The organism is Planotetraspora thailandica, assembly GCF_016863335.1.
In the GTDB taxonomy this organism is placed as follows: Bacteria; Actinomycetota; Actinomycetes; order Streptosporangiales; family Streptosporangiaceae; genus Planotetraspora; species Planotetraspora thailandica.
Window position 1 is genome coordinate 57,672 of the sequence record NZ_BOOR01000025.1, and the last position, 57,205, is coordinate 114,876.

A 57,205-nucleotide genomic window follows, 5' to 3' on the forward strand; every position below is an offset into this window, starting at 1 on the left:
CCGGTCACGACGTAGTTGGTGCCGTCCTGGATCGCCTTGAGCGCCTCGGCCTGCCCGTCGACGCCCGCGATGATGATCTGCTTGTCCTTGCCGGCGTCCGCGATGGCGCGCTGCGCGCCCAGGCACATCGCGTCGTTCTCGCAGAACACGGCCTTCAGGTCGGAGTTGGTCGCCAGCAGGCTCTCCATCACGGTCAGCCCGCCGTCGGAGCCCCAGTTGCCGAAGTCGGGGGCCTCGACCAGGGTGATGCCCGGCTTGCCCTGCAACACGGACTTGACCCCGTTGGTGCGGGCAAGGCCGATGCTGTTGTCGGCCGGACCGCCCTTGATGATGGCGACCTTGCCGCCGTCGGTCAGCCGCTGGGCGAGGAACTCGCCGTTCTGCCGGCCGATGGCCTCGTTGTCGGGGCCGATCCAGCTCGTGTACTCGCCCGTCTGGAACTTGCGGTCCACCAGCACGACCGGCTTGCCCGCCGACTTGATGGCGTTGAGCGCCGCCGGCGCCGACTCCAGCGGGCCGCCGGAGATGATGACCGCGTCGACGTTCTTGCTCAGCAGGTCTTCGACGTTGGAGGCGAGCTTGGCCGCGTCGCCGTTGGCGTCGGTGCTGATGATCTCGATCTTGCCCTTCTTCTTGGCCTGCGCGGCGATCGCCTTGTCCATGCCGCTGAAGTAGGGGCCGCCCAGCGTGAAGTTGGCCACGCCGATCGTGTACGAGCCGTCTCCACCGGACGCGCCGGTGTCGCCGGACCCGGATGAGCAGGCTGCCAGGCCGGCCGCGAGCACGCCGGCGGCCAGCAGGCCACGTAGTTTCTTCCCGTTCATCGAGGGGCCTCCCAGTGGTGGTGACTTATCAGGAGCGCACCCGGTTGGTGCGCTGGACGAGGATGACGGCGATGATGATCAGCCCCTTGAGCACCTGCTGCCAGAAGCTCTGCACGCCGTACAGGTTGAGCAGGTTGTTGATGAGCACGAGGACGAGCACGCCGCCGAACGTCGCCCGCACCGAGCCGCGGCCTCCCGCGAGGCTGGCCCCGCCGATGACGCAGGCCGCGATCGCGTCCAGCTCGAACGCCACCCCGACGCTCGGCTGCGCGATGCCCACCCGGCTGGCCAGCACGACCCCCGCAAGGCCCGCACACGCGCCGCTGATGGTGTAGGCGAGCACGATGTGCCTGCGCACGTTGATGCCGGCCAGCCGTACGGTCTCGGCGTTGCCGCCGATCGCGACGATGGAGCGGCCAGCGGGGGTGCGGGTCAGGAAGATCCCGCCGACGAGGAAGACGGCCAGCATGATGAGGGTGGTCACGGGGATCGGGCCGGCCGTCGCCGAGCCGAGCGTGAAGAAGCCCGGGTCCTCGGGCGCGATGGGCACTTCGGAGTAGACGAAGGCCAGCCCTCTGATCGTGGTCAGCGCCGCCAGCGTGACCACGAAGGGTGCCAGCTCGAACCTCGCGATCAGCGTGCCGTTGACCACGCCGAACGCGATGCCCGACAACACGCCCACCGCCATGGCGAGCGGGATCGGCAGGCCGGAGACCAGCCCGGCCGTCACGATGCCGGAGAAGGCCACGATCGAGCCGACGGACAGGTCGATGCCGCCGGTGAGGATGACCACGAGCATGCCGAACGACAGCAGGCCCGTCGTCACCATCTGCTTGAGCAGGTTGGTCAGGTTGGTCGGGGTGAGGAACGTCTCCGCCGTCAGCGCGGCCACCACCACGAGCAGGGCGATGAGCGCGACGAACGCGGTCGCCACCGTGACGTCCCGCCCGGCCAGGACCAGCCGGGGGAGCCTGCGGGGCTCGGTCGGGGTGAGCGCCGGCTCGGTGAGCTGCCCGGTCATGCCGCCTGTCCAATCGCGTGGGCGAGGATCTCGTTCTCGCCGGCCTGGTCCGACCTGAGCTCGCCGGTGAGGCGGCCCTGGTTCATGACGAGAATCCGGTCGGTCGCGCCCATCACCTCGGTGAGGTCGGAGGAGATGAGCAGTACGGCCAAGCCGTCGCGGGCCAGGTCGTCGATCATGTGGTAGATCGCGACCCTGGTCGCCATGTCGACGCCGCGGGTCGGCTCGTCGAGGATGAGCACCCGGGGCTCGGTCAGCAGCCACTTGGCCAGCACGGCCTTCTGCTGGTTGCCGCCGCTGAGGTTGACCACCCGCATCGACGCGCAGTGCGCCGGCTGGATGCTCAGCCGTTCGATCATCGCGGTCACCTTCTCGCGCCGCCGCGCGGCGTCGATCAGGGGCCCGCGCCGCATGCCGCGCATGGTGGTCAGGGCGATGTTGTCGAGCACGCTCATGCCGCCGACCAGCCCGGTGCGCTTGCGGTCCTCGGTGACGAGCGCGAGCCCGGCGGCGATGGCCTCGGCGGGTGTGCGGAAACGCACGTCCCCGCCGTCGACGCTGACCTGCCCCGACGAGGAGGGCTCGGCGCCGAAGACGCACCGGGCGAGCTCGCTGCGGCCGGAGCCGACCAGTCCGAACAGTCCCACGATCTCTCCGGCGCGCACGTCGAAGGACACGTCCTCGAACTCGCCGGCCCGGGTGAGGCCGCGAACGCTCAGCCTCGTCGCGCCCGGCCGGGCGCGACGCCCGGGATAGATCTGCTCCAGGCGGCGGCCCGCCATCAGGTCGATCAGCTCGCCCTCGCTGGTGCGGGACGGCTCGGTGGTCGCGATCACCCAGCCGTCCTTGACGACGACGATCCTGGTGGCCAGCTCCATCACCTCGGCCAGCCGGTGGGAGACGTAGACGACCAGCACGCCGCGCTCACGCAGCCGCCGGATGAGCTCGAACAACGACTCCAGGTCGCCGCCCGCGAGCACGGCGGACGGCTCGTCGAGCACCAGGATCCTGGGCATGGTGACCAGCGCCTTGGCGATCTCCACCATCTGCTGCCTCGCGACGGACAACCGGCCGGCGGGCGTGCGGGGGTCGATCGCGCCGAACCCGATGCCCTCCAGCAGTTCCCGGGCGCGGGCGTGCGCCGCCGTCCAGTCGATGAGGCCGCGCCGTCTCGGGAAGCCGCCCATCAGCAGGTTCTCGGTGACCGAGAGGCCTGGGACGATCGACAGCTCCTGGTAGACGGTGCGGATGCCGCGGGCGTGGGCGTCGTGCGGGGAGTGCAACTCGACGGGCTCGCCGTCCATCCGCATCTCGCCCGCGGTCATCGGCTCCGCGCCGGAGAGGATCTTGATGAGGGTCGACTTGCCGGCGCCGTTCGCGCCGACCACGGCCAGCACCTCGCCGGGCCGGCCCTCGAGGTCGACCCCGTGCAGCACTTCGACGCCGCCGTAGTCCTTGCGCACGCCACGGAGCTCCAGGGTCATCCGAACGCCTCCATGACGAGCACCGTCTTCTGCCGGGTGAAGTCGAGCACCGTCTCGTGCAGGCCCTCGCGGTAGCCGCCGGTGTCCTTGGTGCCGCCGAACGGGAGGTTCTCCGCGCGCAGCGCCGTCGACCCGTTGATCACCACCCCGCCCACATCGAGCTGCCTGGCCAGGGTGAAGGCGCGCGACACATCTCGGGTGAAGACCGCCGCGTGCAGGCCGTACGGGGACTCGTTGGCCATGCGCACCGCCTCGGCCGGGTCGGCGAACCGGGCGACGGGCGCGACTGGTCCGAATATCTCCTCGGCGAAGGCGGGGCTGGCCGCGGGGACGTCGACCAGCACGGCCGGGTCGACGAATGAGCCGCGCCTGCCGCCGCCCGCGACGAGGCGGGCGCCGTCCTCGACGAGCCTGCCGACGGCGGCCTCCACCCGCTCGGCCGCCTGCTCGGTGATCAGCGGGCCCACGTCGGTCGACTCGAGCAGCTGGTCGCCCACGGTGAGCTTGGCCGTCTGCTCCAGCAGCGAGGAGACGAAGGCGTCGTGCACGCCGTCCTGCACGTAGACGCGCTTGACGGCGCAGCAGATCTGCCCGTTGCCGCGCGCGAGCCGCCCGAGCACGACCGCCTTGGCCGCCTCGTCCACGTCGGCGTCGTCGCACACGATGAGCGCGTCGTTGCCGCCGAGCTCGAGGAAGACCTTCTTCAGCGTGCCCGACGCCCTGCGGGCGATTTCGCGGCCCGCGGCGGTGCTGCCGGTGAGGCTCACCGCGGCGATTCCGGGCAGCTCGGCCAGGGCCTGCGACACCTCCACTCCGCCGGTGACGAGCTGGTGGGCGAACCGCGGCGCGCCTGCCCGGTCCACGAGCTCGGCCACGCGGACGAGCGAAAGCGGGCACCGCGCGGGCGGCTGCACGACGACCGCGTTGCCGGCCGCCAGGGCCGCCGCGGCCTTGTGCGCGTACAGCTCGACCGGGTAGTTGAACGGCACGAGCGCCGCCACCACTCCCAGCGGCTCGCGCATCGTGACAGCGAGGTGCCGCTCCAGCCCGGGGACCGCGTCGAGCGGGATCTGGCGGCCGAACAGCCGGGTGGCCTCTCCGGCGTATCCGCGGAAGATGCGGATCGCGGCCTCGACCTCGCCTCTGGTCTGCGGCAGGGGCTTGCCGTTCTCCGCGGCGAGCAGCAGGGCGAGGTCCTCCTTGCCCTCCTCCATGAGGCCGGCGACGCGGCGCAGCAGATCGGAGCGCTCGTGCGCGGGCATGGCGGACATCGCCCGCTGCCCCTCCCGGGCGTCGTCGACGACCCCGGCCACGGCCTCCGGGGTCATGGCCTCCACGTGCCCGAGCGGCTCTCCTGTGCCGGGATTGCGGACGGTCAGGACCGGACCCGCTGACGATAGGGACATGCGTTCGGCTCCTCAGGTGAGTTGGGTGTCACGTCGGTCGTCGGTCCTGCCGCGCCTGGCTCCCACGTAGCCGATCCGGCGGCTGATGTCGGCGGCCATGGCGAGCGCGGTCGGGGCGAGGCGATGGCAGTCGTCGAGGCTGAACCTGCCCGCGGGAGCGGACACGCTGAAGGCGCCCACCGGCCGGCCGTCGGCGTTCATGATCGGCAGGCCGACGCAGCGCACGCCCTCCTCGTTCTCCTCGTCGTCGATCGCGTAGCCGCGTTCGCGCACGACGCGCAGCTCGGCGAGCAGAGCGTCGCCGGTGAGGGTCCGCGCGGTGCGCACGTCGAGCGGCCCCGCCACGACTTCCGCGGCGCGCCGGTCGTCGAGCGACAGCACGGCTTTGCCCATCGCGGTGCAGTGCAGGGGCGACCGGGTGCCGATCCGCGAGACCAGCCGGACCGACTTGGCGCTCTCGACCTTGTCGACGTAGACGATCTGGTTGCCGACCGGCACGCCCAGGTGCACGGTCTCGCCGCTGAGCTCGACCAGCTCGACGAGGTACGGCCGGGCCGCCGCGCGCAGGCCGTCCTCTTCGAGGTATTGGCCCGCGAGGGTGATGAGGGTGACGCCGAGGCGGTAGGACCCCGCCGCGTCCCGGTCGAGCACGCCCAGCTCGAGCAGCGACGTCACGTACCTGTGCGCCGTGCTGACCGCGATGCCGGCGTGGCCGGCGAGCTCGCCCAGTGAGACGCCGGACTGCCCGGCCTCAGACACGGCATTGATGAGTTCGAAGGCCTTGTCGACGCTCGATGATTTACGCCCGCTCTTCATTCGAGTAACTCGAATCCATTTTCATATTTCTGCACTGTTTTGCGATGGTTACATCAGGAATTTGGCATGTCAACCCTTTGTGTGGTGGGGCTTTTCGCTGCGCTGCACGAGTGTTGTGAGCTGGGGAAATGTAGGGATATTGAATGCTACTCGGGTGCTTGCCCGACTTGTTGAATTTCTCTGTGTGACTGAATTATGTCGCTATGCACGCTCTATCCCTCGATGCGATGTCTCACCCCTTTCCCCGTGATCATGCAGAAGTTCGGAGAAATGCACGACGACCGGCACCCCCCTGTTCCGTGATCATGCAGAAGTTCGTGAACGTGCCTCGTGACCAGGAACTTCTCGACCTGTGATCATGCAGAAGTTCGACAGGAAGGCCTCCCACCTGCGGTGACGCCTTCCGTGATCATGCACTGAATGAGGGGCGGGGCCTCGAGGCTCCGCCCCTCGTCGTCAGCGGGTCCTGACGAAGTCGGCCATCTCCTGGCGGAGGTCCTCGCTGGGCTCGGCCATGGCCGCGGCCAGAACCCAGTCGACCGCCTCTTCCGGTACGGCCGCCGCCGGCCACCCGGCCAACGCCTTCAGCGCCGCGCGCCGGGAGCGCACGCTCCTGGCGGACAGGCCGATGCGGATCAGCGAGAGCCCGACGCCCGGGAACCGGGCCAGCCGGCCGACCACCGACTCCAGGGCGTTGTCCGGCGCGAAGTCGGCGCCCCACAGCACGCCGTCCACCGGTTCGCCGGTGAGCAGTTCCAGCGGAAGGAGGTTCTCGGCGAGCCGTGCCGTCCGCTCGACGTCCTCGGCCGTGCACCCCTCGGCGAGCACCATCCAGGCGTAGGCGTCGAGCGGGTCGCGCCGCAGGTAGGCGATGACCTGCTCGGCGACCGGCAGCGCCAGCCGCATCGCCGGCCACAGCCCGGCCGTGAAGTCCTCCCGCTCCGAGTCCGCGAGGTGGGTGAGCACGAGCTCACGCCATCGCGGCTCGGCCACGAGAGCCTCATAACGCGCGCGCAGCCGGTCGCGCGCGCCCTCCTGCCAGTCGAGCTCGCCGATCGGGTCGATCAGGAAGGCCCTGACATGGAGCAGAGCGATGAGGCGGCCGAGGACCGGCGGGCGTTCGGCGGCGAGATCCGCATACCGGTGCAGCACCGGTACGGCATCGGCGTAGTCCGTCATGTCCCTGGCCGGGCCGCCGTTCGCCAGGCCGGCCAGGATGCCGCCGGCACCTGAGAGGAGACCCTCGTCCACGTCCGGCCGGGCGAGCGCGGAGCGCAGGCCGCCGGTGGTGGCGGCGATGTGCACGAGGTACTCGTTCATGATTCCGTTGCGGAATCCCTCGCGCAGGAGCCAGTCCTTGACCTCCGGATCGTCACACCCCTTGAGCCGCTCGACCGCGTGGATCCGCCCCCAGTCCCGCACCCGGCGGGCCAGGCCGTAGACGGCGCGTTGCCCATCGGGCTGCGTGCGTATGAGCGCGACCACCGCGAACAGGGTCAGCTCCTCCAGCGTGCCGAGCAGCAGGAGCAGATCCCGGTCGGACTCCCCGCCGCAGGCGCCGACCATGACGAGGCCGATCTTCACGGCTTCGCGCCTTGTGCCCTGCTCGGCGAGGTGCCGCCCGATCGCGTGGACCCGCCCGGCGGGCAGCTTGCGCCGCCGGAGTTCGGCGACCAGTTCGTCGGCGACCGCGAGAGCCGAGTGCTCGGCCGCCAGGTCGTGGAGACGGACCAGGTCGTCGTGCTGCGGCGCCGCCGTCACCAGGGTCTGCAGCAGGCCGGCCATCTCCGCCACGCCGCCGGGATCGTCTCCCCGCGCGAAGTGATGGGTCCTGATGCCGTCCATGACCACGCTGGAGATGTACGGCGGGCCGGATTCAGGGCGGGGGAGTTCGTCGGGGAGCCGGGACGCCTCTTCTGGCCAGGGGCCGGGGCCGTACCGGACGGACATCGCGAGCGCGTGAGCGAGGAAGGTGGGCCGATCACCGACGGGACCGTCATCCAGCTTCCAGACGCCGGGCTTCACCGGCTGGGGCGGAGGCCGCCCTTCCTGTAGATCATCATGTCGTCAATGATGGCCGGGCGGCCGTCGCCGCCGCAACACCCGTCAAGGATCCTCGGCGAACAGGTGGCGGAGAAAGCGCTCGGGGGCGGCGAGGAAGTCGCGCGTCAGCGTGACCGGAAGGCAGTCGTCGTAGGCGGTCTTCCTGATCGCGCCGTCCTCACCGATCTGGAGGATCCGGGCGCCGGGCAGGGAGAGCAGGATCGGCGAATGGGTGGCGATGACGAACTGAGAGCCCTGAGCGGTCAGGTCGGCCACCCTCGCCAGTACGGCCATGCAGCCTCGGACCGACAAGGCGGCCTCCGGCTCGTCGAGGATGTACAGCCCCTGCGGGCCGAACCGGTGGGTGACCAGGTCGAGGAACGACTCGCCGTGGGAGCGCTCATGCGGCGAGATGCCGCCATAGGAGGGCAGCAGCGGCTTGCCCGAGGCCTTGTCGAGGCGTTCGATCTCCGTCGCCACGTTGTAGTAGGACTCGGCGCGCAGGAAGTATCCGGTCCGCGGTTTCCTCAGTCCCCAGCCGACGACGAGGTGGTCCGCGAGCGACGACTCGGTGGCGCGCGTCGCGAACTGGAAGGACTGCGAGCCGCCCTCGGCGTTGAAGCCGCAGGCCACGGCGACGGCCTCGACGAGGGTCGACTTGCCCGAGCCGTTCTCGCCGACGAGGAAGGTGACCCCCGGTGAGAACGCCAGCCCGCGCGTGCTGGCCAGCCACGCGACCACGGGAAGGCTGAAGGGATACCCCTGGTGGATCTGGCGCGTGTCCACACGGATGTCGCGGATGAATCCCGCGTCGACGCCTCTCACCGTCATGACGATAACCCGGGCCCGCTCACCCGAAGGCGATCGCGGCTCCCGTCTTGATCGACGTGCGCGCGGCCTCGATCAACGTGAGGCAGGAGAAGGACTCGACCCCATAGCGCTGCCACGTCGCGGAAGGGCTGGTGACCCGGCCTTCGATGGCGTCCTGCACCTCGTCCGACCATGGATCCAGGCCGTCGGGAAGCTCCAGGAGCCGGGCCAGCCGGAGGCATTCGTCCAGCAGCCGGTGGGACGAGCCGATGAAAGAACCGGTGACGCGTTCGTCGACGATCACGGGCGGGAAGTCGACGGGGACGTAGAAGCCCTCTGAGTCACCGTGATGGACGAGATGGTCAAAGGAGCCGTTCGGAGCGCCGGCGACGGTCACGGTTCCGGAAACGGTGACCGCGTGGGACGGCCGGCCGCGGTACACCTCCTCGAGGAGGGAGTCGTCGATCGCGTCCTCATCACCTGGAGGCGGGAGCATGCCCGAGGCCGCGACGTGCACCGCGAGCCGGCGCAGGTAGTGGAGCCCGTCGTAGCCGTACATCTGGGAGTCGAAGGTCTCCGCGGGGTCGACGTCCGGCTCGTTCCACTGTGGAAACCCGGCGGCCTCGAGCGCGCGCGTGACTTCGGCGAAGTCGGCCCGGTAGTCGGCGATCGTCTCGTCGTCGTCGAGGTCGGTCAGGATGCCGACGAAGATGCTGAGTCCCATGACGCAGATCATGGCGGGGGCCACCGACAACCCGCGGTTCACACCGGATCGGCGGATTAAGTGAATCCTTAGGTGGCCGTTGACAGTGCCGCCGCCCGGGAGTCCACTTGGCCGACCACCCACTATCAAGGGGGTCGCCATGCAGGTTCCCGCACCGGTGGAGTATGAGCGCGCGACCAGCGTCGAGCACGCCATCGGCCTGCTGGAGCGGCTCGGAGGCTCGGCCCGGCTCGTCGCGGGCGGCCACAGTCTGCTCCCCATGATGAAGCTCCGGCTGGCCGGTCCGGAGTATCTGATCGACATCAACGACCTCCACGGCGAGCTCGGCTACGTCGACGTGGGGGCAGCCGAGGTCCGCATCGGCGCGATGGCCCGGCATCGTGAGCTGCTGGAGTCGGACCCCCTCGCCGAGGTCTTTCCGATCTTCCGCGACGCCGAGCGGGTCATCGCCGACCCCGTGGTGCGCAACCGCGGCACGCTCGGCGGTTCCCTGTGCCAGGCCGATCCGTCGGAGGACCTGTCGGCCGTGTGCACGACGCTCGGCGCCAGTTGCGTCATCCGCGGCGGCGCGGGGGAGCGGGTCGTGACCATGGAGGAGTTCCACCGCGGGCCGTACGAGACGGCCGTCGGCGACGCCGAGATGCTCGTCGAGATCCGCATCCCCGTACGGCCCGGCGGGTCCAGCGCGTACGAGAAGGTCGAGCGGCGGGCCGGAGACTGGGCGATCGTGTCGGCGGGCGCGGCCGTCTGGCTGGACGGCGGCGTGATCGCCGACGCCCGGGTCGGCCTGGCGGCGGTCGGCCCGAACACGACCGGGTTGCCGGCCGTCTCCGCCGCGCTGCGCGGCAGGGAGCCGTCGGAGGAGCTGTACGAGCGGGCGGGCGTGCTGGCCGCCGAGTCGTGCAGCCCGGTCACCGACATGCGCGGCAGCGCCGACTACAAGCGCCACCTCGCCAAGGAGCTCACCAAGCGGGCCCTGCGCCGTTCCGTCGAAAGGGTGTGACATGCAGGTGACGATGACCGTCAACGGTGAAGAGGTCACCAGGGAGGTCGAGGGCCGCCTGCTCCTCGTGCACTTCCTGCGCGACCACCTGGGCCTGACCGGCACCCACTGGGGATGCGACACGAGCAACTGCGGCACGTGCGTGGTGTGGCTCGACGGCGAGCCGGTGAAGTCGTGCACGGTGCTGGCCGCGATGGCCGGCGGCCACGAGGTGCGCACGGTCGAAGACCTGGAGCGCGACGGCGAGCTGGATCCGGTGCAGCGCGGGTTCATGGAGTGCCACGGCCTGCAGTGCGGCTTCTGCACCCCCGGCATGATGATGACGGCCCGCGCCCTGCTCGACCGCAACCCCGATCCCTCGGAGGAGGAGATTCGCGAGGCCATCTCCGGGCAGATCTGCCGCTGCACCGGCTACGCCACCATCGTGCGATCCGTACGGTGGGCGGCCGCGCACGAGGCGAACGCGGGAGGTGCGGCGTGACCACCGTCGACGAACGACCGGCCGGATTCGAGAACAACGACCACAAGCCCGTCGGCCACGGCCGGATGCTCCGCAAGGAGGACCCGCGGTTCATCAGAGGCAAGGGCCGCTACGTCGACGACGTCCAGCTGCCCGGAATGCTGCACTGCGCGATCCTGCGCTCTCCCGTCGCCCACGCCAGGATCGTGAGCATCGACACCACCGCCGCGGAAGCCCACCCGAAGGTCAAGGCGGTCGTCACCGGGGCCGCGCTGACCGAGCTGGGATTGGCGTGGATGCCGACCCTGTCGGGCGATGTGCAGGCCGTGCTCGCCACGGACAAGGTGCGCTTCCAGGGCCAGGAGGTCGCGTTCGTCGTCGCGGAGGACCGCTACGCGGCGCGCGACGCCCTCGAACTGATCGACGTCGAATACGACGTGCTCGACCCGGTGATCGACGTGCGCAGGGCCCTCGAACCGGGCGCGCCCGTCATCCGCGACGACCTGGACGGCAAGACCGACAACCACATCTTCGACTGGGAGACCGGCGACGAGGCCGCCACCGAGGCGGTGTTCGCGAGCGCGGACGTCGTCGTCAGCGAGGACATCGTCTACCCCCGCGTGCACCCCGCGCCCATGGAGACGTGCGGGTGCGTGGCCGACTACGACCGGATCGACGGCCGGCTGACCCTGTGGTCGACGAGCCAGGCGCCGCACGCCCACCGCACGCTCTACGCGATCGTGGCGGGGCTGCCCGAGCACAAGATCAGGGTCATCTCGCCCGACATCGGCGGCGGCTTCGGCGGCAAGGTGCCGATCTACCCCGGGTACGTCTGCGCGATCGTGGGATCGATCGTCACCGGCAAGCCGGTGAAGTGGATGGAAGACCGCTCAGAGAACCTGACGAGCACCGGATTCGCCCGCGACTACATCATGCGCGGCGAGATCGCGGCCACCAGGGACGGGAAGATCCTGGCCGTCCGCACCAACGTGCTCGCCGACCACGGCGCCTTCAACGGGGTCGCCGCCCCGGTGAAATACCCGGCCGGCTTCTTCGGCGTGTTCACCGGCAGCTACGACCTGCAGGCCGCCCACTGCAAGATGACGGCCGTCTACACCAACAAGGCGCCCGGCGGCGTCGCGTACGCGTGCTCGTTCCGCATCACCGAGGCCGTCTACCTCATCGAGCGCATCGTCGACTGCCTGGCGTACGAGCTCCAGATGGACCCCGTCGAGCTGCGCATCAAGAACTTCATCCAGCCCGACCAGTTCCCGTACCGCACGAAGACCGGCTGGCTGTACGACTCGGGCGACTACGAGCCGACCATGCGCAAAGCGCTGGAGATCGCCGGTTATGACGAGCTGCGCAGGGAGCAGGCGGAGCGGCGGGCGTGCGGCGAACTGATGGGCATCGGCGTCTCGTTCTTCACCGAGGCGGTCGGCGCGGGCCCCCGCAAGGACATGGACATCCTCGGCCTCGGCATGGCCGACGGGTGCGAGCTGCGCGTGCATCCCACCGGCAAGGCCGTGGTCCGGCTGTCGGTGCAGACGCAGGGGCAGGGGCACGAGACGACGTTCGCCCAGATCGTCGCGGAGGAGATCGGCATCCCGCCCGCCGACATCGACGTCGTGCACGGCGACACCGACCAGACGCCGTTCGGACTCGGCACCTACGGCAGCCGGTCGACCCCCGTCTCCGGCGCGGCGGCCGCCCTGGTGGCGCGCAAGGTGCGCGACAAGGCGCGCCTCATCGCCTCGGCGATGCTGGAGGTGTCGGTCGCCGACCTCGAATGGCAGAAGGGTGCCTTCCACGTGAAGGGCGACCCCGCGAAGTCGGTCACCATCCAGGAGATCGCGATGCGGGCGCACGGTGCCGGCGACCTGCCCGAAGGCGTCGAAGGCGGCCTTGAGGCGCAGATCTGCTACAACCCGGAGAACCTCACCTATCCGCACGGCGCCTACATCTGCGTCGTCGACATCGATCCGGGCACCGCGCAGGTCAAGGTGCGGCGCTTCGTCGCGGTCGACGACTGCGGCACCAGGATCAACCCGATGATCATCGAGGGTCAGGTGCACCGCGGCCTGACCGACGGTGTCGGCATGGCGCTCATGGAGATGATCGCCTTCGACGAGGACGGCAACTGCCTCGGCGGATCCCTCATGGACTACCTCATCCCGACCGCGCTGGAGGTGCCCGACTGGGAGACCGGCTTCACCGTGACGCCGTCACCCCACCACCCGATCGGCGCCAAGGGCGTCGGGGAGTCCGCCACCGTCGGCTCACCGCCGGCGATCGTCAACGCGGTCGTCGACGCGCTCAAGCCCTTCGGCATCCGCCACGCCGACATGCCGCTCACGCCGTCGCGGGTGTGGGACGCCATGCGCGGCGTGCCGCGGCCGCCGGTCTGAGGGACGCCGATGGCCCCCGGAATCGCGTCACGGATGAAGGAACTGGCCGCCGATCGCGTCCCGTTCGTCCACGCGGTCGTGGTCCGCGCCCAGTTCCCCACGGCGGTGAGCGCGGGCGATGACGCGATCGTGCTGCCCGACGGATCGATCGAGGGATTCGTCGGCGGCCAGTGCGCCGAAAGCTCTGTGCGCACCGCCGCGCTCGGCGCGCTGAAGGACGGCAACTCGGTGCTGCTGCGGGTGCTGCCGGAAGACGACCTGGACTTCCCCGAGTCGCCCGGGGCCCAGGTCGTGGTCAACCCCTGCCTGTCCGGCGGAGCCCTGGAGATCTTCCTGCGGCCCCTGCTGCCGCCGCCCGCGCTCTGGATCGTGGGCGACTCGCCGATCGCCCAGGCGCTCGCCGACCTGGCGGGCGCCCTCGACTTCGCCGTACGGCGAAGCGCCGACGAGCAGGGCCCCCGGGGCGCGACCGCGGTCGTGGTGTCCAGCCACGGGCGTGACGAGGTTACGGCGATCCGCAGAGCCCTGGACGCGGGAGTGGGTTTCGTCGGACTGGTCGCGAGCACCCGGCGGGGAGCGGCCGTGCTCGACGAGATGGGATTGAGCCGGGAGGAACGAACGCGCGTGCGCACGCCCGTGGGCCTGCGCATCGGCGCGCGCACGGCGCCGGAGATCGCGCTGTCGGTCCTGGCCGAGATCGTCGCGGCCGTCCGCACGCAGAGGCTCGACCCGGCCCCCGCGGCTGAGCCTTTTCCGGCCGATGCCCGGCATGCGGTGGACCCGGTCTGCGGCATGACCGTGACGGTGTCCGCGGACACGCCGCACCTGACCGGCGACGGACGGACCGTGTGGTTCTGCGGCGCGGGCTGCAAGGAGCGCTACGCCGGGCGGGACACCACCGGCGGGGGACGGTGACGCGATGGAGGGCACCGGCACCGGCACCGGCACCGGCACCGGCCTAGTCACCGGAACCGCCGACATCACGCGGAGGCTCGACGACGTCGGCTACCTCGTCGACGAGGGCACGGCGTCGGCCTTGTTCCTCGCGCTCACCCTCGGCCGCCCCCTGCTGCTGGAGGGCGAGCCGGGTGTGGGGAAGACGACCGCCGCCAAGGCGCTGGCCCGCGCCCTGTCCACCCCGCTGATCCGGCTGCAGTGTTACGAGGGGCTGACGGCCGGAGAAGCCCTCTACGAGTGGAACCACCAGCGCCAGCTGCTGGCCATCAGGCTCGCGGAATCACGCCACGACCGCCTGCGCGACGCCGACCTGTTCACCGAGGAGTTCCTGCAGGAGCGGCCCATCCTGCGCGCGATCAGGCACGAAGGACCCCTGCCTCCCGTGCTGCTCATCGACGAGATCGACCGGGCCGACGACGAGTTCGAGGCCCTGCTGTTCGAGTTCCTCGGCGAGGCGGCGATCACGATTCCCGAACTCGGCACGTTCGCGGCCAGGCGGCCGCCCGTCGTCGTCCTCACCTCCAACCGCAGCAGGGACCTGCACGACGCGCTGCGGCGGCGCTGCCTCTACCACTGGATCGACTTCCCCTCGCCCGCGCGGGCGGCGGAGATCCTCCGCCGCAGTGTGCCCGCGGCGGCCGAGCCGCTGATCAGGTCGGCCACCGACTTCGTCGGCCGGGTGCGCGGGCTCGACCTCGACAAGGCGCCGGGCATGGCCGAGACGATCGACTGGGTCTCCGCCCTGTCAGCGCTGGGGGCGACCGGCCTGGTCAGGCAGGACGTCGTCCGTACGCTCAGCGCCCTCGCCAAGACGCCGGACGACAGGCGGACGATCGGCGACGCACTCGACGGGCTGGTCGGGACCGGACCGTGAGCGAAGGAACGGAGAGAAGAGCCCGTGAAGATTGCCCATGAGTTCACCGTCGGCGTCCCGATCGAGCAGGCGTGGGCCGTGCTCACCGACCTGGAGGGCGTCGCGCCCTGCATGCCGGGCGCCCAGCTCACCGGGATGGACGGGGAGGTCTATTCCGGCAAGGTCAAGGTGAAGGTCGGTCCCGTCGTGTCCGAATACGCGGGGACCGTGCGCTTCGCCGAGAAGGACGACGCGAACCATCACGCTGTGATCGACGCCAGGGGCCGCGACTCGCGCGGGGCGGGTACGGCGTCCGCCACCATCACCGCCCAGCTCGCGGCCGACGGCGGCAGGACCCGCGTCACCGTCGACACCGATCTGAAGATCTCCGGGCGGATCGCGCAGTTCGGCAGCGGAATGATCACGGAGGTGTCCGGGAAGCTGCTGCGCCAGTTCGTGGACTGCCTGGAGGGCAAGCTGGCCGCCGACGCTCCTCCCGCCGTCGTCTCAGCCGCCCTCGCGGAACCCGTCTCGCCCGAGCCCGAGCCGCTGGACGTGATGAGCGTGGCGGGAGGCTCGCTCTACAAGCGCGCGATCCCCGTGCTGGTGGTGCTGGTCGTCGCGGCGGCGGTCGTCGTCTACCTCGTGGCCACGTGATCTCGGCGTCCCCTTCGCGGGAACCGGCCGCCTTCCTGCCCGGAGTCGACCGCGCGGCGCTCGCCGTGGCCTTCGCGGACCGGTTGCGGCGGCGCGGCATGCCTGTCGGCCTCACCGCCGTGCAGGATGTCGTGCGCGCGCTGGAGGCCGACCCGCCCACCTCCTTGTCGCGGCTCTACTGGGCGGCGCGCATCGGGTTCGTCCGCCGGCACGCGGAGATCGAGATCTTCGACGAGGTGTTCGCGGCCGTTTTCCGGGGTGTGGCCGTGGCGGCCGACCCGAACGCGCGCAGACGGCCGGGGGGCGGCGGCGGAGCCCCCTCCCCGACGGGCCCCCGCCTGCCCGCGCCGTCCCGGGAGGACAGGGGCGCGTTGCCATGGGCGACGCTGCCCCAGGTGGTCGCGGGCGCGGCCGACTCCGCCGCCTCGCCGGCCGTGCCCGAACGGCTGCCCGGCGACGTCTCCGGCCTCGCGGACGTGCCGTTCGAGCACCTCGACGGCCGGTCGATGGAGCTGCTCGGCGAATGGCTCCGGGCCGCCGTCGCCGCCTGGCCGGTCAGGCGTGGCCGCCGTTTCGCCGTGGGTCCCCGCGGACGCCGGCCGGCGTTGCGTGCGACGCTCGCGCGGTCCCGCCGTACGGGCTGGGAGCCGTTCCACCTGATGCGGGAACGGCCGCTGGACCGGCCGCGGCGCACGGTCATGCTCTGCGACGTCAGCCAGTCGATGCAGGCCGAGGCCACCGCCTATCTGCACATGATGCGCGCACTGGCGCTGGTGGCGGGAGCGGAGGTGTTCGCCTTCGCCACGTCGCTCACGCGGCTCACCCCGGCGCTGACGCACCGGTCGGCGGCCGACGCCGTCGACCATGCCACCGCGAAGGTCGCCGACCGGTTCGGCGGCACGCGGATCGCGGCGAACGTCCACACGCTGCTGGCGTCCCACCACGGAGGCACGCTGCGCGGCGCCATTGTGATCATCGGTTCGGACGGCTGGGACAGCGACCCGCCCGACGCTCTGGCCGCGGCCATGGCCCGCCTGCGCCGCCGCGCCAATCGCGTGATCTGGATGAACCCGCGGGCCTCCGCACCCGGGTTCGAGCCGTCCGCGGGCGGCATGGCGGCGGCCCTGCCGTACTGCGACGAACTGCTGCCCGCCGACACCTTCGCATCGTTGCGCCGGGTCATCGACGCGATCGCCCGCACACGCTCTAGCTCCACAGGGTGACGTGGATGGACGGGCGGAAGCGCCCGATGCTGACGCCGGGGCCGCGCAACATGGCCTGCGTCGCGCGCGGGGTGGTGACGAACCGCACCAGCTCGTCGGTCGCGGGCGAGGCAGCGCGCTCGTCCAGCGTGAGCGTGGCCCAGGCGCCGTCGAAACGCAGCGAGTTCCCCGCGAGGCGGATCAGGCGGCCGTTGGCCAGGTCGCGGGCCACCGCGAACGACACGGTGGGAGCGATCCCGTGGCCGCGCATGGCCTCCTCCAGCGCCGCCGCGTGGCTCTGGAAGATCTGCTGGCGGGCTTCCGGGACGTTGACGCGGCGCAACACCGCGGGGATGACGCCGATGTCGGCGGCGGCGGATGGGCCGAGCAGCCACGTCTGGTCGCGGAGCTGGCCGGGGGTGACGTCGAGTCCGGCCAGGGGATGGTCGGGGCCCGCCACCACGATCACCTGGTAGTTGAGGAACGGCCGCCTGACCAGCGACTCGTCGGCGCCTCCCGGATGCGGGCCGATGGCCACGTCCACGGCGCGGGAGCTCAGCAGTGTGCCGAACCGCCGCGGATCGTGCACGCTCAGCTCCACGTCGAGGTCGGCGGCCCTGCCGGCGAACAAGTCGATCAGCCCGGGGGCGGCGTGCTCGGCGAACAGGCTCGACGCCGCGATGCGCAGCAGCCTGCGCCCACGGGCGGCCTGGCTCACCTCGATGATCGTGCGCTCCTGGAGGCTGAGCATCTCGGCGGCCCGGCTCGCCAGCCGCAACCCGCCGGGGGTGAAGGCCAGCCCCGAGGCCGTACGGGTGAAAAGCTGGTCACCGAGCTCCTTGCGCAACTGGCTGACATGCAGGGAGACGGCGGCCTCCGACACCTCGAGCTCCGCGGCCGCCTGCTTGACCGATCCGAGCCTGACCACGGCGGCGAACGCGCGGAGTTGGGTTGGCGTCATGGGTGAGACGCTACGCGCGCGCAGGCGCACACTCCACAGTTGATCCATTCCTCGCCCGGCTCCGGATCAGGCCGGCCCGTCAGGCCGGCTCGGCGCGGACCGCGTCGAGGAAGGCTCCATGGCACGTGCGTATCAAAGATCGCGATGACGCGCCGCAGCGAGGTGCTGCGCCGTGCCAGGCAGGAGGGGAGGGGGCCGGTCGGCTGTTGTCGACCGGGCATTTCGGCGTTCCGGCTACCGCGGCGCGCGCCTGAAGGATCTCAGAGCGGGCATGCGGACGAGCCGTTCCGCGAAGGCCTTGCGGCCGTATCCGCGATCGACCGGGAGACGGCGCCCGACATGGCGTGGGCGGTCTTCTTGACCGTCCCGGCGACCTCGGGCAGGGCCAGAATCGGCGAGGGGCCCGCCACGCCCACCGCCATGCAGATCCTGCCGTCCGGGCCGAACACCGGGGCGGCCGCGCAGGCCACCCCCTCGGCGAACTCCTCGCGGGAGAAGGCGATTCCCGTGCGCCTGACCATGTGCAGCTCGCGGTCGAGCGCGGCCGGTCCCGGGATCGTCCTGCGGGTCATCCTCCGCATGGCGCCGGCTTCGCGGAACGTCGCGTTCAGCTCGGCGTTGAACGCGAGGAGCACCTTTCCCGTCGCGGTGCAGTGCAGCGGCGCGCGGTCGAGGCCGTCGGACGGCGAGCTCACGCGGGCGTGGCCGTACACCCGCTCGACGTAGGCCACCTCGAGCCCGCGGGCGACGGCCAGGTTCACCGTCTGCCGGGTCAGCTCGTATAAGCGCACCATGTACGGCAGGACGATCCTCCGGCCGCCGGGAATCGTCCGCGGCCCCGGGCCTGCCAACGTGGCGAGCTGGTCGCCGACGGCGTAGTCGATGCCGATCCGCCGGGCGAAGCCCCTCCTGCACAACACGCCGAGAAGGCGGTGCGCGGTCGTCTTCGGCAGTCCCGTCCTGCGGGACAGCTCGGCGAGGCTCATCGGCTGGCGAGCCGCGCTCAGTGACGTGATGATCGTTATCGCCTTTTCCAGGCTGCTGGGCTGGTCGGGCGTCAGTTGTCGAGACAGTGGTGATTCCTCGGGTGCTCCGCGGCGTTTCTTTCGCCGCCCGCCATCGCGGGACAAGGCGCGCCGCGTCCATGGATCAGGTCATGGGCCAGCAAAGCAAAGCATGACTACCCAAGGCAATGCGACACCACTCTCGGTAGCCGCGAAGGGCCGCCTTTGGCCGCGGATCTCAGGGCGGGGGGGCCTGGGGCGCCCCATGTCATGTTCCGTTCTCCGGAATGGAATCTTCAACTTTCCGTATCCGGTACATAGCTTTCTGTGTGCAGCGGATCTTCTTCGACGAGGGGGACGGGCCATGACCGTGGAGACCGAGGAGGCGTCGCTCGCTCAGACCACCGAGCGGGTCAAGGTGCTGGTCGACGGCCGTCTGGCCGGCTTCCTCGACGAGCACGCCGCCCCCGTCGCCGACCCGGAGGTGGCCGCGGCCTACCGGCTGTTGCGTCGTTTCATCCTCGGCGGCGGCAAGCGCATCCGGCCCCTCCTCTGCTACTGGGGATGGCGGGGGGCGGGCGGGGAGGAGAGCGACCAGATCATCTCGGCGGGTTCCGCGCTGGAGCTGTGCCACGCCGGCCTGCTCATCCACGACGACATCATGGACGGCAGCGAGCTGCGCCGCGGAGCTCCCACGATGCACCGGAGCCTGGCGGGCATGCACGAGGGGCCTGGGGCCCCCTCGTTCGGCCACGCCGCCGCGATCCTGATGGGCGTGCTCACGCTGGCCTGGTCCGACGAGCTGCTGTCGGCGAGCGACGTCGAGCCGGGGCGCCTGCGCGCCGCGCGTGCGCTGTTCGACCGGCTGCGCGCCGAGGTGATCACGGGGCAGTACCTCGACATCCTCGCGCAGGTCCGCGACCTTTCCACGGTCGAGCAGGCACTGATGGTGGTGCGGTACAAGACCGCCAAATACACCGTCGAGCGGCCGCTGCAGATCGGCGGGGCGCTGGCGGGCGCCGACCCGGTCCTGCTGGAGGCCTACTCCGAGATCGGCCTGCCGCTGGGGGAGGCCTTCCAGCTCCGCGACGACATCCTGGGCATGTTCGGCGACCCTGCCCAGACGGGCAAGTCGGTGCTCGACGACCTGCGCGAGGGCAAACACACCATTCTCATCGCGCACGCCTTCCAGCACGCCTCCGGCGCCGAGGCCCGCCACCTCGGCGCGTGGCACGGCAACCCCTCCCTCACCGAGGAGCGCGCGGCGGAGTTGCGGGACATCGTGGTCTCCACCGGGGCACTGGCCCGGGTGGAGGCGATGATCGCCGATCGTTCCCGCGACGCCCTGCACGCGCTCCATGCCGCGCCGGTCGATCCCCTTGCGCGAAGCGGCCTGGCCGTACTGGCGGGTGGTCTGATCGACCGCACCCGCTGAGCCTTCGACCGACCAGGTAGGCCCGATCAACCGGATGGGGGAACCAGTTCATGGGGCGTGTACTGCTGGCCGCCCCGCGCGGCTACTGCGCGGGAGTCGAACGGGCCGTCGCCACCGTGGAGGAGGCGTTGCGGCGGCACGGCCCGCCCGTCTACGTCCGCAAACAGATCGTGCACAACACCTTCGTGGTGGGCGACCTCACCCGGCGGGGAGCGGTGTTCGTCGACGAACTCGACGAGGTGCCCGACGGAGCCCTGGTCGTCTTCTCCGCCCACGGGATCTCGCCGGCCGTCCGGGACCACGCCGCCGAGCGAGGTCTGCGCACCGTCGACGCGACCTGCCCGCTCGTCACCAAGGTGCACAAGGAGGCGGTGCGGTTCGCCGGCGCGGGCCACCACATCCTGCTGATCGGCCATGCCGAGCACGAGGAGGTGGAGGGCACGGCCGGAGAGGCGCCCGGGCGCGTGCACGTGGTCGACCCGGCGCGGCCCGACGACGTCGAGTTGCCGGAGGGCGCCGAGGTCGGCTGGCTGTCCCAGACCACCCTGTCGGTCGACGAGACGATGGCCGCCGTCGCCCGGCTGCGCGAACGGTTTCCCGGCCTCGTCGATCCGCCCAGCGACGACATCTGTTACGCGAGCCAGAACCGGCAGGAGGCCGTCGCCGCCGTCGCCCCCCGATGCGAGCTCGTCATCGTGGTCGGCTCCGCCAACTCCTCCAACTCCCGGCGCCTGGTCGAGGTCGCGCTCGCCGCGGGCGCCCGGGCCGCCCACCTCGTCGACCGGGCGGGCGACGCCGACGAGCGCTGGCTCGACGGCGTGGAGACCGTCGGGGTCAGCTCCGGCGCGTCCGTGCCCGAGATCCTCGTGGGTGAGCTGCTCGCCTGGCTCGCCGGGCACGGCTACGCCGAGACCGCCACGGTCACCCTGGCCGAGGAGACGCTGACCTTCTCCCTTCCCCCCGAGCTCCGCGACCGGAGCGGGTGACCCCCGCCCGCACGGGACCGGCCACTCCGCCGCCCCGTACGGCACGCACGCCTCTGCCGGTCACCGACCGGGACCGGCAGCCCACCCTGACAGAAAGGTGATCTCGTCATGACCGAACCGCTCACCTCGGACGAGCAGCCGCAGCTCAGCCTGGGCACCGCCGCTGCGCGGAACCTGGCGACGACCACCAAGTCGGCGCCGCAGATGCAGGAGATCACCTCGCGGCACCTGCTGCGGATCCTCCCGTGGGTGCAGGTGATCGGCGGCGCCTACCGGGTCAACCGCCGGCTCAGCTACGGCGTGGGCGACGGGCGCATCACGTTCGTCTCCACCGGAGCAGAGGTCAGGGTCATCCCCGCCGAGCTGTGCGAGATCGCGGCGCTGCGGCGCTTCGACGACACCGACGTGCTGTCGGCCCTGGCCCGCCGGTTCACGCAGCGGGAGTACGCGCCGGACGAGGTCATCGTCTCCGCCGGCGCCCCGCTCGACCAGGTCGTCCTGATCGCGCACGGCAAGGTCGACAAGCTCGGCGCGGGCGCGTACGGGCACGAGACGACGCTGGAGGTCCTCGCCGACGGCGACCACTTCGGCGACCAGCTCCTCACCGATGAGTCGCAGGCGTGGGACTTCACCGTGAAGGCCATCACCCCCTGCACCGTGCTGACCCTCTCGCGCGAGGCGTTCCAGGACGTCGCCGCCCAGTCGCCCGAGCTGCGCGCGCACCTGGCGGACCACCGCTCCGGCGCGGGCCGGGCCGCCAACGCCCACGGCGAGGCCGAGATCGAGTTGGCTGCGGGTCATGTGGGGGAGGTGACGTTGCCGGGGACGTTCGTGGATTACGAGTTGTCGCCTCGTGAGTATGAGTTGAGTGTGGCGCAGACGGTTTTGCGGGTGCATTCGCGGGTGGCGGATTTGTACAACGAGCCGATGAATCAGACCGAGCAGCAGTTGCGGTTGACGATCGAGGCGTTGCGGGAGCGTCAGGAGCACGAGCTGGTCAACAACCGGGAGTTCGGTCTGTTGCACAACGCGGATCTGGGTCAGCGGATCCATACGCGGACCGGCCCGCCCACCCCCGACGACATGGATGCCCTGCTCGCCAAGGTGTGGAAGGAGCCCGGCTACATCCTCGCCCACCCCAAGGCGATCGCCGCCTTCGCCCGCGAGTGCAACAGCAGGGGCCTGTACCCGCAGAGCGCGGAGCTGCACGGCAACAGGGTGCCGGCCTGGCGCGGCGTGCCGATCCTGCCGTGCAACAAGATCCCGGTCAGCGAGCACGGGCTGAGCTCGATCATGGCGATGCGCGTCGGGGAGTCCGAGCAGGGCGTCATCGGCCTGCACAGGACCGGCCTGCCCGACGAGTACCAGCCGGGCCTGTCGGTCCGTTTCATGGGCATCAACGACAAGGCGATCATCTCCTACCTCGTCACCACCTACTACTCCGCGGCGGTCCTGGTGCCGGACGCCCTCGGCATCCTCGAGAGCGTCGAGATCGGCTAACGGCCCATGCAGCCCTTCACGCTTCCCGACTTCTACGTGCCGTATCCGGCCAGGCTCAACCCCCATCTGGAGACGGCGCGAACCCACACCAAGGCGTGGGCCGACGGCATGGGCATGCTCGACCCCGAGCTCGGCGTCTGGGACGAGCGGCAGCTCGACGCCATGGACTACGGGCTCATGTGCGCCTACACCCACCCCGACGCGCCGGCCGCCGAGCTGGACCTCATCACCGACTGGTACGTCTGGGTGTTCTTCTTCGACGACCACTTCCTGGAGGTCTTCAAGCGCAGCGGGGACATCGACGGAGCGAAGGACTATCTCGACAGGCTGCGGGCGTTCATGCCGGCCGACCCGGCGGCGCCGATGCCGGAGCCGGTCAACCCGGTCGAGCGCGGCCTGGCCGACCTGTGGATCCGTACGGTCCCCGACATGTCGGTGGACTGGCGGGTAAGGTTCGCCGAGAGCACGAAGAACCTCCTGGACGAGTCCCTGTGGGAGCTGTCCAACATCAACGCAGGCCGGGTCGCCAACCCGATGGAGTACATCGAGATGCGGCGGCGGGTCGGCGGGGCGCCCTGGTCGGCCAACCTCGTCGAGCACGCCGTCGGCGCGGAGGTCCCCGCCCGCGTGGCGGGGACGCGTCCGCTGTGCGTGCTCAGGGACACGTTCTCCGACGCCGTCCACTTGCGCAACGACCTGTTCTCCTACCAGCGGGAGGTCGAGGAGGAGGGCGAGCTGAGCAACGGCGTCCTGGTCTTCGAGAGGTTCCTCGGATACGGCACCCAGCAGGCCGCCGACGCCGTCAACGACCTGCTCACCTCCCGGCTCCACCAGTTCGAGAACACCACGCTCACCGAGCTGCCGCCGCTCTTCGAGGAACACGCGCTCGACCCCGCCGAGCGCCTGGCCGTACTCGCGTATGTGAAGGGCCTGCAGGACTGGCAGTCCGGCGGGCACGAGTGGCACATGCGTTCCAGCCGCTACATGAACGGCGGCGGCGCGTCCGGCGGGCCCGCGCTCGAGGTTCCCGTGCTCAGCGTCCCCGTGCTTGGGGGGCCCACCGGGCTCGGCACCTCGTCGGCCCAGATCAGACTGGCCGCCGGGCTGACCGGGCCCGGAGGTCCGAGGAGCCACACCCACGTCCCGTACCGGGATGTGGGGCCGCTTCCGCGGCCCGACTTCCGCATGCCGTACGCGGTCAGGGTCAACCCGCACGTGGACGCCGCCCGGCGGGAGAGCGTCGAATGGGCGGGGCGGGTGGGGTTCCACGACCCGCTGCCGCAGATGCTCGGGCGGCCCCTGTGGAGCCGGCGCAGGAACACCGGTTTCGACTTCGCCCTGTGCGCGGCGGGCATCGACCCGGACGCGGACGTCGGCGAGCTGATCCTGTCGGCCGAGTGGCTCACCTGGGGCACCTACGCCGACGACTACTTCCCTGCGGTCTTCGGTCCCGCCCGCGACGTGGGCGGGGCGCGGGTCTTCCTCGAGCGGCTGCCGGCGTTCATGCCGCTCGACCTGGGGGCGACCCCGGAGCCGGTCAACCCCGTCGAACGCGGCCTGGCCGATCTGTGGGCGCGGACGGCGGAGCCCATGACCGACGGCGGCCGGGCCGTGTTCCGCGAGGCGGTGGAGAGCATGACCGACAGCTGGTTGTGGGAGCTGGCCAACCACACCCAGAACCGCGTCCCCGATCCGATCGACTACATGGAGATGCGCCGCAGGACGTTCGGGTCCGACATGACCCGTGCGCTGGCGCGGCTCGCCCGCGGCCGTGACCTGCCGCGGGACGTCTACCAGACCCGCACCGTGCTCGGCCTGGAGAACTCGGCCGCCGACTACGCGTGCCTGCTCAACGACGTGTTCTCCTACCAGAAGGAGATCCAGTTCGAGGGGGAGCTGCACAACTGCGTCCTGGTCGTGCAGAGCTTCTTCGGCTGCGAGGAACGGCAGGCGGCCGCCATCGTGAACGACCTGATGGACTCGCGCATGCGCCAGTTCGAGCACCTGGTCGCGGCCGAGCTGCCCGCCTTCTTCGACGACCACGACCTGGACGGCGAGGCCAGGGACGCGCTCACGGCCTATGTGGAGGAGCTGAAGGACTGGATGGCCGCCATCCTCCTGTGGCACGAGAAGACCAGCAGATACGTCGAGTCCGAGCTGGTGCACGTTCCCCGGGCGCCCGGCGACTTCGGTGCGGGTGACTGGTCGGGCGGCCCGACGGGGCTCGGCACGGCGTCGGCTCGGATCGCCGCCGCAGTGGGATCGGCGGTGTACGGATGACCGCTCCCGGCACGGAGGGCGCCACGACCGAAGCGGCTCTCAGCCTCGGCACGGCCGCCGCGCGCAACCTGGCGTCCACGAGCAAGACGCAGCCGCAAATGCAGGAGATCAGCTCGCGGCACCTGCTGCGCGCGTTGCCGTGGGTGGAGGTGACCGGCGGCGCCTACCGGGTCAACCGCCGCCTCACCTACCGCCCCGGCTCCGGGCAGGTGGTGTTCGCCTCCACGGGCTCGCGGGTCGACGTCGTGCCCGCCTCGCTGGGCGAGCTGCCCGCGCTGCGCGGGTTCGGCGACGAGGCCGTCCTCGGAGAGCTCGCGGACCGGTTCGTCCAGCACGACTTCCAGCCCGGCGAGCGCATCGTCTCCGCCGACACCCCGGTGGACGAGGTGGTTCTCGTCGCGTACGGCAAGGCCGACGCGAGCGCGAGCGGCGAGTACGGGCGCACCCGCGGGCTGCGGATGCTCGCGGGCGGCGACCACCTGGGGGGGCAGGCGCTGGCCGGGCCGGCGATGAGGTGGGGGTTCACCGCGACGGCCGTCACGGCCTGCACGGTGCTCACTTTGCCGCTCGCCGTCTTCCGCGAGGTGCTGGGCCGTTCGGAGGCGCTACGCGAGCACATCGCCCGCGTGGCGCTGGCCGCCCGGGCGCCCCAGAACAGGCACGGCGAGGCCGGCATCGAGTTGGCTGCGGGTCATGTGGGGGAGGTGACGTTGCCGGGGACGTTCGTGGATTACGAGTTGTCGCCTCGTGAGTATGAGTTGAGTGTGGCGCAGACGGTTTTGCGGGTGCATTCGCGGGTGGCGGATTTGTACAACGAGCCGATGAATCAGACCGAGCAGCAGTTGCGGTTGACGATCGAGGCGTTGCGGGAGCGTCAGGAGCACGAGCTGGTCAACAACCGGGAGTTCGGTCTGTTGCACAACGCGGATCTGGGTCAGCGGATCCACACGCGGACCGGCCCGCCCACCCCCGACGACATGGACGAGCTGCTGTGCCGACGGAGGAAGTCGCACTTCTTCGTGGCTCATCCGGAGGCCATCGCGGCCTTCGCCCGGCAGTGCAACTGCCGGGGCGTCTACCCCGACACCCTGGACTTCGGGGGCTCCAGAGTGACGGGGTGGCGCGGGGTGCCGATCCTGCCGAGCGACAAGATCCCGGTCACCCGCGAGGGCCTGACCTCGATCATGGTCATGCGGACGGGGGAGGACGACCAGGGCGTCGTCGGCCTGCACAGGACGGCACTGCCCGACGAGGTGCAGCCGGGGGTGTCGGCCCGGCTGATGGGCGTCGACGGCAAGGGCATCACGTCCTATCTGGTGACCACGTATTTCTCGGCCGCCGTGCTGGTGCCGGACGCTCTCGGCGTGCTGGAGAACGTCGAGGTCGGCTGACCGGCGCCTGAGGGGAGGCGGGACCGGGCCGCCGGGTGCCTGGTCCCGCCTCCCCTCAGGCGAAGCCGGCCAGCTTGTAGAGCACGAGGGAGCCGGCGACGGCGACGTTGAGGCTCGCCCCCGTGCCGATCATCGGGATCTCCACGACCGTGTCGAGCAGGTCGAGCGCCTCAGGCGGGATGCCCTCGCGCTCGTGCCCGAGCACCGCGATCGTCGGCATGCGGGCCATCGGCAGGTCGGCCAGCCGTACGGCCTCTTCCGCCAGCTCGACGCCCACCACGTGGAGACCCGCGGTCCGGCTGCGCTCCAGCCACCTCAGCGGGTCGCCCACCCAGTGCACGCAGGCGGGACGGCGCAGCGTGTTTCCGCGGTCGAGGGCTTCGGGCACCCAGGGAAAGCGGGGTACGGCCAGGCACGCCCCGACGGCGTCGCAGGTGCGCAGCAGGGTGCCCAGGTTGGCTCCGTGCATCGGCCACAGGGGCGCGGCGATCAGATGGCCGAGGCAGCGGGGCGGGCGGCGCCGCCGTTCCCCTCGCAGGTCCTTGCGGGTGCGGACCCGTACGGCGGGCCTGCCGGCGGCGGTCATGACAACGCGCGGAAACCCTCCGCGACGAGGTGAGAGCACATCGGGATGGGCGCTTTCAGCGGCACGCCCGGGCCATCGGAGAATCCGGATTTCGCTCCAGCGTAGGGGAGTCCGGCCGGGAGGCGCACGTGAGGGCCTGTCACGGAGAGGTGAACGCTGCGGAAAACGCCCCGATCTTTGTCGTCCGCCGCCGCTACCATCATCGCCATGTTGGACGATAAGTCGGCAAATGCGCATTCTTTCCAGGTTGATCTGCGTGGTCTGGTCGATCTCCTGTCGCACCACCTGTATTCGAGCCCGCGCATCTACCTGCGCGAGCTGATGCAGAACGCGGTCGACGCGATCACCGCGCGCCGGAGGGTCGAGCCCGAGGCGCCGACCGCCATCCGGATCACCCTCGACGAGTCGGGGCTGCGCATCGACGATCCGGGCATCGGCCTGACCGAGGCCGACGTGCACCGGTTCCTCGCGACGATCGGCCGCTCGTCCAAGCGTGACGACCTCGAGGGTGCCCGCCGCGAGTTCCTGGGGCAGTTCGGCATCGGCCTGCTCGCCTGCTTCACGGTGGCCGAGCGCATCCGGGTGCTGACCCGCTCCGCCGCGCACCCGGACGCTCCGGGCGTGGAGTGGGTCGCCGCCTCCGACGGCACGTATTCCGTGCGGGACCTCGACGAGCGGGAACGTGCCACTCCCGGGACGACGGTCTTCCTCACGCCTCGCCCCGGCGCGGAGCGCTGGTTCGCACCCGACGTCGTCATCGACCTCGCCCGCGACTTCGGCTCGCTTCTGCCGTACGAGGTGACGGTCGAGGCGGACGGCCGGTCGGTCCGCACGACCGACAGCCCGCCGGTGTGGGACCGCAACTATGTGTCCGCCGCCGCCCGCAGGGTGGCCCTGCTCGAGTACGGCGAGGCCACGCTCGGCTTCACCGCGCTCGACGTCGTCGAACTCGACGTGAAGCTGGCCGGGGTCAGGGGCGCCGCCTACGTGCTCCCGCGGGCGGCCAGCCCTGCCGAGAGCGGGCGCCACCGCGTCTACCTGAAGGGCATGCTGCTCGGCGACGCCACGACCGGCCTGCTGCCGGACTGGGCGTTCTTCGTGCGCTGCGTCATCGACACCGACACGCTGCGGCCGACCGCGTCACGCGAGGGTCTCTACGAGGACGAGACGCTCGCCGCGGTCCGCGAGACCCTGGGCGCGCGGCTGCGCGACTGGCTCACCACGATGGCCGCGCAGGATCCGCAGCGCATGGCCGCGTTCATGTCGGTGCACAGCCTCGGCGTCAAGGCGCTGGCCCGGCATGACAGCGACCTGTTCAAGATCATGCTGCCGTACCTCGAGTTCGAGACCACCGCGGGCCCGGCGAATCTGACCGAGTTCGCCAGGAGCCACCCCGTCGTACGGGTGACCTCCACCGTGGAGGAGTTCCGGCAGATCGCGACGATCGCGTCCGCCCAGGGCATCGGGGTCGTCAACGGCGGCTACACCTACGACGGCGAGCTGGTGGCGCTGCTGCCCGGCGTCATGCCGGGCGTGGTGGTCGAGCAGCTCGGCGCCGACGTGGTGACGGCGGCGCTCGACCCGGTCGACTCGGCAGGGGAGCTCGCGATGGCGCCTTTCCTCGCGGCCGCCCGGTCGGTGCTCGACCCCCTGGGCTGCGACGTCATCCTCCGCGCGTTCTCGCCGCCGTCGGTGTCCGCGCTGCACCTCGACTCCCGCGAGGCGCGGCAGGAGCGCACCCGCGCCGAGACGCAGGCCGAGGCCGACGACCTGTGGGCCGAGATCCTCGGTGCCCTCAAATCGGCCGAGCCCCGCGCGCAGCTCGTGCTCAACCATCGCAGCCCGGTGGTCCGCCGCCTCGCCGCGATCCGCGACCACGCGCTGCTGGTCGCCGCGATCGAGGGCCTGTACGGCCAGGCGCTGCTGATGACCCACCGGCCGCTGCGGCCGGTCGACACCTCACTGATCAACCGGGCCTTCGACGAGCTCCTCGGCTGGGCCTCCCGCAACGTGACCGAACTCGCAGGAGAAGAGGGCCAGGCATGAACGTCGACGAGATCAGGGCGGCGATGGGCCATGCTCACCAGCTCCCGAAGGGCCGGCAGAAGGCCGAACGTTTCGAGCTGCTCGCCGCGGCCGCCAAGAACACCGCGGACCGGGAGCTGGAAGGCCAGGTGCTCCTGCGGCTGATCGAGGCATACGCGTACGGCGCCGAGCGCGACCGCATGCCCGTCGCCTTCGGGCGGCTGCTGCGCATCTTCGACGACCATCCCGCGGAGCTCGGCGAGTTGGCGCACCCGATCCACTGGGAGCTCAAGTGGATGACGTCCAACCTCGTGAACAATCCGTCCGTGCCGCTGGCGACCGTCTACCGCTGGATGGACGAGCTGGACAGCCGCTACCGGCAGCGCGGCTACAGTCTGCGCCCGGCGCTCCAGCTGCGGTCGGAGTTGGCGCAACTCATCGGCGACGGCGCGACGGCCGCCGCCCAAATGGAGGCCTTCATCACCGCTCCCCGGGATGAGATGGCCGACTGCGATGCCTGCGAGCACAACACGCGGGCGTGGTGGCGGGAGACGGTCGGCGACGACGAGGGCGCCCTGGAGCTTTGGGCGCCGCTGCTCGACGGCGAGCTGGCCTGCGCCGAGGAGCCACACCGTGCACTGGCGAACGCACTGCTTCCGCTCGTGCGGACCGGGCGCGTCGAGGACGCCCGCAGGGCCTTTCTCAAGGGGTACCCGCTGGTCCGTCACAACGTGAACCTGCGCGGGCCGGTCGGCACGCACATCGAGTTCTGCGCCCTCACCGGCAACGAGGCCCGGGGACTGGAGATCCTCAACGAACATCTGACCTGGCTGACCGACGAGCACCATGACGTCGCGCAGCGGGTCAGCTTCCTGAGCGGCACGATCGTCCTGCTGCGCCGCCTCAGCGCGCTCGGCCATGACGAGCTGCCTCTGGGCGACCGCACGGTCGGCACGACGCTCGCCGCCCTGGAGAAAGAGGTCGCCGATGTGGTCGCCCGTTATGACGCGCGCCACGGCACCACCGCCTATGGTGAGCGCATCGCCACACGGCTGGCACGGGAGCCCCTGCTCGACGCGTTGCCGCTCGGTGTTCCGTCGCGGTTGCCGGCCTCAGCTGACATGCCGGCGGCGCCCGGCCCGGCCCGGACCCCCGCGAAGCGCGGGGCGACGCTCGACGAGCTGGTCGCCGAGGCGCGGCGGCTGAGCGAGAGCCGCCACCCGCATGCGGACGAAGCGTGGGAGCGGGTCGGCCGCAGCGAAGAGGAGCTTCCGGAGGCGGTGGCCGCCGAGGTGGCCCGCCGCAGGGTTCACGCGCTGCTCGACTCCGACGACGCGTCCGACCACGAGGCCGCTCGCGAGGCGCTGCTGGAGGTCGCCGAGCGCTTCACCCGGCTGGGGGATCTCGCCAAGGCGCTGGAGGCGCGTTCGACCGCGTCGTGGGCGTTGTTCCGCACGAAGGGCCGGGACGCGGCGGACGAGTGGCTCGCCGGGGTGACGGCCGAGGCGGAGCGGGCGTTCGCGTCCGGAGCGCTCACCCCGGACGAGTACCTCAGTGTGCGCAGGAACGGCCCGTTCATCGCTATGAACGCCGTCGAGCCGCAGGAGGAGCAGTCCGCGGCCGAGGTCGAGGAGGCGTGGGCACTGATCGCGGCCGAGCTCGCCCTCGCCGAGGAACACGGAATCACTGGCCGTGTGGCCGTTTACCACGACATGCTGGCCGCTCTCGCCTCCCGGCGTGACGACATGGACGCCCTCCGCGCGCACCTGTCGGCCGCGCTGGCCGCCTACGAGGAGGCGGGCCAGCCGTGGTACGCCGCGCGGCCCGCGGCGGGCCTGGCCCAGTTCGCCTTCGGAGACGAGGACATGCAGGCGGCGGAGGGCTTCACCGCGAAGGCCATCGAATACGGCGGGCTTCTCCTCGACGCCGAGCAACTCGCGCACCTCAGCTCCATGGCCGTCGAGGTCCTGGCGCGGCAGTCCGACCGTGAGCGTGACCTCGTCGCCGCGGCGCTGGCCGCCGCCGCCCGATGGGACGGCCTGTCCGAGCCTGACACCCTGCACAACACCTTCATCGCGGCGCGCGCCTACAACCGGCTCGGACGGCACGCCGAGGCGGCGGCACTGTTCGAACAGGCGATGCCGAAGGTCGACGTTCCGTACGACGAGCAGGGCATCGTGATGACCCGCAAGCAGTTCGGCGACGCGCTGGCCGAGATCGGGCGGCACCGAGAGGCGGCGGAGCAGTACCTCCAGGCCGCGACGCTCGTGCAGGATGACCCGGAACAGCTCGGCTCCCAGGCCGAGCTCGCCTGGTATGCGGCTCAGGCGTTGCAGGACGCGGGCATGGGGGAGGAGGCCCTCGCCGCCTTCCGCCGCGCGGCCGGTCTGTGGCAGCAGCTCGGCGAAGTGAGCCCGCACGTGCGCTGTCTGCGGTCGGCCGCGTGGTTGCTGCACTGGATGCGCGATTCTGACGAGGCTCCCGAAGCGGGGGAGAGCGCCGGGGAGGCGGCGATGCTCGCCGTGCTGGCGGAGCTGGAGGCGCTGGCCGCCGCCGATCCGTCGGAGGAGGTGCTGGAGGAGCTCGAGGAGACCAAGCGGCAGCTCGCGGGCATGGTCGAGGAGCTCCGCGAGGAGCGCGAGGACGACGAGTAGGCCGTGAGCCTCACGATCCCGCGCCCCCGCAGGATCGTGAGGCTCACTCGGTCTCGGCGCTGATCTTGTCGAGTCTGGCGAGGGCCGCCTCCGACGGGCTGTCCGGCTCCGCCTGGAAGACGAACAAGGCCTGGCTGGGGGCGCTGTTGACGGTGAGAGCCTCGTAATTGAGAGTCAGGTCGCCCGCCTCTGGGTGGCGGAAGCGCACCGTGTCGCACGTCGTGGCCTGCACGTCGTAGCGGGCCCACATGCGGCAGAAGTCCTCGCTGGCCTGCGAGAGCTCCTTGACCAGCTCGATCAGCAGCGGGTCGGCATAGTCGGCCGCCGCCCGCAGCTGTGCGGTCTTCGAGGCGGCGTCCTTCTCCCAGTCGGGGTAGAACTCGCGGGCCTCAGGGGCGAGGAAGGTCAGGCGCAGCATGTTGTCGCTGGGGTCGAGCCAGCCGTACAACGCGTTGGCCAGGCGGTTGCGGGCGAGCACGTCCAGCCTGCGGTTGACCACGACCGCCGGCGTCTCCGACCAGCTGCCCATGAGCCGAAGCAAGGTGGGGCTCACCCGGTCGGTCCGGTCGGCGGGCATGAGCCAGGGCTGCCGGGGACGGGCGAGCTCGTGAAGGTGCGCGGTCGCCTCGTCGTCGAGCTGGAGGACCTGGGCGAGGGCGCCGAGCACCTGGTCCGACGGATGGCGCTCCCTGCCCTGCTCGAGGCGGATGTAGTAGTCGGTGCTGACACCCGCGAGCATGGCCACCTCCTCACGGCGCAACCCCGGCGTGCGGCGGCGGTGATCGCCACGGGCGAGGCCGACCTGCTCAAGGGTCGTCATCTGACGCCGAGCGCGGAGGAAGTCTCCGAGGAGCCTGCACCCATCCACGGTGCAAACGGTACGCCTCGCCCGAAACGTGACAGAGAGCACAAGGTGGTTGTGAAACACCCACGTAAGACCCGTACGGCCAAGCCCGGGTGCAGGCCTGCTGGAGTCCGTGTGGTCGCGTCATCCTGTGGGCAACGCTGTGGACAACTTGCCGGGGGCTCCGGTAAACAAGCGGCCAGGGTGTGGATTTCCCTGTGGAAAGAATCCTTTGCCCAGGTGACGGGGGTGATCTCGCCGGGCCTGCTCGACAGCTACGCCTCGAGATCGGTGAGGAGGAGGGCGATGCCGAGCCCGGTGGTGAGGTAGTCGACGAAGAGGGGATTGTTCAGCGCCCATTTGGACCGCCGGTAGCGGATCAGGAAGATCGCGTCCTCGATCGGGTAGCCCAGCTCGGCGAGGGCCTGTGCGACGACGAGGCCGGACCGGTTGTACCCCGAATGGCAGCGGACGAGCACGGTCCTCCCCGCCTGGACCGCCTGGGCGGCGGTCTCGGCAAGCGCGGCCACCGTCTCGATCTGACCGGCGAGCAGGGGCCCGTCGGGAAGGTCGGCGTAGTGGTGCTCCACGCCGTCGGCCGGGCCGTGCCCGTCGCGGTGGTAGAGGCTGACCACGACGTCGAACTCGGCCCCCACGATCGCGGGTGTCAGCGTGCCGCCCGGGTCGCGGTACTGGTGACCGCCCATCCACAGGCCGGTGATGATCTCGTTCCAGGGGGAGTTCGCGTCGGGCGCTCCCCGGCCTGTCATCCGCATGGCCTCACCCCGGGTGATACGGCCCCGGCCCGCGTGGCACACCGGGGTGGATCAGCACACGTCGGTCCCACCGTACGTGGCGGGGGGCCCTCGCGTGCGCCGCCACACCCGCACGCGGGAGACGAGAGGCGGTATGCCAGGGTCGAACGGCGCGGCGCATCCGGATCGGGGACGATCGGCCGCGTCACCACGCATCAACAAGGAAGTGAAGACGGCATGGACAAGAAGATCGCGTTCTTGGGGCTGGGGACCATGGGGACGCCGATGGCGCGGCGGCTGCTCGCGGCGGGTCATCCGCTGACCGTGTGGAACCGTTCCGCCGGCCGGGCGGAGGAGCTGGGACAGGAGGGCGCCACTGTGGCGGCCTCGCCGGCGGAGGCGGTGCGGGACGCCGACATCGTCATCACCATGCTGGCCGACCCGGCCGCCGTGCGCGAGGTCGTCGGCGCGGCGGCGCCCGCACTACGTCCCGGAACCACGCTGATCGAGGCGTCCACCATCGGCCCGGGCGCCCTGCGGGAGGTGGCGGGGCTGCTCCCCGACGGGGTCAGGCTGATCGACTCACCCGTCATGGGCAGCGCCGACCGCGCGGCCTCCGGCGAGCTGTCCCTGCTCGTCGGCGGGGACTTCGAAGAGGTCAGGCCGGTGCTGGAGGTCTTCGGCACCATCACCCCGTGCGGGGAGACCGGCACGGGCGCCGCGCTCAAGATCGTATTGATCAGTGCCGTCGTCGCCGGGGTGACGGTGGTCGGCGAGGCCCTGGCGCTCGCCGACACCTTCGGCCTGCCGGAGGATCTGGTCACCCGCGCGATGGCCGCGGGCCCGCTGGCCGGGCTCGCGGGCCGCGCGTTCGCCACCGGCGCGCATTATCCCGTTCGGCTCGCGGCCAAGGACGTCGCCCTCGCGGCGAGCCAGGCCGATCTCCCGGTCGCCCAGGCCGTGTATGAACGTCTCGCCGGCCTGCCGGAGGCGGCGGATGAGGACCTCGGCCAGATCGTGAAGCACATCCGAGGATGAGATTGCCGCGGGGCCGGAGGCGCGACCTGGGCCTCCGGCCCCTTGGCACCGGGCCGCTGAAGATCGCTTTTTACCGGACGATATGGTTGGGCACATATTCCGCTATTGCATGTCATTTGCAGTAACTAGGAGCGGCACATGAGCTCATCCCCCCTGGTCCCTGCGCCGATGCGCTCGATCTCCCGCAGCGAGTGGCGGCGCATCGGCGGGATGGCCCTGTTCGTCACCGCGCTCCACGTCTTCGGCTGGTTCTCCCTGATCGCTCTGGTCGCCCCGCAGCATTACCAACTCGGCGAGGCGGGCGGCTTCACGGTCGGCCTGGGTTTCACGGCCTACCTCCTCGGCATGCGGCACGCCTTCGACGCCGACCACATCGCCGCCATCGACAACACCACCCGCAAGCTCATGAGCGACGGCCAGCGGCCCGTGTCCGTCGGGTTCTGGTTCTCCCTGGGTCATTCCTCGGTGGTCTTCGGGTTGTGCCTGCTCCTCGGCATCGGCGTCCGCACCCTCGCCGGGCAGGTCGAAGACGAGGCGTCGACACTGCAGACCGTCACGGGGCTGGTCGGCACCCTGGTCTCCGGCGTCTTCCTCCTGATCATCGCGTTGATCAACACGGTGGTCCTGTGGCAGATCGTGAAGGTCTTCCGGCGGATGCGCCGCGGCTCCTACGACGAAGCGGCGCTGGAGGAACAGCTCAACAAGCGCGGCTTCATGAACCGCATCCTCGGCGGGGCCACCAAGGCCGTGCGCAAGCCCTGGCACATGTACCCGATCGGCCTGCTGTTCGGCCTCGGCTTCGACACCGCCACCGAGATCTCGCTCCTCGTGCTCGCGGGCGGCGCCGCCGCGTTCAACCTGCCGTGGTACGCCATCTTGACGCTGCCCGTGCTGTTCGCCGCCGGCATGAGCCTGCTCGACTCGATCGACGGCTGCTTCATGAACTTCGCGTACGGCTGGGCGTTCGCCAAGCCCGTCCGCAAGATCTACTACAACATCACGATCACTGCTCTTTCCGTGGCCGTGGCCGTGATCATCGGGGCGATCGAGCTGATCGGGCTCCTCGCCGAGAAGCTCGACGTCACGTCGGGGCCGGTCGCCGCCATCGCCGGACTGGATCTCAACTCCGTGGGGTACGTCATCGTCGCCTTGTTCGTCCTCACCTGGATCGTCGCGTTCGCGATCTGGCGCTTCGGCCGCATCGAGCACCGGTGGTCGGCCACCGTCCGTCCCGCCGACGCCGACAGCTGACGGGCCCTCCCCGGACGCCGTTGCCGGACGTACGGGTTCCCTTGACCGCCTCTCGCGTCAGCACGTGGAGTGGAAAAGACCTCCGACGGGCGTGGTCGCGGTGAGTGCGTTGTAGCGCTCGACCGCAGCCCTCGTCTCCTCGACGACGACCTGGACCCCCCTGTCGTTCAGCATGTCGATGGTTTCCGGGCACGTCTGGAGGACCAGGTCCATCCCCCGGGAGAGCACGACCACCTGGCTGCCGTGTTCGAGCAGTTCGGTGACGTCGGCGGGCTGGATGCCGGGGGAATGCCGTGTGCCCGTCTCGTTCCAGTCCCAGGGTCGCCCGCCGCCGGGGTAGAGCTTGAAGTCCTTTCCCTCGCCGACGCCATCCACGACCATGCGGCCCCAGGAGATGTGCGTGATCCGTGGAGAAGGCTTCATAGCTGAGAGGCTAACCCGCCAGGACCCTCCGGGAGGCCGTACGGGCGCGGTCGTATGATCCGGATATGTACGACGATGGTCTGGTCGCATGCACCGACCACGAATTGATCATCAATCGCTATTACTTTCCGTTCGGGTCCGCCAAGCGCATCCGATACTCCGACATCCGCGGCGTGAGCCGGGTCCCGTTGCCCAACGGCAGCCGGCGGATCTGGGGTTCGGGTGATTTCACCCACTGGCTCAACCTGGACGCCCACCGGCCCCAGAAGAAGGCCGCGTTCGTCATCGACCTGGGCAAATGGGTCGTACCGGTTATCACTCCCGACGAACCTGGCCGGTTCGCGGTGGAGCTCGCCGCCCACGGGGTCACCACGAGCGGTAACCCTCCCCAAGGCCTGACGGGATTCGCCTGACGTCATCGCGAACGCCGCCACCTGATCTCGCCGTCGTGCCGTTCGCCGGTGGGGGAGAGCCCGGCGGACGCGGCGACGGCGGCGGAGGCCGCATGGTCCGGATGGATGTGGGCGACGACCGTCGTCACGCCCTGCCGTTCCAGCCAGGCGACGAGCCCGCGCGCGGCCTCGCCGGCGATGCCGCGCCCCTGCCAGGGCGTCCCGACGACCCAGGCGACCTCGGCGACCCGTCCCGCGTCAGAAGGGCTGATCGTCGCCTGTACCGTGCCAGTCAGGCATGCCTCGGCGCGGAGCCTGATCACCCAGTTGAGCCAGGCGACGCCGGGGTCGGGCGAACCCTCGGTCAGGCGTGTGTAGCGGGCACGGAGGGCTTCCAGGGTGGCGGGGGAGCCTCCGATGAAGGTGTGGAGAGCAGGGTCGGACAACGTCACGCTCATCTCCTCCGCGTGCTCGACGAGAAGCGGCAGCAGGTCGAGGCGCTCGGTGCCGATGGGTTCGATGGTCACGGAGTCACCCTCATATCGGTTCATACGGTGATGACGATCTTTCCAGTCGCGTGGCCCCTCTCGAGGCGGCGGATCGCCTCGGGCGCGTCGGCGAGGGGATAGGTGCGGTCGACGACCGGTGTGACGGCGCCGGCGTCGATGAGCCGGGCGATCTCCTCGTAGTCCTCGCCGCGCTCCTTGGCGGCGAGGCCGCGCATCCGCTGGCTCACGAACAGCGAGACCAGCGGCGCGCGGAGCTGGCGGTCGAATCCGCCGAGCAACCGGCCGCTGTCGTGGCCGCCGCCGACGAGGACCAGCGTCCCGCGCGATTTCAGGGCGCGTCGTAGCAACGACAGCGGGCGCGTCCCCGCGGTGTCGACGACCGCGTCATAGCGCGCGCCGTGGCGGTCGACCTCGTCACGGGTGTAGTCGATGACGTCGTCGGCGCCGAGCGACCGCACGAGGTCGGCCTTCGCGGTGCCGCACACGCCGGTCACGGTCGCGCCGAGAGCCTTGGCGAACTGCACCGCGAACGAGCCCACGCCACCGGCCGCGCCGACGACCATCACGTGCTGCCCCGGCCGCACGCGGGCGCAGTCGCGCACGCTCTGCAACGCCGTACCTCCGGAGACGGGCGTCGCCGCGGCCTGCTCGAAGGACAGGCCGGCCGGCTTCAACGCCAGCCGCTTGTGCGACGCGGCAGCGTATTCGGCGTACGACCCGCTTTCGCAGGTCCCGAACACCTCGTCTCCGGGGCGGAAGCGGGTCACGCCCGCGCCGACGGCCGCCACCACACCGGCGACGTCGCGGCCGCGGACCGAGACCTTGGGCCTGCGCATGCCGAACCCCATGGCCCGCATCAGGTACGGCCGGCCGGTCATCAGGACCCACACGCCGGGGTCCACTCCCGCGGCGCGGACCTGAACGAGCACCTGGTCGTCGCCGATGGGGGGCGGGTCGATGTCACGCAGGCGCAGCACGTCGGCCGGGCCGTACGTGTCCTGGACGATCGCCTTCATGTCGTCTCCTCGGGAGAGTCGGGATACTGGAACACCTCGTCCAGGCGGACGCGGAAGGCCCTCGCGATGCGGAAGGCCATTTCGAGGGACGGCGAATAGCGGCCCTGCTCGATGGCGATGACGGTCTGCCGGGTCACGCCGATGCGCTCGGCGAGCTCCGCCTGCGTCATCTCGCCGTGGGCGAAGCGCAACGCGCGGATGGAGTTGGTGACGTGGGTCGGCTTCACCATTGCGGGAAGCTCCTGCGGTACACGACGATCTTCGTGATCCCGCCGACGATCGCCGACAACACGAAGCCCAGGTAGATGACGTTGGCGATCCAGAACCGGTCCCATTCGGCCATCGCCATGAGCAGGGCCGCGACCGAGCCGATGACGAGGAACGACTGGCCGGTGTACTCCCCGAGCATGCCGATCTCCCGGTCTCTGACGTCCTTGTCGCGCGACGCCCTCGGGTTCACGACGGCCATCCCGATCTCGGCCACGATGGATGCCACGATGGCACCGCCCACCGCCCACAGCAGCGCGGCGGCGTAAGGGACGTCGACCAGCGGGCCTCCGTCCGCCCGGCTGATGAGAGTGACGACGTACGCGGCGTAGGTGATCGCGGCCACGACCAGCCTGATCCACGCACGCTTCTCTTCGTGTGTCATGTCGGCCCTTCGATGTAAAGAATTGCTGACATCATCAAAGTAGAGGATGTTTTACCTGGTGTCTAGAAAGTTTGACATCACCGAGATGCCCGCAACGGCTCGCGGGCGTTGTGTGTCAGGCGTCGGCGTCCAGCCGGGCGTGGAGATGCATGTCGTGCCAGCCGTCGGCGTGAAGCGCTTCGCGTCGTTTAGTCCCCTCGACGGCGAAGCCGGCGTGTTGTGCGACCCGGCAGGACGCGGCGTTCGCCGTCGAATGGCACAGTTCGATGCGGTGCAACCCCAGCGTCTCGAAGCACCACGCGGTCATCGCGGACAGCGCTCGCGGGGCGATGCGACGGCCGCGCGTGCCCGGCAGTACCCAATACGAGACCTCGGCCAGACCTTCCGCGAGGAAGAGCCGGCGCAGGCTGATCTGCCCGGCGACCTCACCGGCGTGGAGCACGGCCCACCCGGCGCCGGTCTCGTCACGCCACCGGCCCGGCCACGCGTCGATCCAGTCGCGGGCCTCGTCGTCGGACATGGACCGGCAGTGCCAGCGCTGAATCGCGGGATCGGCGTAGGCGGCCACGACGACCGGGCGATCCGACGGTCGCCAGGGCCGAAGCGTGATGCCGTCCGCGTGGATCTCCGGCTGGGTCAGCGCCGCCATCGATCCGGGCGGCACGGCGGGTTCGGCAAGCGACGGCACATGCCGACATTAGGGCATACGGGGGAGGCCGTCAGGCGGTGGGAACCGGCCGGGTGACCTTCAACTGTTCGAGCACGGGAGGGGTGGGGTCGGCGAAGCCGTCGGCCAGCATGACGGCGACCGTGTAGAGATGCCACGCGGTCTGCGCCTGCGTGGGCAGCCCGTCCAGCAGGTCGCGCCTGCCCTGCAGGGCGCTGATCCGGCTGATCGACTCCGCTGCGGGACCGGCCTCGCCGGGGATGATCTTCTCCCTCAGCAGGTTCGTCAGCTCGGGAGACAGGTCCAGTCGCCAGTTCCACGGCTTGCCGGTGGACGCCTGCCGTACGGCTTCGGGCATGGTGCGGTTCCTGAGCCGCTCGCGCAGCCGCTCCTTCAGCGAGAGGCGCTTGTCGTCTTCGGTGGTGAAACGCCACGGCTTGCCCTCTATCGGCACGTTGCGAAGCCGCGGGGCGAACGCCTCGATCAGCCGGAACACGACGTCTTCGCTCCGCCGCCAGGCCGGGTCCAGCGCCAGGGCGGCGGCGACGACGCGGTTGTCCAGGTAGACGGGGATGGGGTTGGAAGCGCGCAGAAGAGCCGAGCGGGAGGCCGCGTGCCAGCGGCCCACCCGATGGGTCACATACAGGCGGTCCAGCGTGAGCAGCCCGGAGTCGATGTCCACGCAGCCGTCCGCCCAGGGCTTCGCCAACGCGAGCGCGTGCTCATCGGCCCGGTCCGACAACACGTCCTTGCCCTTGGTGAACATGCCTTCGACGCGGCGGCGGATCGCGGTGGCGTCGAGTTTCTCCTGGTTGTGGGCGAAGCCTCCGCGCAGGATCTCGCCGCCGTGCCCGCCCAGCCGCGCGCCCGACCGGTAGACGCCCGGAGGCGGGACGTTCTCGTACGCGGAAATCATGCCCTCGGTCGCATAGATCACGTTGTGGGCGCGGACGAGCGGGTGATCGACCAGTTCCGCGGCGCCGTCGGAGCTCTGCTTGCGGGCGTAGGCCTGATGCTCAACCCCGAGTTCGGCGGCGACCAGGCGGGCCAGATCCACATCCGGATCGCCGTCCCGGCCGGCGGTCGAGGTGACGAACGGGATGCCGGCCGCGTGCAGCAGCGCGGCGAGCAGACGGCTGTCGCGGCCGCCGGTCAGGGTCAGGTGCACGGGCTCGCTGAGGCTCTTCAGCGGCTCCGCGGCGGTGATCAACGACTGGGCCAGCTCCTCGATCTCCGCATGCTTTTGCCGTTCGCCGGTCGGCGCGGGACGGGGATCGGGCAGCGGAATCGTCTCAAGGCGGTGACCGCCGCCCTTGACGGTGACGCAGGAAGCGGGAGGGAGCGCGGTCACCGAGGAGAACGGCGTGCCGTCGGACATGAAGTGGCCGTTGCCCACCATCTCGGCCAGCGCCTGCGTGTCCCACATGACGCCTTGCCCGCCGCGCGCGACCAGGTGGGCGAGCAGCGCCCGGTTGGACACCACGTGAAGATGCTCCGTCTCGGTGTGGAAGACGGGGCAGGCGCGCGCCAGGCCGGTGGCCGCGGCCGTCTCGCCCGAGCCGCCCACGCGGAAGGCGCAGAAGCAGCCGCCGGCCGACGTGACGGCCGCGCCGAAATCGGGCGCCGCCAGGAGGGCGGAGGCGTCACTCGGCCTCGCCAGGTGCCCCGCGATGCCCAGCGCCTGTCCGGTGTCGGCGACGATCAGCGGCAGCGGGTTGCTGTCGGCCTCGTTCGTCCACGCCAGCAACGCCGCATCCCCGCCAGGCATGATCCAGTCGTCATGCGCGATGTCCCCGTCCGGGGCCACCAGCACACGGCCGATCGCGCGCCGCGCGATCTCGATGGCGGGCGCCAGTGAGGTGCCAGGTCGTTTCGCCGTGACGGCCAGGTAGACGCGCATCCGGAATTCCTTCGGGAGAGGCAAAGGGTGTCGTCCGACTCCACCCTCGACCGTGCCGGACGTGATGGTGGGTGCCTGGTCGATTTCCGCGAGGATATCGGCGGATGATCTCTCCGCGGTAGGAGTTCGCCGCTTTGCTGCGCTTCTGGGGTACGCGAGAGAGCCGTACGCATGATTGACGGTCCATCTGGCACCTGTCAGTATGATCTAACAGGTGACAGACAGATAGCGGGTGAAACGCTGACCAGTGAGAAACTGCTGGCTGTGCTCGCGGCCCTCAACCATCCCCTGCGGCTGCGGCTCATCGCCGTGCTCTCCGAAGACCGCGTGCACGTCAGCGAACTGGCACGGCGGCTGGGCATATCGCGGCCGCTCCTCTACATGCATCTCGAACGGCTGGAGCGAGCCGGCATCGTCACCGGCGATCTGGAACTGTCCCCGGACGGAAAAGCCATGAAGTACTTCGCACTGACACCGTTCGACGTGCACCTGACGGCAGGCACGGTCATCAACGCTCTGCGAGCGGACGAACAGGAAGGTCTCGACGTGCAGGAGAACACGCCATGAAGGAGATCGTCGTTCCCATCGTGGTCATCTTGATGGTCGCCGCCTGCGTCCTGGGCGGCTTCCTCCTGTACTACAAGCTGATCCAGCGCCGTACGGAGATGGCGGAGTTGGCGATGTACCGCGAGCTCGCCGACCGGACAGCGAGGAACCAGGAGGAGCTGAACACCAGGCTCGCCGAGTTGATCAAACGGGTCGACGCGGTCGAGCAGCTTCTGCGGAGCGTCGAATGACCTGACCTGACCTGCCCCGCTGCGGGCCCATGACGGTCCGGGGCGGCGAGCGGCAACTCGCCACCCCGGAGAAACGAAAGACACGCGTCCACGCCGTTTCGGCGTGCCCTACGGCGCATGTCCCTCGAAGGAAAGGAGAGCAGCTCATGCTGCTCGAAAGCAAATCCGCCGGCCGGGTGAGACGGCCGCTGACCGTGCGGGTGGCAGCCTGGAGCGCCGCCCATCCCTGGCGGGCGATCATCGCCTGGCTGGTGCTCGTGGTGGTGTGCCTGGGAGCCGGCTCTCTCGCCGGGACCCACAACGCCACCGGCGAGGACTACCGTGTCGGCGAGGCCGGGGTCGCCGAGGCGATCGCAGCCGACGGGGGCCTCGCGCTCCGACCCGTGGAGAGAGTCCTGATCTCGGCCAGGTCCGGCTCGCTGGACATGACCGCCGCCACAGCCGTGGCGCAGGACGTCACGGACAGGATGAACCGGCTGTCCGAGGTGGACAGCGTGGCCCCTCCGGTCCGTGCGGCGGACGGCGAGGCCCTCGTGGTCACGGTCACCATGAAGGGTGCGGAGCTGGACGGCAAGAAGAAGGTCGACGCGCTGCTCGCGCAGACCGCCGCCGTTCAGCGGGCGCATCCGGACCTGCGTGTGGAGGAGACGGGATCGCCCTCCATCGGCAAGGGGGTCGATCAGCAGCGCGGCGACGACCTGGCGCTGTCCGAGGCGATCACCGTGCCGGTCACCCTGGTCACCCTGCTGGTCGTTTTCGGCTCAGTGGTCATGGCCGGCGTGCCCCTGCTGCTGGCGTTGTCGTCGATCGCCGCGGCCATGGGGTTGTCGATGCTCGTCTCACACGTCGTCCCGGACGCGGGGGTGGGCAACAACGTCATCGTGCTGATCGGCCTGGCGGTCGGAGTCGACTACACGCTCTTCTATCTCAAACGCGAGCGGGAGGAGCGGGCCCGCGCAGGCGGGACGCTCAGCCCTGAGGCCCTCGTGGAGATCGCCGCGGCGACCTCCGGCCGGATGATCGTGATCTCCGGCCTCGCGGTGATCGTCTCCACCGCCACCCTCTATCTGGCCTCCGACGTCATCTTCGCCTCACTCGCCACGGGCACGATCATCGTCGTGTTGGTCGCGGTGATCAGCGCGATGACCGCGCTGCCGGCCCTGCTCGTCCTGATCGGCCGCAGGGCCGAACGCCGGACGGCGAAGCGGAGCGACAGGCGGGAGAGAGCCGGGAGCGCCCGCGTGTGGAACGCGATCCTCTGGCCCGCGAGCAGGCATCCGGTGATCACGTTGTGCGTCTCCACCCTCCTCATGATCGGCCTGGCGCTCCCCGTGCTGGGCATGCAGCTGCGGGTGCTGAACAAGGACAGTCACTCGCGCGAGGTGCCCGCGATGCAGACCTACGACCGCCTCACCAGCGCGTTCCCCGAGCTGCGGGTCACCCACAACGTCGTCGTGCGGTCCGATCCGGGCCGGGCCGCCGAGGTCGGCGGGGCGTTGGGCGAACTCAACCGGCTGACTCGGTCGGATCCCCTGTTCGCCGGCCACGAGACACCGAGGTTGCGGACATCGGCCGACGGCACGGTCAGCCTGCTGGAGCTGTCCGTCCCCTACAAGCTGAGCTCGTCCGAGGCGCAGGAGTCCCTGACCCGGATACGCGACGTCTATCTGCCCGACACCGTCGGCACCGTGCCCGGCGCCGAGGCGGCGGTCACCGGGGACGTCGCTCGCGACACCGACTATCTCGCCAACCAGAACGAGAAGCTGCCGCTGGTCCTCGGCTGCCTTCTTCTGCTCACCTTCGCCATGACCGCGATCGTGTTCCGCTCGGCCGTCATCGGACTGCTGGGGGTCGTGCTCAACGTGCTGTCCGCGGCGGCCGCGTTCGGAGTGCTGACCATGGCCTTCCAGAGCGAACTCGGGCGGAGCGTGTTCGGCACCGAGGCGACCGGCGCGATCGGCTCCAGGGTGCCGCTGTTCCTCTTGGTGATCCTTTTCGGGCTGTCGATGGACTATCAGGTCTTCGTCGTCAGCCGGATCAGGGAGGCGGCGCTGCTGGGCCTGCCCACCCCCAAGGCGGTGCTGGACGGCCTCGGGCGCTCGGCCGGCGTGGTCACCAGCGCCGCGATCGTGATGGTGACGGTGTTCGCGAGTTTCGTCCTCCTCCATCTGGCGGAGATGAAGCAGATCGGCTTCAGCCTTGCGACGGCCGTGCTGCTGGACGCCTTCGTCATCCGCGTCATGATCCTCCCCTCCGCCCTGACACTGCTGCACAAGGTGGTCTGGTGGCCGTCACGCGAGCCGCTTCGCGCGCGGTTGTCGCCCCGTCCCGCCGTGCGCGAACGATGAACGGCTGACCCTTGTGAGGCCGTACGGCGTTCGCCGGCCCGCCCCGGTCCAAGCGTCTCCGTGAAGGACCGGGGCGTCGTCCCGCCCACAGGTGCGCCCGACTCGGCCCGCTACATGTTCGGGTTCAAGGACGGCGACGCGCCCCCTGACGGTCCAACCGGCTATTCCCACAGATAGTCGTACCGCGGCTGGCTCGTGGGAGACAGGCGTGCACCTTCGCGCGGTCGACCTCAGCTCCGGCCGGGTTCCCCGTGCATCGGCAACTCCAGGGAGATGACAGTGGGGCCGCCGATCGGACTCTCGAGTGACAGCCGGCCACCGACTGCGTCGGCCCGGTCGCGAAGCCCCTGGAGCCCGGTGCCGGCGCCGAAAGTCGCTCCCCCCACGCCGTCGTCCATGACCGTCAGCCGGAGCACGCGCGGCGTACGTGCTAGCGCGATCTCGACGTGATCGGCCTGCGCATGCTTGACGACATTGGTAACCGCTTCGGCGACGATGAAGTACGCAGTCATTTCGGTATCGGGCGGCAGGCGTCCGATGTCATCCGCCTTCACGTGGACCATCGTCATCGCCTGCCGTGCCAGTGATCGCAGCGCGGCCACCAGCCCCCGCTCCGAGAGAACAGCGGGATAAATGCCGTGGGCCAAGCGTCTGAGCTGTTCAATGGCGTCGAGAAGATCCTTTTGCGCATGCTCAAGCAGGCGCTCCGCCGTTTCGGGGTTGATTCCGATCACGCTGCGAATATGCTCCAGTTCCAGGGCAATAGTGATGAATTGCTGCTGTGCTCCGTCATGAAGATCGCGCTCGATGATCCGTCGCACGTGGTCGGCGGCGCGGGAGATCCGTGCCCGTGACGCTTCCACCTCACCGAGGCGCATACGCTCCGATATGTCGTGGAACGCTACGACAGCGCCCTTTCCGTCGGTGAGGGTGACCGGCGCGGAGGAGTAGGCGATCGGAATGAGCGAGCCGTCTTTGCGGATGAACGCATCTTGGTCGCCCCGGACCGTCTCGCCTGAGAAGAGTGGCCGCACGAGCGGACATTCGTCTTTGGGGTACGGCGACCCATCCGGGCGGCGATAGTGGATCGTTTCGTGGCTCGGCCGCCCGAGGATCTCCTTTTCGTCGTAGCCGAGGATCGCAAGCGCGGCAGGGTTGGCGAAAGTCGCTCGTCCGTCCTGGTCGATGACGTAGATCGCGTCTGCCACAGCTGCGACCGCTCTCAAGAGCACCTCGTTATCCGGCGTCTCCATATCGAGAGCCCCCTCTCGGATGGCACTAGCCTGCGAAGGCCTCATTTTTCTCACTTTACGCAGGTCAGAGACCCTAGTGGCGGGGCGCGCAGCCATCCCCGACATCCCGCACCGTCGAGTTTCCCGTTTAAGGGTGGCGTTGAGCGCTTCGGCGGCGGCGTTGTCAGCGCTGGTGCCCACCGCGCCCATCGACTGCCTACAACGCGACGGCGTCGGCCTTGAACTCAGCCGGATAGACCTTCATGACCAAGTGCATCGAAGGTTTGGTCGCGGTGCCTGGTCGAACTCCCAATTGGTGAGGAGTTCTGATAGGCGCACGGCCCGCCGGGATCCCGGCGGGCCGTCGCGCGAGTCGTGCCGAGATCAGCCGTCGGACTCCGGCGCCGGCAGGTAGCCGCCGGGCACCTCGTCCGGGGTGAAGATCTTGGTCTCACCCGGGTACGGCGTGGCCCAGTTGTGCACCTGGTACCACGTGAGGTGGTTCATGAGAACGGGGCTGGCGTAGTCCGGGATCGCGTTCGGCCCGGTCTGCTGCTGCTTCCGCTGCCAGGCGGTCCAGACCTCGGCGATGTGCCGCTTGCCGGCGGGCACGGTCGACGCCGTGGTCTGCCCGCCGAGCGCCGAGGGGCCCGCCGCAGCCGGGATGTCGTTGCCGCAGGCCGGCGGGGCGGCCAGGCCGTCGGTGAGCGAGACCTGGTTGGGCACCGCGTTGAACGGCGTGTAGTCGGGCTTGCCGGTGAAGGTCGCAGCCATCGGGGTGGCGGCGCTGTCCTTCTGGTTCATCGGCTGGATCCCGAGGATCTGCTCGATGGTGCGGATCATGGTGATCTGCGTGTAGTAGCGGCTGTCCACGGTGCCGTGCTGCGCCCAGGGGCTGATGATCTGCACGGGTCCGCGGGCGCCGTCGACGTGGTCGACGCCGTCCTGGGTGTCGTCCTCGATCACGAAGATCGCGGAGTCCTTCCAGTATTTGCTGTGCGAGATGGTGTCGACGATCTGGCCGACGGCCAGGTCGTTGTCGGCGACCTGGGCGACCGCGTTCGGCGCCCCACCGGTGTGGTCGCTGGAGAGCCAGAACATGTTGAGGTTGGCCGGGCCGTTGGCCTCGAAGTCACGCTTCCAGATCTCGTACCGGTAGATGTCCGGGATGTTGGTGTCGAACTTCGGGTAGGCGTGCACCGTGATGTCGTTGAGCGACGGGATCGGCGACTCGGTGTCCGTCTTGATGGTGGTGTCCTGACCGGTCGCCGCCATGTTCCGGGCGTCGCAGTAGAACTTCTGCCACGACGCGTCGGCGGGGACGGTCTCGAACTGGGTGAACTCACCGAAGTTGCGAGCGGTCTTTCCGGCGGCCTGCGCGCCGGTCCACAGGAAGCCGGAGCGCTGGTGGCCCAGCGCGTCGTCCTCGGTGTCGTAGCTGCGCTGATACTCGCCGGCGCTGGACTCGGTGTACTCCGGGTTGTCGGCCTGCATCAGCCAGTTGTGGCCCTCGGCGGAGTTGGTTCCGATGTCGTAGGTGTTGTCGTACAGCCCGAACTGACGCACGAGAGCGTGCTGGTTCGGGGTGACCTTCTCACCGAACTGCGCCAGCCACGGGTCGCCGTTGCCGCGCGGGTCGTCGCCGAACATCTGGTCGTACGAGCGGTTCTCCTTGACCACCAGGAAGACGTGCTTGATGGTCGACGGGTCACCGAGGCGCTTCGGGACCGGCACGGCCTTCTGCTTGTCGCCGTGGGCATCCTTCACGTCGTCGTTCTTGCCCCAGCCGTTCTGCGCGAAGACCGTGGCCGTGTACTTGCGGATCACCGAGTCGGCCGGCAGCTTGAACCGAAGCAGTGAGCCGGTCGAGTCGTGGGTGTTGTGGCCCGTGGCCGGCGTGGTGCCGGCACCCTTGTCGATCGTGCGCGTGGGGCCGCGCTCGCCGATGCCGCGGGTGTTGGTGACGACCACGTCGTCGCCGACGGTGGTCACCTCCTCCGGGTAGTAGTCCGTCGGGAGCAGGCCGACGTAGCTGACCGGCTCCTGCGGGCTCTTGTACCGGTAGACGGCGACCGCGTTCGCCCGGCCGAGGGTGACCAGCAGGTGGCCGTCCTCGGTCAGGGTCACGCCGTCCGGGGCATAGCCGACCGAGGCTTGCGGCCACGGCTGGGTGGCGATCGTCTGGACGACCTTGTCCTTCGACGTGTCGATGACCGAGACCTGGTCGCCGAACGTGTCGGTGACGAAGAGCGCGCCGCGGGCGGCATGCATCGCGGTCGGGTGCAGACCCACCTCGATGGAGGCGACCGGAGCAGCCGGGTCGGCAACGTTGATCACGCTCACGGTGCCGGTGGTCGCCGCACCCGTGACCGGGTCGGCCGGCACCTGGGTGCCGTAGGAGTTCATCGTCGTCTCGCCGGGCCTGGCCGGGCGGCCGCCCTCGTTGCTGACGTAAAGCTTGTCGCCGACCAGCGCCAGTCCACGCGGGGCGGTGCCCACGGTCCAGCTCCGCTGAATCGCTCCGGTCGCGGCGTCCATCGCCACGACGCGGTTCTGGCCGTTGACGGCCGCGTACACGGTCGTGCCGTCAGCGGAGAAGACCGCCTGGGCCGGCAGCGCGTGCTTCGAGCCGCGCGCGGCGATGTCGATGGACGTCGGAGTGCCCAGGGTGCCGTCGGCGTTCACCGGGAAGCGGGTGAAGCCGTTCATCTGCGGCAGCCACAGGGTCGTGCCGTCCGGAGAGTAGGCAGGCCCCTCCTGCCCGACGTTGTCGTCGGAGATGTGCACGTCGGCGGTCGAGGCGGTCCCGGCCTGCTGCAGCACCTCGTAGTTCTTCAGATCGACGATGGTCAGAGCGATCGACCGGTCGGTGGTGAGCGCCGCGAGGAAGCGGCCGTCCGGGCTGACCGTCGAGGCGAGCAGCTTGCCGTCGTCGACGAGCAGGCGGTCACCGATCGGCTCGATGATCTGGTCGTCGGCGAGTTGCCGGCCGGTCTTGGTGGTGGAGCCGACCTGGTTGGTGCCGAAGATGTCCGTGGTGGCGTAGGCGATGCCCCCGCCGGCGACGACGAGAGCGGCGGTGGCGGCCGCGAGGAGGCGGATCCGCCGGCGACCGATGGGCCGGCTGAAGACCCGCAGACGGTCCTTCGCGACGCGCTGGCGCGTGACGTGCATGAACTGTTCCTTCGTCGTGCTCGCGAGCAGGTCGGCGTTCCCGTCGAACTGCCGCCGGTCGGGCGCGCCCCGCTCGGGGCAGACACTCGGTGGCCCAAATCCTGTATTCGCCACACAGGGGACAGAAGCGGCCCCTGGCCGGCGGTGACGCCGGCCAGGGGCCCTCCTATGTGATCAGCCTACGGTCAGTCGTTGTCCGACGACGGGATGTAGGCGCCCGGCACCTGGTCCGGGGTGACGATCTTGGACTCACCCGGGTAGGGCTTCGCCCAGTCGTGCGCCTCGTACCACGAGAAGTGGTTCATCTGCTCGGGGTTGGCGGAGTCGGGCCTGGCGTTGGGTCCGGTGAACGCCTGCTGCGACTTCCAGGCCCCCCACTTCGCCGCCACCTGCTGCTCGGCCGCCGGCACCTTCGCCGTCGGCGCGGGCGCGGCGTTCGCGTCCTGCGGCGCCGGGACGTCCGCACCACAGGTCGGCAGCTTCGTGCCCGACAGACCCAGGGTCAGCGAGGTGCGGTTCGGCAGGGCGCTGAACGGCGTGTAGTCGGGCTTGTTGGTGAAGGCCCCGGTCATCGGGGTGGCCGCGGTGTCCTTCTGGTTCATCGGCTGGACCCCGAGGATCTGCTCGATGGTGCGGATCATGTTGATCTGCGTGTAGTAGCGGCTGTCGACCTTGCCGTGCTGGGCCCAGGGGCTGATGACCTGGATCGGGGCACGGTGGCCGTCGACGTGGTCGGTGCCGGCCTGGGAGTCGTCCTCGACCACGAAGATCGCGGAGTCCTTCCAGTACTTGCTGTGCGAGATCTCGTCAACGATCTGGCCGACGGCGAGGTCGTTGTCGGCGACCTGAGCGGCTCCGTTCACCGGACCACCGGTGTGGTCGCTGGAGAGCCAGAACATGTTCAGGTTCGCCGGGCCGTTCTTCTCGAAGTCCTGCTTCCAGATCTCGGCGCGGTAGATGTCCGGGACGCTGGTGTCGAACTTCGGGAAGCCGTGGACCGACACGTCGTTGAGCGACGGGATCGGCGAGGACGAGTCCAGGGTGTAGCCGGTGCTCGCCCCGGTCGCCTGCATGTTCTTGGTGTCGCAGTACAGGTTCTGCCAGGTGGCGCCCGACGGCTTGGTCAGGAACTGCTGGAACTCACCGAAGTCCCGCACGGACTTGCCCACCGCCTGCGTACCGGACCAGATGAAGCCGGTCCGCTGGTGGCCGAGAGCGTCGTCCTCGGTGTCGTAGCTGCGCAGGTACTCGCCGGCCGAAGACTCGGTGTACTCCGGGTTGTCGGCCTGCATCAGCCAGTTGTGACCCTCGGCGGAGTTGGTGCCGATGTCGTAGGTGTTGTCGTACAGGCCGAACTGCTCAGCCAGCGCGTGCTGGTTCGGCGTCACGTTCTCGCCGTACTGGGCCAGCGCCGGGGCGCCGTTGCCCTGCGGCATGTCACCGAAGACCTGGTCGTAGGTCCGGTTCTCCTTGACCAGCAGGAAGACGTGCTTGATGGTCGACGGGTCGCCGAGACGCTTCGGGATCGCCTCGGCCTTCTGCTTGTTGCCGTGCGCCTCCTTCAGGTCGTTGTTGCCCCAGCCGTTCTGCTCGAAGACCGTGTCCGTGTACTTGGCGATCGCCTTGTCGGTCGGCAGCTTGAACCGCGTCAGGCTCGACGTCGTGTCGTGGGTGCCGTGCCCGGCCGCGGTGGTGGGGCGGCGGGCGTCGATACCACGGGTGTTGGAGACGACCACGTCGTCGCCCACGGTGGTGATCTCCGCGGGGAAGTAGTCCGTCGGGAGCAGGCCGACGTAGCTGACCGGCTCCTGCGGGCTCTTGTACCGGTAGACGGCGACCGCGTTGGCGCGGCCGAGCGTCACCAGCAGGTGACCGTCGTCGGTGAGCGTCACCGCGTCGGGCTCGTAGCCGACCGAGGCCTCCGGCCACGGCTGGGTGGCGATGGTCTGGACGACCTTGTCCTTGCGGGTGTCGATGACCGACACGTCGTTGGTGGCGGTGTTGGTGACGAACACCGCGCCGTTCTTGGCGTAGACGGCGGTCGGGTGCAGACCGACGTCGATGCTGCTCGGGGCGGCAGCCGGGTTCGCCAGGTCGATGACGCTGACCGTGCCGGTGGTGGTGGCACCGGTGTTCGGGTCGGCCGGCACCTGAGTGCCGTACGAGTTGATGGTGGTCTCGCCGGCCTTGGCCGGGCGGCCACCCTCGTTGCTGACGTACAGCTTGTTGCCGACCTGGACCATGCCGCGCGGGGCGTTGCCCACGGCCCAGCTCTGCTTGATGGCGCCGGTCGCCGCGTCGAGCGCGACCACGCGGTTCTGGCCGTTGACCGCCGAGTACACGGTGGAGCCGTCGGCCGAGAAGACCGCCGCGGCCGACAGCGCGTGCTTGGAGCCGTCAGCGGCGATCTTGATGTCGACCGGGTTGGTGACGCTGCCGTCCGCGTTCACGTCGAGCCGGGTGTAGCCGTCGGTCCGGCCCAGCCACAGGTGCTTGCCATCGGGCGAGTACGTGGGGCCTTCCTGGCCCACGTCGGTGCCGCTGAGGCGCGGGGTCGACGACGCGGAGTTGCTGACGACCTGCTGCACCGTGTAGGTCTTCAGGTCGACGATCGCGAGCGCCGCACCACCGTCGGTGACCGCGGCCGCGAGGTGGGTGCCGTCCGGGCTGACCGTGGACGACATGATCTTGCCGTTGTTGATGACGAGGCGGTCACCGATCGGCTTGACGTACTGGGCGTCGGAGACGACCAGGCCCTTGTCGGTGGTCTGGCCGACCTGGTCGGTGCCGAACACGGTCGTGTTGGCGTAGGCGATGCCCCCGCCGGCGACAACCAGAGCGGCGGTGGCGGCCGCGAGGAGGTTGACCCGGCGGCCGGTGGGCCGGGTGAAGAGTCCGCTACGGTCCTTCGTGACGCGCTGACGCGTGACTTGCATGAATCTATTCCTTCGACGTGCTTGCGAGCAGGTCGACGTTCCCGTCGAACTGCCACAGGGGGTTGGGCGCGTCCCCGATCGGGGTGCGCACCTGGAAGTAGCCGTTCACCTCCTTAGGTCCGTCTCCGTCGGCGACGTACCGCCCGTCTGCGGTGACGTCGAGCTGGTAGATGGCGTTGCCCACGGCCGTCGTGCCGGGGAGGTGCCAAGAGACGACGCACCGCCAGTCGTTGCCCGGTCCTTCGTCGAGGACCCGGGAGTCGCCCTTGTCGCAGGACGCGGTGGCCTGCAGTTGGGCCTCGGTGACGTCAGGGCGATTGAGCTCCTGTGTCTGCAGCCGGTAGAGGTGGGCGAACGCCGTGGCGAGCGAGTTCTGCAGCTTGCTCTGCTCGATTCCCGAGCCCGTGGCCGGGGTCGCTCCGGCGATCACGCCGACGCTGAGGGCGACCACTGCGACCAGCGGCAGGACCGCAGCCACGAGGATGCGCCGGCCCGACCCGTCGTACGCGAGGTTGGTGAAGTCGCGGCGCAGGAACAGGCGGTAGGCGAGCACGGTGGCGAGGATCGCCCATACGAGGCTCACCGCGAGGCCGATGAGGATGGGGCCCGTCTGCGCCGGGCTGGTGAACAGCCCGCGCCAGGCGAGGAAGGCGTGGCTCGGCAGGGCCAGCTGCACGGCCACCGGCAGCGGGAGGAGCTGTGCGAGTTGCAGCACGAAGGCCAGCAGTGCGGGCAGCAGCAGCCCCATCGGAGAGCGGCCCAGAAGGACCGAGCCGAGGAGGCCGACCGCGGCGAACGTCAGCGTCGGCGCCAACGCGCAGGCCCACGCGAGCAGGACCGTGCCGGCCGCGTCCGCCGGGGCGAGGCTGTGGCCGTCCATGCCGATAAGCGGATGGTTGCCGACCGCGGCCAGGCCGCCGGCGATGCCCGACGCGGTCAGTCCGGCCACGAGCAGCAGGATCACGGTGAGGCTGGCAAGGGTCTTCGCCACGAAGATCCGCCGTGGGGAGCGCACCGCCACCATGAGATGGCGCCAGGTGCCGAGCCGGTCCTCGATGGCGAAGACGTCGCCGGCGACCAGCGATGTCAGCAGCGGAAGCGCCCAGGTGCACGAGAAGTCCAGCACGACCAGCGACCCCGCCCAGCCGGTCGCGTTCATCCAGCGGCCGAAGACCGTGTCGGCAGGCAGCGAGGTCTGCAGGCTCACCGCGGCCACGAAGGCCGCCGGGGCGATCCAGCAGGCGAGCAGCAGCAGGCGGATCCGCCACTGGGAGAGGAGCTTGACCAGCTCGAACCGGTAGCCGTGCATCACGGGCGCCGGCCGGGCGCCGGCCCGGGGTTCGGTGATGGTCGCGGTCATCGCTGGTCCTCCTGGTCGGTCTGCGCGAGTACGGTGCCGGTCCCGGTCAGGGCAAGGAACGCGGCCTCGAGCGGCGGCACCACAGGCCCCAGCTCTCGCAGCGCCACGCCCGCTTGCACGAGCCGCACGACCAGTTCGTCGAGGGCCGGCACCGGCCCGCGGACGACGACGTCGGCGCCCGGCCCTTGGCCGGAGTCGCGGCCGGGCACGACACGGAGGTCGGGTGTCTCCGACGCCAGCCGGTGGGCGGTCGCCGGGTCGGAGGTGACCAGCCGGTAGTCGAGCTCGCCGCTCTCGGCGGCGAGCTTGCTCAACGGGCCGGAGAACACGATCCGCCCGGTGGCGAGGATCGTGACCTCGGAGCACAGCGCGGCGAGGTCGTCCATCCGGTGGCTGGACAGGACCACCGCGGTTCCGCCCGCGGCGAGTTCGGTGATCACGCGGTGCACGTGGTGCTTGCCGGCGGGGTCCAGGCCGTTGGACGGCTCGTCGAGGACGAGCAGTCGCGGCTTGGTGAGCAGCGCGGCGGCCAGCCCGAGCCGCTGGCGCATCCCCAGGGAGAAGCCCCGGACGCGGTCGTCGGCGACGTCGGTGAGCCCGACCTGCTCCAGCGCGTCGTCGACGTTGCCGGTGCCCCCGGCGTCGTACCGGCGCAGGGAGGCCAGGGCCGTGAGGTTCTGTCGAGCGGTGAGCGAGGGATAGAGGCCGGGGCCGTCCACGAAGCCCGCGACACCCTCGGGTACGGCGAGCGTCCGCCCGACCGTAGTGCCCAGGATCTCGAGGCTGCCGCTGTCCGCGACCGCCAGGCCTAACAGCAGACCGAGGAGCGTCGTCTTGCCCGCGCCGTTCGGGCCGACCAGGCCGTGGACCTGCCCGCTCCCCACGTCGAGGTCGATGCCGTTGAGCGCGACGACGTCACCGAAGGACTTCGTGATCCCGCGACCCCGGACTGCGGGGCTCGTGTCCATGTCGGTCTCCCTTGGCTTGATCTGCAGCACAAAGGAACCTAGAGATCGCGGCTTGCCTCAGTAAGGCGCCAAGTCAAACGTTGGGCAAATCCCACTTATCTTATCGTTATTCCATTTAACCGGGCGCTAACCTTTCTAACCTGGCAATTACCTAATAAACAGAGCGATTGTGTGATTGCGCAGGTCAGCGCGTTTGCGCCCTTGCACACTACGGTTAACGGAGATGGTGCTCGTCGTGACGGCCGAGTGGCTGCACGCGAGCCCGGGCGTCGTACGGCAGGTCTGTGCCGAGGTTCAGCAGGGCGAGCCAGGCGCTGCCGCGGGCGGCGTCGTCGGTGCGGGGCTTCGCGAGTCGTACGGCGAGCACGGTGGATCCGAACGGGTCCCGGACGACCATGCGGCGGCCGTTCCGGGTGCGGCGGCGACGGCCTTCCGGGCGGCGAGGGCGCGGGTGTAGCAGTCTCCTCGCTGCCGCATGGGACGGCGAGACATTCAGCCCGTGAAATGGGCGAGGGTTGCGCAATCGGAAATGAGTTGGTCAGAGTCGGCCCGTTAGGCACAACAGCTTCGGTCGGCGCGGGTCAAATGGCCGCGAGTTTCTGCGAATTGGGCCGGTATCAATGGATCGCCATAACTAAATTCTTTTGATTAATTCTCTTCTGAATCCCTCTGCGGTTGCCCTTGGAGGGCCTTGAGATGGGGCGAGTGCGTTGACTCCGGGTAGGGCCGGCGCGGCATACGCCAAGATCGGGAAGGAAGCCAGAACCTACGCCCTCACCCCCGATCAGGTCGCCTCGGCTCAAGACACTCCGATCTTCGCCGTGGGTGGAGATCCTGAGTGACAGGTTCCGGGTCCGGCCTGACGACAAACCGGAGCAGTTGGCGCAAGATCTTTTCATCGATAATCCGGCGACTGCATTGCCGGACTTGCTCGAGGCCGCCCAACGCGACCTGCTCGGTTTCATGCATGTCGCGGAAACCTGGGCCTTGCAGGTCGTCCCCGATCACGCGTCCGCTCTGATGGAGCGGCTCGACGAATGCTTCGATGTCCGTTCTGCACCTAGGATCCTCGCTGAATGGGATCCCCGCTGGACGGGATCTCCGCTGGATGATCACGTCCGCAGCCGGGCCGGCCTACTGCCGTGGTGGGAACCGCAGGCGAGGCGATCGTGGCAGGCGGAGGCGTATTACGGAGAACGGCACAGGGGTGATTTTTGGTACGCGCTGACCTCGTCCGTACGGCCACTGCACTGCTCTTTTCGCTGGCCCTCGTCAGCGGATGCGGCAGCGATGTGGTGGACTCCTCGGGTAGCAGGAGCGCCGCGAATCGGCCGACGCATTCGACGATCCAGCGGGACAAGAAGCCCATACTGGAACGATTTCCGAAGCTTGGGAACGTCACTGACATCGAATGGGACGAGGTTCCGCTCGGCTCGGCCTCCTCGCGCATACCCGGTCCCACCGACTACCGCGTCTCCGGCGTGGCACATTTCGCTAAGGAGGACGTCCGGCGACTCCAGCAGGACTACGACTGGGCGCCGGCCAAGAAGCCGCCGGCCGTCGTGGAGAGCATCGCGCCATTCGTGCCAAAGGGGGCGGCCTGGAAGGTGAACAAAGAGTTCACCTCCGAGGTCACCGGCGACATCTACACGGCGAGGTTCCATTTCGATCCCCAAGGCGGGATGATCGTCTTCGACATAGAGATTTCATAGGTCGCGTCTTCCTGAACGCCAGCTGAAGGCTTGTCCCGAGTCGTTGGCGGACGGGGTGATCGCCCGCTACCTCGGCCATTTGCGGCGAGCAACTATGAGCAGGCCCTTGATGATCGCCCCGGAGCTGGAGAGCTCTCGCCGAAGGGCAAATCCGTCGATATCCCCGCTACGCTGCCGTACGCTTCTCGAGCCGCCGCGTTCAAATGCTGAATGGGAGTTCAGGCCAACGCTCGTGCGTTCGGTTTCCCGGTGGGGTGAGCCGGTTCGAGTCCGGTAGTTCGCGGCGGCGCGGTGCTGCGAGCGGCGAGTGTGTTGGTTATGGCGTAGCTGATCTTGGGGCAGGTCCGGTTTCGATGGCGGTCGTACTACGGCCTGATCGCATCGATGCCGTTTCAAGGAGTCACCATGGCCCGCCCCCGCACCGCCGCCAGGACCGTGGAGCACCCCGACCTGTCGGAGGTTTCGCTGCAGCAGGTCCTGGAGGCGTTGGTGGATCCGGTCCGGCGCATGGTGGTGTCCCAGCTGGCCCGTGCGGGCGAGGACAAGAACTGCGGCACCTTCGACGCGCCGGTGTCGGTCTCGACGCTCACCCACCACCTCAACGTGCTGCGCGAGCCGGCGTGATCCGGCAGTACTACAGGGGGACAGCGAAGATGAACACGCTGCGCACGGATGAGATGGAAGGGCAGTTCCCCGGCTTGCTGTCGGCCGTGGTGGCCGCATCCGCCGCGGAGCCCGAGACGGGCGCGGCCTGAGGTAGCACGGTGGACGCCGCTCGCCGGCCGATGAAGCACATATTTCGATGGCGATCAAAATTTGACGTCTATCGAACCTTGGGTGCAATGTGGGCGTGAGCACCGAGCTGATTCGGTGCGCTTCCCCGATCCCCGCCCCTAGGACGGATACGCCATGGCAAGACTTGTACAGTTCGACCGGCTCGGCGGCCCTGAGGTCCTGACCCTCCGCGACATGGAGGTGGGCGCTCCGGGAGCTGGAGAGGTGCAGATCCGCGTCGATGCGATCGGCCTGAACCGGGCCGAAATCATGTACCGCGAGGGCGTCTACTTCGACAAGCCGGTCTTCCCCTCCAGGCTCGGCTACGAGGCGGCAGGTGTGGTCGAGGCGGTCGGCGAGGGAGTGGGCGGCTTCGCCGAGGGCGACCTGGTCGCTGTCGTGCCAGCGTTCCGGCAGAGCAAGTACGGCACCTACGGCGACCACGTCATCGTTCCTGCCGCCGCCGTCGTTCCCCGCCCGGCAGACGTCGACCCCGTGCAGGCCGCCGCCGTGTGGATGGCCTACATCACCGCTTACGGACCCCTCGTCGAGTCCGGCCAGGTGCGTCCTGGCGACTATGTCCTGATCACTGCGGCCTCCAGTAGCGTCGGGCTGGCCGCCATCCAGATCGCCCGCCACATCGGCGCGATCCCCGTCGCCACCACGCGCGGCGCCGGCAAGAAGCAGCGCCTCCTGGACGCCGGCGCTGCCCATGTCATCGCCACCGACGAGGAGGACCTTCCTGCCCGCGTCAAGGAGATCACCGGCGGCGAAGGCGTGCGCCTGGCCTTCGACCCGATCGCCGGCCCCGGCGTCGAGACCATCGCCCAGGGCATCGCCCCCGGCGGCAGCCTGGTCGTCTACGGCGCTCTCGACCCTCGCCCCACCCCGCTGCCCAACGCGCACTCCTACCCGGAACTGACCAGCAGCACCTACAGCATGAGGGCGATCACCACGAACCCCGAAC

At 69.9% G+C, this 57,205-nt stretch carries 49 protein-coding genes (2 of these 49 only partly in view); 24 read left to right on the forward strand and 25 right to left on the reverse strand.

What is annotated here, in order from left to right; translation table 11 throughout:
* The 8 genes from Pth03_RS18095 to Pth03_RS18130 form a co-directional block, all read right to left on the reverse strand.
* Positions 1-824, reverse strand: the 5' portion of a protein-coding gene (locus Pth03_RS18095; protein ID WP_203945473.1) for a substrate-binding domain-containing protein. 154 nt of this gene lie to the left of the window's left edge; 824 of the gene's 978 nt are visible here — the first part of the coding sequence; its start codon is at positions 822-824; its stop codon lies off the left edge, out of view.
* Positions 825-852: 28 nt separating this feature from the next.
* Complete coding sequence (locus tag Pth03_RS18100) at positions 853-1,845, reverse strand: ABC transporter permease (protein ID WP_203945474.1); 993 nt, start codon at positions 1,843-1,845, stop codon at positions 853-855.
* Positions 1,842-3,329 carry a sugar ABC transporter ATP-binding protein gene (locus Pth03_RS18105; RefSeq protein WP_203945475.1) on the reverse strand — a complete coding sequence of 496 codons (1,488 nt, stop codon included), beginning with the start codon at positions 3,327-3,329 and terminating at the stop codon, positions 1,842-1,844. The genes Pth03_RS18100 and Pth03_RS18105 overlap by 4 nt, the downstream gene beginning before the upstream one ends.
* Positions 3,326-4,735 (reverse strand): aldehyde dehydrogenase family protein, encoded by a 1,410-nt coding sequence (locus tag Pth03_RS18110; protein ID WP_203945476.1) that lies wholly within the window; start codon positions 4,733-4,735, stop codon positions 3,326-3,328. Before Pth03_RS18110 ends, Pth03_RS18105 begins: the two co-directional genes overlap by 4 nt.
* A 12-nt stretch (positions 4,736-4,747) precedes the next feature.
* Entirely contained in the window at positions 4,748-5,551 is an 804-nt protein-coding gene (locus tag Pth03_RS18115; protein ID WP_203945477.1) for an IclR family transcriptional regulator, read from the reverse strand.
* Between the two features lie 456 nt (positions 5,552-6,007).
* Positions 6,008-7,576 (reverse strand): hypothetical protein, encoded by a 1,569-nt coding sequence (locus Pth03_RS18120; protein ID WP_203945478.1) that lies wholly within the window; start codon positions 7,574-7,576, stop codon positions 6,008-6,010.
* A gap of 81 nt (positions 7,577-7,657) precedes the next feature.
* A complete protein-coding gene (locus Pth03_RS18125) occupies positions 7,658-8,419 on the reverse strand; it encodes an AAA family ATPase (RefSeq protein WP_239119132.1) in 762 nt (253 codons plus the stop codon).
* 25 nt (positions 8,420-8,444) lie between these two features.
* Positions 8,445-9,128 (reverse strand): putative DNA-mimic protein, encoded by a 684-nt coding sequence (locus Pth03_RS18130; protein WP_203945480.1) that lies wholly within the window; start codon positions 9,126-9,128, stop codon positions 8,445-8,447.
* A gap of 139 nt (positions 9,129-9,267) precedes the next feature.
* Between Pth03_RS18130 and Pth03_RS18135 the strand changes: the two genes are divergently transcribed.
* Genes Pth03_RS18135 through Pth03_RS18165 form a run of 7 tightly spaced genes read left to right on the forward strand, consistent with a single transcriptional unit; the run spans position 9,268 to position 16,689 of the window.
* The gene (locus tag Pth03_RS18135; protein WP_203945481.1) at positions 9,268-10,131 is read left to right on the forward strand and encodes an FAD binding domain-containing protein; all 864 of its coding nucleotides are present in this window, start codon (positions 9,268-9,270) and stop codon (positions 10,129-10,131) included.
* A gap of 1 nt (position 10,132) precedes the next feature.
* Positions 10,133-10,612, forward strand: a complete 480-nt coding sequence (locus Pth03_RS18140; protein WP_203945482.1) for a (2Fe-2S)-binding protein — start codon at positions 10,133-10,135, stop codon at positions 10,610-10,612.
* A complete protein-coding gene (locus Pth03_RS18145; protein WP_239119133.1) occupies positions 10,609-12,999 on the forward strand; it encodes an aerobic carbon-monoxide dehydrogenase large subunit in 2,391 nt (796 codons plus the stop codon). Before Pth03_RS18140 ends, Pth03_RS18145 begins: the two co-directional genes overlap by 4 nt.
* A 9-nt stretch (positions 13,000-13,008) precedes the next feature.
* Positions 13,009-13,914, forward strand: coding sequence for an XdhC family protein (locus Pth03_RS18150; RefSeq protein WP_203945483.1), 906 nt, complete (start codon positions 13,009-13,011; stop codon positions 13,912-13,914).
* A gap of 4 nt (positions 13,915-13,918) precedes the next feature.
* The gene (locus Pth03_RS18155; RefSeq protein ID WP_203945484.1) at positions 13,919-14,830 is read left to right on the forward strand and encodes an AAA family ATPase; all 912 of its coding nucleotides are present in this window, start codon (positions 13,919-13,921) and stop codon (positions 14,828-14,830) included.
* A 24-nt stretch (positions 14,831-14,854) separates the two neighbouring features.
* Positions 14,855-15,466: an SRPBCC family protein gene (locus tag Pth03_RS18160; protein ID WP_203945485.1), complete on the forward strand. Its 612-nt coding sequence runs from the start codon at positions 14,855-14,857 to the stop codon at positions 15,464-15,466.
* Positions 15,463-16,689 carry a vWA domain-containing protein gene (locus Pth03_RS18165; RefSeq protein ID WP_239119134.1) on the forward strand — a complete coding sequence of 409 codons (1,227 nt, stop codon included), beginning with the start codon at positions 15,463-15,465 and terminating at the stop codon, positions 16,687-16,689. The genes Pth03_RS18160 and Pth03_RS18165 overlap by 4 nt, the downstream gene beginning before the upstream one ends.
* Here the strand turns inward: Pth03_RS18165 and Pth03_RS18170 are convergent.
* A complete protein-coding gene (locus Pth03_RS18170; RefSeq protein WP_203945486.1) occupies positions 16,673-17,629 on the reverse strand; it encodes a LysR family transcriptional regulator in 957 nt (318 codons plus the stop codon). The two genes, Pth03_RS18165 and Pth03_RS18170, sit on opposite strands and share 17 nt — an antisense overlap.
* Before the next feature lie 260 nt (positions 17,630-17,889).
* A complete protein-coding gene (locus Pth03_RS18175; protein WP_203945487.1) occupies positions 17,890-18,759 on the reverse strand; it encodes an IclR family transcriptional regulator in 870 nt (289 codons plus the stop codon).
* A gap of 238 nt (positions 18,760-18,997) precedes the next feature.
* Between Pth03_RS18175 and Pth03_RS18180 the strand changes: the two genes are divergently transcribed.
* The 5 genes from Pth03_RS18180 (at position 18,998) to Pth03_RS18200 (ending at position 26,225) form a co-directional block, all read left to right on the forward strand.
* Positions 18,998-20,068, forward strand: a complete 1,071-nt coding sequence (locus tag Pth03_RS18180; protein ID WP_203945488.1) for a polyprenyl synthetase family protein — start codon at positions 18,998-19,000, stop codon at positions 20,066-20,068.
* Positions 20,069-20,118: 50 nt separating this feature from the next.
* Entirely contained in the window at positions 20,119-21,054 is a 936-nt protein-coding gene (locus tag Pth03_RS18185; protein ID WP_203945489.1) for a 4-hydroxy-3-methylbut-2-enyl diphosphate reductase, read from the forward strand.
* Positions 21,055-21,162: 108 nt separating this feature from the next.
* Positions 21,163-22,554: a family 2B encapsulin nanocompartment shell protein gene (locus tag Pth03_RS18190; protein WP_203945490.1), complete on the forward strand. Its 1,392-nt coding sequence runs from the start codon at positions 21,163-21,165 to the stop codon at positions 22,552-22,554.
* Positions 22,555-22,560: 6 nt separating this feature from the next.
* A complete protein-coding gene (locus Pth03_RS18195; RefSeq protein ID WP_203945491.1) occupies positions 22,561-24,834 on the forward strand; it encodes a family 2 encapsulin nanocompartment cargo protein terpene cyclase in 2,274 nt (757 codons plus the stop codon).
* Positions 24,831-26,225, forward strand: a complete 1,395-nt coding sequence (locus Pth03_RS18200) for a family 2B encapsulin nanocompartment shell protein (protein ID WP_203945492.1) — start codon at positions 24,831-24,833, stop codon at positions 26,223-26,225. Before Pth03_RS18195 ends, Pth03_RS18200 begins: the two co-directional genes overlap by 4 nt.
* A 55-nt stretch (positions 26,226-26,280) precedes the next feature.
* Here Pth03_RS18200 and Pth03_RS18205 read toward each other — a convergent pair whose 3' ends face one another.
* Positions 26,281-26,811 carry a TrmH family RNA methyltransferase gene (locus Pth03_RS18205; protein WP_203945493.1) on the reverse strand — a complete coding sequence of 177 codons (531 nt, stop codon included), beginning with the start codon at positions 26,809-26,811 and terminating at the stop codon, positions 26,281-26,283.
* A gap of 207 nt (positions 26,812-27,018) precedes the next feature.
* On the opposite strand from Pth03_RS18205, the gene Pth03_RS18210 reads away from it, so the two are divergent.
* Both Pth03_RS18210 and Pth03_RS18215 read left to right on the forward strand, forming a co-directional pair.
* The gene (locus tag Pth03_RS18210) at positions 27,019-28,857 is read left to right on the forward strand and encodes an HSP90 family protein (protein WP_203945494.1); all 1,839 of its coding nucleotides are present in this window, start codon (positions 27,019-27,021) and stop codon (positions 28,855-28,857) included.
* Positions 28,854-31,490 carry a hypothetical protein gene (locus tag Pth03_RS18215; RefSeq protein WP_203945495.1) on the forward strand — a complete coding sequence of 879 codons (2,637 nt, stop codon included), beginning with the start codon at positions 28,854-28,856 and terminating at the stop codon, positions 31,488-31,490. Before Pth03_RS18210 ends, Pth03_RS18215 begins: the two co-directional genes overlap by 4 nt.
* A gap of 43 nt (positions 31,491-31,533) precedes the next feature.
* Here the strand turns inward: Pth03_RS18215 and Pth03_RS18220 are convergent, their stop codons facing one another.
* Together Pth03_RS18220 and Pth03_RS18225 are read right to left on the reverse strand one after the other, a co-directional pair.
* The gene (locus Pth03_RS18220; protein ID WP_239119136.1) at positions 31,534-32,358 is read right to left on the reverse strand and encodes a helix-turn-helix transcriptional regulator; all 825 of its coding nucleotides are present in this window, start codon (positions 32,356-32,358) and stop codon (positions 31,534-31,536) included.
* A 251-nt stretch (positions 32,359-32,609) separates the two neighbouring features.
* A complete protein-coding gene (locus Pth03_RS18225) occupies positions 32,610-33,110 on the reverse strand; it encodes a protein-tyrosine phosphatase family protein (protein WP_203945496.1) in 501 nt (166 codons plus the stop codon).
* A 33-nt stretch (positions 33,111-33,143) separates the two neighbouring features.
* Between Pth03_RS18225 and Pth03_RS18230 the strand changes: the two genes are divergently transcribed.
* On the forward strand, positions 33,144-34,127 hold the full coding sequence (locus Pth03_RS18230) for an NAD(P)-dependent oxidoreductase (protein ID WP_275413133.1): 984 nt from the start codon (positions 33,144-33,146) through the stop codon (positions 34,125-34,127).
* 138 nt (positions 34,128-34,265) lie between these two features.
* Positions 34,266-35,378: a Nickel transporter NicT gene (gene nicT, locus Pth03_RS18235; RefSeq protein ID WP_239119137.1), complete on the forward strand. Its 1,113-nt coding sequence runs from the start codon at positions 34,266-34,268 to the stop codon at positions 35,376-35,378.
* A gap of 57 nt (positions 35,379-35,435) precedes the next feature.
* Here the strand turns inward: nicT and Pth03_RS18240 are convergent, their stop codons facing one another.
* A complete protein-coding gene (locus tag Pth03_RS18240; RefSeq protein ID WP_203945498.1) occupies positions 35,436-35,801 on the reverse strand; it encodes an Mth938-like domain-containing protein in 366 nt (121 codons plus the stop codon).
* Positions 35,802-35,866: 65 nt separating this feature from the next.
* Between Pth03_RS18240 and Pth03_RS18245 the strand changes: the two genes are divergently transcribed.
* A complete protein-coding gene (locus Pth03_RS18245) occupies positions 35,867-36,214 on the forward strand; it encodes a hypothetical protein (RefSeq protein WP_203945499.1) in 348 nt (115 codons plus the stop codon).
* A gap of 2 nt (positions 36,215-36,216) precedes the next feature.
* Here the strand turns inward: Pth03_RS18245 and Pth03_RS18250 are convergent, their stop codons facing one another.
* From Pth03_RS18250 to Pth03_RS18275, 6 genes are all read right to left on the reverse strand, one after another.
* On the reverse strand, positions 36,217-36,720 hold the full coding sequence (locus Pth03_RS18250; RefSeq protein ID WP_239119138.1) for a GNAT family N-acetyltransferase: 504 nt from the start codon (positions 36,718-36,720) through the stop codon (positions 36,217-36,219).
* A gap of 20 nt (positions 36,721-36,740) precedes the next feature.
* Positions 36,741-37,718 (reverse strand): NAD(P)-dependent alcohol dehydrogenase, encoded by a 978-nt coding sequence (locus Pth03_RS18255; protein WP_203945501.1) that lies wholly within the window; start codon positions 37,716-37,718, stop codon positions 36,741-36,743.
* Positions 37,715-37,948, reverse strand: a complete 234-nt coding sequence (locus tag Pth03_RS18260) for a helix-turn-helix transcriptional regulator (protein WP_203945502.1) — start codon at positions 37,946-37,948, stop codon at positions 37,715-37,717. Before Pth03_RS18260 ends, Pth03_RS18255 begins: the two co-directional genes overlap by 4 nt.
* Positions 37,942-38,370 carry a hypothetical protein gene (locus Pth03_RS18265; protein ID WP_203945503.1) on the reverse strand — a complete coding sequence of 143 codons (429 nt, stop codon included), beginning with the start codon at positions 38,368-38,370 and terminating at the stop codon, positions 37,942-37,944. Before Pth03_RS18265 ends, Pth03_RS18260 begins: the two co-directional genes overlap by 7 nt.
* 115 nt (positions 38,371-38,485) lie before the next feature.
* Positions 38,486-39,058, reverse strand: a complete 573-nt coding sequence (locus tag Pth03_RS18270) for a GNAT family N-acetyltransferase (RefSeq protein ID WP_239119139.1) — start codon at positions 39,056-39,058, stop codon at positions 38,486-38,488.
* A gap of 31 nt (positions 39,059-39,089) precedes the next feature.
* Positions 39,090-40,937: an asparagine synthase-related protein gene (locus Pth03_RS18275; protein WP_203945504.1), complete on the reverse strand. Its 1,848-nt coding sequence runs from the start codon at positions 40,935-40,937 to the stop codon at positions 39,090-39,092.
* Between the two features lie 171 nt (positions 40,938-41,108).
* Between Pth03_RS18275 and Pth03_RS18280 the strand changes: the two genes are divergently transcribed.
* The 3 genes from Pth03_RS18280 (at position 41,109) to Pth03_RS18290 (ending at position 44,082) form a co-directional block, all read left to right on the forward strand.
* Complete coding sequence (locus tag Pth03_RS18280) at positions 41,109-41,504, forward strand: ArsR/SmtB family transcription factor (protein ID WP_239119140.1); 396 nt, start codon at positions 41,109-41,111, stop codon at positions 41,502-41,504.
* Positions 41,501-41,734, forward strand: a complete 234-nt coding sequence (locus Pth03_RS18285) for a hypothetical protein (RefSeq protein ID WP_203945505.1) — start codon at positions 41,501-41,503, stop codon at positions 41,732-41,734. Before Pth03_RS18280 ends, Pth03_RS18285 begins: the two co-directional genes overlap by 4 nt.
* 146 nt (positions 41,735-41,880) lie before the next feature.
* Positions 41,881-44,082, forward strand: coding sequence for an MMPL family transporter (locus tag Pth03_RS18290; RefSeq protein ID WP_203945506.1), 2,202 nt, complete (start codon positions 41,881-41,883; stop codon positions 44,080-44,082).
* Between the two features lie 230 nt (positions 44,083-44,312).
* On the opposite strand, the gene Pth03_RS18295 is transcribed toward Pth03_RS18290, so the two are convergent.
* The 5 genes from Pth03_RS18295 to Pth03_RS18315 all read right to left on the reverse strand — a co-directional run bounded on the left by Pth03_RS18295 (position 44,313) and on the right by Pth03_RS18315 (position 53,752).
* Positions 44,313-45,335 (reverse strand): PAS domain-containing sensor histidine kinase, encoded by a 1,023-nt coding sequence (locus Pth03_RS18295; protein WP_203945507.1) that lies wholly within the window; start codon positions 45,333-45,335, stop codon positions 44,313-44,315.
* Between the two features lie 363 nt (positions 45,336-45,698).
* Positions 45,699-48,488: an alkaline phosphatase family protein gene (locus tag Pth03_RS18300; RefSeq protein WP_203945508.1), complete on the reverse strand. Its 2,790-nt coding sequence runs from the start codon at positions 48,486-48,488 to the stop codon at positions 45,699-45,701.
* A gap of 185 nt (positions 48,489-48,673) precedes the next feature.
* Positions 48,674-51,424: a bifunctional YncE family protein/alkaline phosphatase family protein gene (locus Pth03_RS18305; RefSeq protein WP_203945509.1), complete on the reverse strand. Its 2,751-nt coding sequence runs from the start codon at positions 51,422-51,424 to the stop codon at positions 48,674-48,676.
* A gap of 4 nt (positions 51,425-51,428) precedes the next feature.
* Complete coding sequence (locus Pth03_RS18310; RefSeq protein ID WP_203945510.1) at positions 51,429-52,784, reverse strand: ABC-2 transporter permease family protein; 1,356 nt, start codon at positions 52,782-52,784, stop codon at positions 51,429-51,431.
* On the reverse strand, positions 52,781-53,752 hold the full coding sequence (locus Pth03_RS18315; protein WP_203945511.1) for an ABC transporter ATP-binding protein: 972 nt from the start codon (positions 53,750-53,752) through the stop codon (positions 52,781-52,783). Before Pth03_RS18315 ends, Pth03_RS18310 begins: the two co-directional genes overlap by 4 nt.
* A 223-nt stretch (positions 53,753-53,975) precedes the next feature.
* Here Pth03_RS18315 and Pth03_RS18320 point away from each other — a divergent pair, with 223 nt between their 5' ends.
* The 4 genes from Pth03_RS18320 to Pth03_RS18335 form a co-directional block, all read left to right on the forward strand.
* The gene (locus Pth03_RS18320) at positions 53,976-54,209 is read left to right on the forward strand and encodes a hypothetical protein (RefSeq protein ID WP_203945512.1); all 234 of its coding nucleotides are present in this window, start codon (positions 53,976-53,978) and stop codon (positions 54,207-54,209) included.
* A 757-nt stretch (positions 54,210-54,966) separates the two neighbouring features.
* Positions 54,967-55,464 (forward strand): hypothetical protein, encoded by a 498-nt coding sequence (locus tag Pth03_RS18325; RefSeq protein WP_203945513.1) that lies wholly within the window; start codon positions 54,967-54,969, stop codon positions 55,462-55,464.
* A gap of 405 nt (positions 55,465-55,869) precedes the next feature.
* A complete protein-coding gene (locus Pth03_RS42370) occupies positions 55,870-56,088 on the forward strand; it encodes an ArsR/SmtB family transcription factor (protein WP_308442362.1) in 219 nt (72 codons plus the stop codon).
* Between the two features lie 285 nt (positions 56,089-56,373).
* Positions 56,374-57,205: the 5' portion of a zinc-dependent alcohol dehydrogenase family protein gene (locus tag Pth03_RS18335; protein ID WP_203945514.1), read on the forward strand. It continues 176 nt past the right edge of the window; 832 of the gene's 1,008 nt are visible here — the first part of the coding sequence; the start codon lies at positions 56,374-56,376; its stop codon lies off the right edge, out of view.

Coding starts and splice junctions, on each gene's coding strand:
- Pth03_RS18100 (WP_203945474.1), bottom strand. CDS start 1,845: ATGACCGGGCAGCTCACCGAGCCGGCGCTCACCCCGACCGAGCCCCGC.
- Pth03_RS18105 (WP_203945475.1), bottom strand. CDS start 3,329: ATGACCCTGGAGCTCCGTGGCGTGCGCAAGGACTACGGCGGCGTCGAA.
- Pth03_RS18110 (WP_203945476.1), bottom strand. CDS start 4,735: ATGTCCCTATCGTCAGCGGGTCCGGTCCTGACCGTCCGCAATCCCGGC.
- Pth03_RS18115 (WP_203945477.1), bottom strand. CDS start 5,551: ATGAAGAGCGGGCGTAAATCATCGAGCGTCGACAAGGCCTTCGAACTC.
- Pth03_RS18130 (WP_203945480.1), bottom strand. CDS start 9,128: ATGGGACTCAGCATCTTCGTCGGCATCCTGACCGACCTCGACGACGAC.
- Pth03_RS18135 (WP_203945481.1), top strand. CDS start 9,268: ATGCAGGTTCCCGCACCGGTGGAGTATGAGCGCGCGACCAGCGTCGAG.
- Pth03_RS18140 (WP_203945482.1), top strand. CDS start 10,133: ATGCAGGTGACGATGACCGTCAACGGTGAAGAGGTCACCAGGGAGGTC.
- Pth03_RS18150 (WP_203945483.1), top strand. CDS start 13,009: ATGGCCCCCGGAATCGCGTCACGGATGAAGGAACTGGCCGCCGATCGC.
- Pth03_RS18155 (WP_203945484.1), top strand. CDS start 13,919: ATGGAGGGCACCGGCACCGGCACCGGCACCGGCACCGGCCTAGTCACC.
- Pth03_RS18170 (WP_203945486.1), bottom strand. CDS start 17,629: ATGACGCCAACCCAACTCCGCGCGTTCGCCGCCGTGGTCAGGCTCGGA.
- Pth03_RS18180 (WP_203945488.1), top strand. CDS start 18,998: ATGACCGTGGAGACCGAGGAGGCGTCGCTCGCTCAGACCACCGAGCGG.
- Pth03_RS18185 (WP_203945489.1), top strand. CDS start 20,119: ATGGGGCGTGTACTGCTGGCCGCCCCGCGCGGCTACTGCGCGGGAGTC.
- Pth03_RS18190 (WP_203945490.1), top strand. CDS start 21,163: ATGACCGAACCGCTCACCTCGGACGAGCAGCCGCAGCTCAGCCTGGGC.
- Pth03_RS18195 (WP_203945491.1), top strand. CDS start 22,561: ATGCAGCCCTTCACGCTTCCCGACTTCTACGTGCCGTATCCGGCCAGG.
- Pth03_RS18200 (WP_203945492.1), top strand. CDS start 24,831: ATGACCGCTCCCGGCACGGAGGGCGCCACGACCGAAGCGGCTCTCAGC.
- Pth03_RS18205 (WP_203945493.1), bottom strand. CDS start 26,811: ATGACCGCCGCCGGCAGGCCCGCCGTACGGGTCCGCACCCGCAAGGAC.
- Pth03_RS18210 (WP_203945494.1), top strand. CDS start 27,019: ATGTTGGACGATAAGTCGGCAAATGCGCATTCTTTCCAGGTTGATCTG.
- Pth03_RS18215 (WP_203945495.1), top strand. CDS start 28,854: ATGAACGTCGACGAGATCAGGGCGGCGATGGGCCATGCTCACCAGCTC.
- Pth03_RS18225 (WP_203945496.1), bottom strand. CDS start 33,110: ATGCGGATGACAGGCCGGGGAGCGCCCGACGCGAACTCCCCCTGGAAC.
- nicT (WP_239119137.1), top strand. CDS start 34,266: ATGAGCTCATCCCCCCTGGTCCCTGCGCCGATGCGCTCGATCTCCCGC.
- Pth03_RS18240 (WP_203945498.1), bottom strand. CDS start 35,801: ATGAAGCCTTCTCCACGGATCACGCACATCTCCTGGGGCCGCATGGTC.
- Pth03_RS18245 (WP_203945499.1), top strand. CDS start 35,867: ATGTACGACGATGGTCTGGTCGCATGCACCGACCACGAATTGATCATC.
- Pth03_RS18255 (WP_203945501.1), bottom strand. CDS start 37,718: ATGAAGGCGATCGTCCAGGACACGTACGGCCCGGCCGACGTGCTGCGC.
- Pth03_RS18260 (WP_203945502.1), bottom strand. CDS start 37,948: ATGGTGAAGCCGACCCACGTCACCAACTCCATCCGCGCGTTGCGCTTC.
- Pth03_RS18265 (WP_203945503.1), bottom strand. CDS start 38,370: ATGACACACGAAGAGAAGCGTGCGTGGATCAGGCTGGTCGTGGCCGCG.
- Pth03_RS18275 (WP_203945504.1), bottom strand. CDS start 40,937: ATGCGCGTCTACCTGGCCGTCACGGCGAAACGACCTGGCACCTCACTG.
- Pth03_RS18280 (WP_239119140.1), top strand. CDS start 41,109: ATGATTGACGGTCCATCTGGCACCTGTCAGTATGATCTAACAGGTGAC.
- Pth03_RS18285 (WP_203945505.1), top strand. CDS start 41,501: ATGAAGGAGATCGTCGTTCCCATCGTGGTCATCTTGATGGTCGCCGCC.
- Pth03_RS18290 (WP_203945506.1), top strand. CDS start 41,881: ATGCTGCTCGAAAGCAAATCCGCCGGCCGGGTGAGACGGCCGCTGACC.
- Pth03_RS18295 (WP_203945507.1), bottom strand. CDS start 45,335: ATGGAGACGCCGGATAACGAGGTGCTCTTGAGAGCGGTCGCAGCTGTG.
- Pth03_RS18300 (WP_203945508.1), bottom strand. CDS start 48,488: ATGCACGTCACGCGCCAGCGCGTCGCGAAGGACCGTCTGCGGGTCTTC.
- Pth03_RS18305 (WP_203945509.1), bottom strand. CDS start 51,424: ATGCAAGTCACGCGTCAGCGCGTCACGAAGGACCGTAGCGGACTCTTC.
- Pth03_RS18310 (WP_203945510.1), bottom strand. CDS start 52,784: ATGACCGCGACCATCACCGAACCCCGGGCCGGCGCCCGGCCGGCGCCC.
- Pth03_RS18315 (WP_203945511.1), bottom strand. CDS start 53,752: ATGGACACGAGCCCCGCAGTCCGGGGTCGCGGGATCACGAAGTCCTTC.
- Pth03_RS18320 (WP_203945512.1), top strand. CDS start 53,976: ATGGTGCTCGTCGTGACGGCCGAGTGGCTGCACGCGAGCCCGGGCGTC.
- Pth03_RS42370 (WP_308442362.1), top strand. CDS start 55,870: ATGGCCCGCCCCCGCACCGCCGCCAGGACCGTGGAGCACCCCGACCTG.